The following is a 48,528-nucleotide window of genomic DNA, read 5'->3' on the forward strand; positions in this document are numbered from 1 at the left end:
TATAGCGAATTTTCCCGGCGCGCACCTGCTCGGCCAGCGCTTCCAGCGTCTCCAGCAGCGTGACGGGAATGGTGTTCTCGCTGTACTGATAGCCCAGTTTGCCGAAGAAGTTGGTTTGGCGCTGCGGCCAGTGCAGCTGGTAAAGGTCGAGATAATCGGTGTTCAGGCGCTTCAGGCTGGCGTCCAGCGCTTCGCGGATATTTTTACGATCCAGCGCCTGATGCGGACGAATCGAGGCGTCAGCGCCGCGCACTGGACCAGCCACTTTGCTGGCGAGGATAACTTTATCGCGGCTGCCGCGCTTCTTCAGCCAGCTGCCGATGTACTGTTCGGTTAAACCCTGGGTTTCTGGGCGCGGCGGCACCGGATACATTTCAGCGGTATCAATAAAGTTAATGCCGCTGGCGATGGCGAAATCGAGCTGCTCGTGGGCGTCGGCTTCGCTGTTTTGTTCACCAAACGTCATGGTTCCCAACCCCAGCTGGCTTATCTCCAGCGTGCTATGGGGGATGCGGTGATAGTGCATAGCCGTCTTCCTTATTTTTATGGAATGTAATGATGTGTCCGTTGGGACTATAACGCGTGAATCAACAGGGAAGGAAGTGGGGAAAATCGGGGAAATCACCTGTCCGGGCAAATTGCGGGACAGGTGAGCTGAAATGGCACTTAACGCTCAATGATGGTCGACACTTCGTCGCCATTGATCTGCACTTCATGACCGGACTGATCGATATATTTCACCAGTCCCGTCTCTTTATCTATGGTCGGCTTGCCCTTCGTCATGATCATCTGTCCATTTTTTGTGGCCATCACATAATCTGAACTGCATCCGCTCAGTGTAACGGCGGCAAAAATCAATACTGCTACGCCTGCCAACTCTTTCATCACGCTTATTCCTCTCACTCCCGTCAGCCAGTGGGCTGCGTCGTCCCGGTGACAGGACCGCGCAGCATCAACAGCAAAAAGTGTAGTAATAAATCGTTTTGGCGCTTTGCGTTATCGCATGAGTCTGAAAATAACAGGGCGACCTGTGGCCGCCCTTGACTTTTTTTACCCCTTACGCCGCGTTTTTCTTGCTGCGCATCAGGTTCAGGCACTCGACCGCTATGGAGAAGAACATAGCGAAATAGATGTAACCTTTTGGTACATGCACTGCGAAACTCTCCAGGATCAGGGTAAAACCCACCAGAATCAAAAAGGAGAGGGCCAGCATTTTTATTGACGGATGACGGTCGACAAACTCGCCGATGGCGCGCGCGGCGAACATCATCAGCAGAACGGCGATCACGACGGCCGCCATCATAATGAAGAGATGGTCAGAGAGGCCGACGGCGGTGATCACCGAGTCCAGGCTGAAGATAATATCCAGCAGCATGATCTGCACTATGGCGCCAAGAAAAGAGTGAACGTTGGTTTTATGCTCCTCTTCGCCGCCCTCAATGGTTTCATGGATCTCCATACTCGATTTCCACAGCAGAAACAGACCGCCGCCGAGCAGGATCAGATCGCGCCAGGAGAAGGGGTGATCGAACAGGGTAAAGAGCGGATGGGTCAGACGCGCGACCCAGGCGATAGAGGCCAGGAGGGCGAGACGCATCAGCATCGCGCCCATCAGGCCGAGACGGCGAGCGCTGGCCTGCTGTTGTTTAGGAAGCTTTGCGACGACCAGCGACAGGAAAATAATATTATCAATACCCAGAACCACTTCGAGGATGGTCAGCGTGCCCAGCGCCAGCCAGGCGTTGGGATCGGTTATCCACTCAAACATGCGCACACTCAATCTTAAACGAAAAGTAAACGGCGATTATACGCATCCGTTTTCATGAACTCACAGTAAAAAATGACGCGCCAGCAGCGGCGCGGTGAAGCTCTTTTTCAGATAAAAACCACGCGGCAGGGTCATAATCGGCTCGCCGTGTTCACCAATGCCTTCAGTGAGCGCCCGGCTGTTGGCGGCTTTCGGACGGATTTGCAGCCAGGCGCCGTGGCGAGCGGTAATGCGCTCAACCTGACCCAGTACGATCATATCCATCAGCTCCTCCCAGTCCTGGCGCAGCATTCGATCTTCCTCCTCGCTCGGGCTCCACAGCAGCGGCGCGCCGACGCGGCGCTGAGCGAGCGGAATAGCGCGATCGCCCTCCACCGGGATCCAGAGCACGCGCGCCAGCTTGTGGCGCACATGGCTGGTCTCCCAGGTCACGCCGCTGTTGCCGGTCAGCGGCGCCACGCAGACAAAGGTGGTTTCCAGCGGCTTGCCCTGCGCGTCAATGGGGATGGTTTTAAGCTCAATACCGAGATGGGCGAAATCCTGCTCCGCCTTGCTGCCTGCGCTGGCGCCGAGATAGCGCTCCAGCAGCATGCCGACCCAGCCTTTATCCCGTTTCAGATCGGCCGGCATCGTCAGCCCAGCCTGCTGCGCGAGGGTTTCCAGCGTCTGTCCCGCCAGCGCATGCGCGCGCGTTAACAGAACGGCTTCATTTTCGGGCGGGGCTGGGAGCTGGAACATGGCGAAAACCTGTCTGGTTAAAAAATGAACGATTTTTTCTCTGGGCGCTTTTCCCACAGCGGCGACAGGAGAAAGGGCGTCGATAATAGCATGATTCGTCATGCTTTTTTAGCCGAACCTTCTTTTAACTCACTGCGGAAAGGCAAGGTTATCCCGGACTAACGGCAATAATGAACAGGATCTTAAGCTAAGTTATCCACAGATCGGTGGGATAACCCCGCCGCATCCTCATTACTGGTTCCATTTACAGCCTTGACTTCAGCGAAAAAGGCGCTTTTCTGTCCAGTGATGAGCAAGTTTACTCCATTGTCTGTGGATAAAAACGGCGTCGCTTGATCTTTGACCAGCTAAAAGCGATCTGGGCTATTCACTGGAAATCCAGGAAAATTAATTCTGAATAAGAGTTATTTAATTGACTGTTTTTAAGGGATAAATAAAGAATTATTGTGATTGTCTTCTTTACGTCATGCAAAAGTTTATCCAGCTAATTCCCGCGTTCTGCACAAAGCTATCCACAGAAAACGTGAATAAGATCGGCGCTTTAGCGCCTTAATTGTTTATAACTTTGGTCTGAGCTGTGAGTTATCCAGGCCTGATGCGGCGTTCTTCCCGTCAATCCAGTGGTTTACCGCCTGTAAGGAGTGTGAAACAATCAGGCTATTCAAATTTAGCTTTGAGGTAGTCCAGTGATCGATGATGATGGCTACCGCCCGAATGTTGGTATCGTAATCTGTAACAGGCAAGGACAAGTGTTGTGGGCCAGGCGCTTTGGACAGCACTCCTGGCAGTTTCCTCAGGGAGGCATCAATCCCGGTGAAACCGCCGAACAGGCGATGTATCGTGAACTGTTCGAAGAAGTGGGTTTACACCGTAAAGATGTTCGAATACTTGCATCTACCCGTAACTGGTTGCGCTACAAATTGCCAAAACGTTTGGTGCGTTGGGACACAAAGCCGGTGTGTATCGGCCAGAAACAAAAGTGGTTTCTTCTGCAGTTGATGAGCAGTGACGCGGATATCAATGTGCAACACAGCAGCACGCCGGAGTTCGACGGCTGGCGCTGGGTGAGCTTCTGGTATCCGGTGCGTCAGGTTGTCTCCTTTAAACGCGATGTTTATCGCCGCGTCATGAAGGAATTCGCTGGCGTGGTGATGTCGATGCAGGAGAGTGCGGGGCAGCAGCGCAGCGCGCCAGCCCATCGACGAAAAAGAGGATAGGCCACGCCCTTATGCTCACTCAGTTGCGCGAAATAGTAGAAAAGGTGGCGGGCGCGCCACGTCTTACCGACGCGCTCGACATTCTGGTCAATGAGATCTGCCTGGCGATGGACACGGAAGTGTGCTCCGTTTATCTCGCAGATCACGATCACCATTGCTACTACCTGATGGCCACGCGAGGCCTGAAAAAACCGCGCGGGCGCACCGTTACGCTGGCGTTCGACGAAGGTATCGTCGGCCTGGTGGGACGTCTCGCCGAACCCATCAACCTTGCGGATGCGCAAAGCCACCCCAGCTTCAAATATATTCCCGCGGTGAAAGAAGAGCGCTATCGCTCTTTCCTCGGCGTGCCGATTATCAGCCGCCGTCAGCTGCTGGGCGTGCTGGTGGTGCAGCAGCGCGAACACCGCCAGTTCGACGAAAGCGAAGAATCCTTCCTGGTTACCCTGGCGACGCAGATGGCGACCCTGCTGTCGCAGTCGCAGCTTAGCCAGCTGTTCGGCCAGTTCCGCCAGACGCGCGTACGCGCTATCGCTGCCGCGCCCGGCGTCGCCGTCGCGCCAGGCTGGGTCGATGAAACTCAGCCGCTGCTGGATCAGGTCTCCGCCGCCTCGACGCTCGATGTTCAGCGCGAACGCGAACGGCTGGTGGTGGCGATGAGCGAGGCCGCCAGCGAGTTTCGCCGCTTCAGCAAACGTTTCGCCGCTGGCGTGCAGAAAGAGAGCGCGGCGATCTTCGATCTCTACTCCCACCTGTTAACCGACGCCCGCCTGAAAAAAGATCTGTTTGACGAGATCGAACAGGGATCGGTTGCGGAATGGGCGGTAAAAAAGGTGATCGAAAAGTTCGCCGCCCAGTTCGCCAGCCTGAGCGATAGCTACCTGCGCGAGCGCGCAGGCGATCTGCGCGTGCTGGGGCAGCGCCTGCTGTTTCATCTCGATGATTCTCTGGTCGGCACCAACGCCTGGCCGGAGCGCTTTGTGCTGGTCGCCGACGAACTCACCGCTACCACCCTGGCGGAGCTGCCGCACGAGCGGCTGGCGGGCATCGTGGTGCGCGACGGTGCCTCCAACTCGCACGCCGCTATCCTGACGCGCGCCATGGGTATTCCCACGGTGATGGGTGCGGATATCCTGCCTGCGCAGCTGAATAAACGCCTGCTGATTGTCGATGGCTATCGCGGCGAGCTGCTGATCGATCCAGAGCCGGTGCTGGTGCAGGAGTATCAGCGCCTGATCAGCGAAGAGAATGCGCTGAGCAAAATGGCGGAAGGCGTGGTCGATCAGCCGGGCGAACTGAAAAGCGGCGAGCGCATCCAGGTGATGCTTAACGCCGGCCTCAGCCCGGAGCATGAGCAGACGCTCGACAGCTGGGTGGACGGCATCGGCCTCTACCGCACTGAAATTCCCTTTATGCTGCAAAACGGCTTTCCCTCCGAAGAGGAGCAGGTGGCACAGTATCAGGGCATGCTGCAGCTGTTTCACAACAAGCCGGTCACGCTGCGCACGCTGGACGTCGGCGCTGACAAGCAGCTGCCCTATATGCCGATCAGCGAAGAGAATCCCTGTCTTGGCTGGCGCGGCATCCGTCTGACGCTGGACCAGCCGGAAATCTTTCTGGTGCAGGTGCGCGCCATGCTGCGCGCCAACGCCGCCTCCGGCAACCTCAGCATTTTGCTGCCAATGATCAGCCATATCGACGAGATTGATGATGCGGTGCGGCTGATCCAGCGCGCCGGACGCGAAGTGGAAGAGATGCTGGGCTATGTGATTCCGAAGCCGCGCGTCGGGGTGATGATTGAAGTGCCGTCGATGTTGTTTATGATCCCGCAGCTGCAGACGCGCGTCGATTTTGTCTCAGTCGGCACCAACGATCTGACGCAGTACCTGATGGCGGTCGATCGCAATAACACGCGCGTCGCCAATCTTTACGATCCGCTGCATCCCGCCATGCTGCGCGCGCTGCGGTCGATCGCCACCGAAGCCCGTCTGGCGAATCTTGAACTCTGTCTTTGTGGTGAAATGGCGGGCGATCCGATGTGCGTCGCGCTGCTGGTGGGGCTTGGCTATCACCATCTCAGCATGAACGGCAAGAATGTGCCGCGCGTAAAATATCTGCTGCGCCATCTGGATAAAGAAGAGACGCAGAAGCTAAGCGAGCAGGGCCTTAGCGCACATACCGCCTCGGAGGTTCGCCACCTGGTCGCCGCCTTTATGGAGCGGCGCGGGCTGGGCGGTCTGATCCGCGGCGGGCGCTGAGCGTTATCCTCGTTTACATTTACGCTGCTCTGTAAAAAACCAGGCTGTGCTATGATGCGCAGCCTTTAACATATCCGCCTGGCGCCCCTTTTTCAGGGCTGAAAATTGAATGGTGAATGATGAATAACGGCTATATCGCATTTCCGCAGTTCGATCCGGTGATCTTCTCTATCGGACCGGTTTCGCTGCACTGGTACGGACTGATGTATCTCGTCGGCTTTATTTTTGCCATGTGGCTGGCGGTTCGCCGCGCTAATCAACCCGGCAGCGGCTGGAAAAAAGAGGAAGTTGAAAACCTGCTCTACGCGGGGTTCCTCGGCGTCTTCCTTGGCGGCCGCATCGGCTACGTGCTCTTCTATAACCTGCCGCTGTTTCTGGAAAATCCGCTCTATCTGTTCAAAGTATGGGATGGCGGCATGTCGTTCCACGGCGGCCTGATCGGCGTGATCGTGGTGATGATGATTTTCGCGCGCCGCACCAGACGCACCTTTTTCCAGGTCTCTGACTTTATCGCGCCGCTGATCCCGTTCGGCCTTGGTGCCGGTCGTCTCGGCAACTTTATTAACGGCGAGCTGTGGGGCCGCGTCGCGCCTGACTTCAAATTCGCCATGCTGTTCCCCGGCTCGCGCAGTGAGGATGTGGCGCTGGCGGCAAGCAATCCGCGCTACCAGGAACTGCTGAACACCTATGGCGTGCTGCCGCGTCATCCGTCACAGCTGTATGAGCTGATGCTGGAAGGCGTAGTGCTGTTTATTATTCTTAACCTGTTTATTCGCAAACCGCGTCCGATGGGCAGCGTCTCCGGCCTGTTCCTGATCGGCTACGGCGCGTTTCGCATTATCGTTGAATTCTTCCGCCAGCCGGATGCGCAGCTCGGCCTGTTTGAGGGCGGCGTCAGTATGGGGCAGATCCTCTCCATTCCGATGATCCTGGCAGGCGTTATTATGATGGTCTGGGCGTATCGTCGTCGCCCGCAGCAACAGACTCGAGAGGTAAAATGAAACAGTATCTGGACCTGATGCAACATGTGCTGAACCATGGCACGCCGAAATCTGACCGTACCGGCACCGGCACGCTGTCGATTTTCGGCCACCAGATGCGTTTCAACCTGCAGGATGGTTTTCCGCTGGTGACCACCAAAAAAGTGCATGTGCGCTCGATTATTCACGAGCTGCTGTGGTTCCTGAAGGGTGAGACCAATATCGGCTACCTGAAAGAGAATAACGTCACTATCTGGGACGAGTGGGCTGATGAAAAGGGCGACCTCGGCCCGGTCTACGGCAAGCAGTGGCGCAGCTGGGGCAGCGCGCGCGGTGAAGAGATCGACCAGATCGCGAAGGTTATCGAACAGCTGAAGCGCGATCCCGACTCGCGCCGCATTATCGTTTCGGCGTGGAACGTCGGCGAGCTGGACGAGATGGCGCTGGCGCCGTGTCACGCTTTTTTCCAGTTCTACGTGGCGGACGGCAAGCTCTCCTGTCAGCTCTATCAGCGCTCCTGCGATATTTTTCTCGGCCTGCCGTTTAATATCGCCAGCTACGCGCTGCTGGTTCATATGGTGGCGCAGCAGTGCGATCTGCAGGTGGGCGATTTCGTCTGGACCGGCGGCGACACGCACCTCTACAGCAACCATCTGGAGCAGGCGCGCCTGCAGCTAACGCGCGAGCCGCGCCCGCTGCCGAAGCTGGTGATTAAGCGCAAGCCCGATTCCATCTTCGATTATCGCTTCGAGGATTTTGAGATCGAAGGCTACGATCCTCACCCGGCCATCAAGGCGCCGGTAGCGGTGTAACGCTTCTGCCTGCTGTTATAAAGCCCCGGCGCCGCCTTGCTCGCCGGGGTTTTTTTTATGCTTTTTAGCGCGCCCTCTCACACGCTTTTGCTGCCTGATGCAACCCTGACATCTTTGCTGGAACGCGGCGCGCCATCCGGCACAACGCCGCTCGCGGCTATGCGGGCAAAGCGGCAAAGTTGCGCCATGAAAAAAGAATTCCACCATGGCTTTACGCTGCCGGAGCTGCTGTTCGTGCTGGTTATCGTCGGTATCCTCAGCTTCGGCGCGCTTCAGGGCTGGCAGCGCTGGCAGCAGCGACAGCAGCTACGCGAGACCGCGCAACAGCTGCAGGGCTTTTTACAGCGCCTGCGGGCGCAGGCCAACTGGCAGAATCAGGATCGCGCGCTCTGGCTGATGCCGGGCGAACGCTGGTGTCTGGGCAGCGGGCCGAAACCTGACGCTGGCTGTGAGCGCGGCAGGCGGCTGCAGTTTATCGCGCCTTATCCCGGTGTTAGCCTGACCGGCGTGCGCGGCGAGCCGGGCTTTTACGGCCGTCGCAATATGGCGAAGGCGGGCAGCCTGGAGTTTGGCAACGCGAGCGGCAGGCTGCGGCTGATTATCTCCGCCCGCGCCCGCATTCGGCTCTGCCAGCCGGAGGAGCAGGGATGCGACTGAAGATGGCCGGTTTCAGTTTGCTGGAGATGCTGGTGGCGATGGCCATCAGCGGGGTGCTGATGCTGAGCGCAGGTCGGTTTTTACCGCTGCTGATGGGGGAAAGCCTGCGCCTGCAACAGCGCGTTCAGCTGCGTGAAGATCTGCAGCAGCTGATGCAGACGCTGGAAAAAGCGGTGCGCCGCGCAGGCTACTGTAACGGCGACTGCGGCGCGGCGGGATTCAGCGCCTCCGGCGACTGCCTGCTGCTGCGCTGGGACGACAACAGCAATGGAAAATGGGAAGGCGTGGCACACGGCGAAAGCGATTATTACGGCTTTCGGCTGCGGCAAAAGCAGCTGGAAACCCGACGCGGCGCGGACGGATGCGGCGGAACAAGCTGGGAACGCCTCACCGATCCCGCTTTTCTCGCGGTTGAGCAGTTCAGCGTAGAGCAAGCGGGCGCGCTGATTAAGCTGCGTCTGGCTGGGCGCGCCGGCAGCGAACGGGAAACGCTGGAGAGCTGGGTCGAGGGAGAAAACCTGTGAATCAAAAAGGCAACAGCGCGCTGGGCATGGTGCTGATGATTTTGCTGATGGGTAGCCTGACGCTGCACGCCAGCCGGGAACGGCTGGAGCAGGGCATGTCGCTGGTCGCCGACGAGCGACAGCACTATCAAGATTTCTGGGCGGCGCAGTCGGCGCTGCAGTGGGGGCTGACGCTGAGCTGGCCGCAGGCGCAGGGCTGCCAGCAGGAGCGGCGGCATGGCTGGGAAAGTTGTTTACAGAAGGTAAGCGATGAACGGGCGTTGCTTAAAGGCCGCGCGGCGGCAGGCGAACTGGCGCTATGGCGCTGGGTGGCAAAGGAGGGCTACCGGCTCAGGCCGTTGCCACACGGCTGGATTGACTACTGTCCGCTGGCGACGGCGAAACTCTGTCTGTAAGCAGCGCGGCTTTAGCCTGCCGGAAGCGCTGTTCGCGCTCCTGCTGCTGGCGACGAGCGTGAGCGCGCTGCTGCACTATCACCTCGCCCTGGCGCAGGGCTTCAGCCAGCAGTGGCAGCAACGCGTCGCCGTACGCGTCGCCGCGCAACGTCTAATGGGGAATGAGATGCCGGGCTGGCGCACGTCGCTTGAGCGCAGCAGCGCTCTGAACTGTACGCTGGAACGCGCTGAGGTCAGCGGAGCGCATCAGGGGCACGCCATATTGACGCGTTTACGTTGCTGAGAGGCAAAAGAGCCCGCACGCTATGGGCAACCCCGGCGATCCGCGGTAGAGTGACCAGTCTGCCGCTTTGCCGCGCCAGACAGTGTCACCACAGGAGTTTTCATGTTTCACGTTTATCACTCAAACCAGCTCGATGTTCTGAAGATTCTCGCGGCAGCGGTGATAGAACATGACCCCCTCAGCGATCCTTTTTCCGCCGAAACTGTGCTGGTGCAGAGTCCCGGCATGGCGCAGTGGCTGCAGATGGAACTGGCGCAAACCTTCGGTATCGCCGCCAATATTGAATTTCCGCTGCCCGCCTCTTTTATCTGGGATATGTTCGTGCGCGTGCTGCCAGACATTCCTGCCGAGAGCGCTTTTACCAAAGCCAGCATGAGCTGGAAACTGATGCATCGCTTGCCTGAGCTGCTGACGCAGGAGGCATTTGTCTCGCTGCGCCACTATCTGCACGACGACAGCGATAAGCGCAAACTCTTCCAGCTCTGCTCTCGCGTCGCCGATCTCTTTGACCAGTATCTGGTCTATCGCGCCGACTGGCTGAACCGCTGGGAGCAGGGTGAGCTGGTCGAAGGGTTAGGCGACGCGCAGCTGTGGCAGTCGGCGCTCTGGCGCGACCTGGTGGCCTACACCGAAGCGCTGGGGCAGCCGAAATGGCATCGCGCCAACCTCTACGCGCGCTTTATCCAGACGCTGGAGCGGGCGGAGCGGCCCCCCTCTGGCCTGCCGAAGCGCGTGTTTATCTGCGGCATCTCCGCCTTGCCGCCGGTCTATTTACAGGCGCTGCAGGCGCTGGGCCGCCATATTGATATTCATCTGCTGTTCACCAATCCCTGCCGTGACTACTGGGGTGATATTCAGGATTACGCCTTCCTCGCGAAGCTGCAGAGCCGCCAGCGCCGTCGCCTCGACAGCGATGAGTCGCGCGATCTCTTCAGCGATCCGCTTGAGGCGCCGGCGCGTTTCAACGCCGAAGGCGAACAGCAGCTCAGCAATCCGCTGCTCGCCTCCTGGGGCAAGCTGGGCCGCGACAACCTGTTTCTGCTCAGCCAGATGGACGAGGCGGATGACGTCGATGCCTTTGTCGAGGTGGAAGAGGACAATCTGCTGCACGCGATGCAGCACGATCTGCTGAATCTGCAGGACAACGCGGTGCTGGGGCTGAATGCGGAGGAGCTGGCCTGGAGCGGCAACAAGCGTCCGCTCGATCCCGACGATCGCTCGATTAGCGTGCAGATCTGCCACAGCGCGCAGCGCGAAGTGGAGGTGCTGCAGGATCACCTGCTGGCGATGATGGAAGCAGATCCCTCACTCAAGCCGCGCGATATCATTGTGATGGTGGCCGATATCGACAGCTACGCGCCCTTTATCCAGGCGGTCTTCGCCAATGCGCCCGCCGATCGCTATCTGCCGTTCTCTATCTCCGATCGTCGCGCCAGCCAGGCGCATCCGGCTATCTTCGCCTTTCTGAGCCTGCTGGCGCTGCCGGACAGCCGCTTTGCGGCGGAAGATGTGCTGGCGCTGCTGGAGGTTCCGGCGCTGGCGAACCGGTTCTCCGTGGATGAGAGCGGCCTGCGCCTGCTGCGCCGCTGGGTAGATGAATCCGGCGTACGCTGGGGGCTGGACGACGACAGCGCCGAAGCGCTGGCGCTGCCGGTCACCGGCCAGCATACCTGGCGCTTCGGCCTGGAGCGTATGCTGCTGGGCTATGCGATGGAGAGCCATCACGGCGACTGGCAGGGCATTTTGCCCTATGACGAATCGAGCGGATTAGTCGGCGAGCTGGCCGGTCATCTGGCGGAGCTGCTGATGCGTCTGAACCACTGGCGCGCGCGTCTCAGCGAATCCCGACCGCTGGAGGGGTGGCTGCCGCTCTGTCGGGAGATGATTAATGACTTCTTTCACGGCGACGCCGAAGCGGACGCGGCGCTGCTGCTGGTAGAGGAGCAGTGGAAGCAGCTGATCGAATATGGGCAGGCCGCGCGCTATCAGGCCGCTATCCCGGTGACGCTGCTGCGCGACGATCTGCGCGCGCGTCTCGATCAGCAGCGCATCAGCCAGCGCTTCCTCGCCGGACAGATTAACTTCTGCACGCTGATGCCGATGCGCTCGATCCCCTTCCGCGTGGTCTGTCTGCTTGGCATGAACGACGGCGTTTATCCCCGCACGCTGCCGGCGCCGGGCTTTGACCTGATGCAGCAACAGACGCGCAAAGGCGATCGCAGCCGACGCGACGACGATCGTTATCTGTTTCTTGAAGCGCTGCTTTCGGCACAGGATCGGCTCTATATCAGCTATATCGGTCGCGCAATTCAAGATAATACGGAACGCTATCCTTCTGTGCTGGTCACAGAGCTGCTGGATTACATTGGCCAGAGCTTCTGTCTGCCCGGCGATGAGGCAAAAGAGCTGGATGAGAGCGCGCAGCGCGTACAGCAGCATATTCAGCATCTGCACAGCCGTATGCCGTTCGCCGCGGAAAATTTTCAGCCGCAGTCACGATGCCACAGCTTTGCGCGCGAATGGCTGCCCGCCGCGCAGGGAAAAGGCGAGGCGCAGCCCGACTTTGTCCAGCCGTTGCCGCTGTCGGAGATGGAGTCCGTCTCCTGCGAACAGTTCCTGCGCTTCTGGCGTCATCCGGTGCGCGCCTGGTTTCATCAGCGGCTCGGCGTCACCTTCTGGCTGGAGGAGACGGAGCTGTCAGACAATGAGCCTTTCGCGCTCGACAGTCTGGAGCGGTACCAGATCAACGCCGAGCTGCTGAACGCGCTGGTGGAGGGCGAAGATACGCAGCGGCTGTACGCCCTGCATCGCGCGGCGGGCAATCTGCCTTACGGCGCGTTCGGCGAACTTTTCTGGCAGGCGCAGCAGGAGGAGATGCAGGAGGTGGCGGCGGCGGTCATTGAGCAGCGCAGCGAGGGCGAGAGCTGGGAGGTGAATCTGCCGCTTGACGGCGTTACGCTGACCGGCTGGCTGACGCAGGTACAGCACGACGGTCTGCTGCGCTGGCGTCCCGGCGTGCTTAATATGAACGACGGCCTGCTGCTCTGGCTGGAGCACCTGATTTATTGCGCGCTGGGCGGCAGCGGCGAAAGCCGCATGATGGGCAGAGAGAACAGCCGCTGGCGCTTTGCGGCGGTGCCGCAGCCAGAGGCCGAGGCGATGCTGACGCGCTATATGCAGGGCTATAAGCAAGGCATGTCGCAACCGCTGCTGCTGCTGAACAAGAGCGGTGGTGCCTGGCTGACGGCAAGCTACGACAAAAAAACGCAGCAGCTGCTGCTGGATGAAGCCACTCAGGTCAAGGCGCGCAATCGGCTGCTGCAAGCCTGGACAGGCGGTTATCAGCAGGAAGGTGAGGGCGGCGATCCCTACCTGCAACGGCTGTGCCGCGTCCTGAACGAGGCGCAGATAGCGCAGATCACCGAGGCCGCGCAACGCTGGTATCTGCCGGTATTGCAGGCTCACCTGGATGATGAATAGCAAGCGGCGAGACGAGCTCTGACGCGTCGACGCCCGATAAAAAGGTCACGTCAGTTTGAACCATTTTCGGCTGCGCCTGCCCGGCAGCGCAGTTTCAAGGGTAACAGAAGGGGTTTACATGCGTAGATACGCTCGCTGGATAGCGGCGCTAATGTTGAGCCTGGCGACCTGCGCCTCGCTGGCACAGGCCGCGACGGGCTGGACGCCGGTTAATGAAGCCATTCGCAAAAGCGAAAAAGATCCGCGCCAGTATCAGGCTATCAGGCTCGACAACGGCCTGACCGTACTGCTGGTCTCCGACGCGCAGGCGCCAAAATCGCTGGCGGCGCTGACGCTGCCGATCGGCTCGCTGGATGATCCGGATCAACAGCTCGGACTGGCGCACTTTCTGGAGCATATGGTGCTGATGGGTTCGCAGCGCTATCCGCAGCCGGATAACCTGGCGGAGTTCCTGAAAAAGCATGGCGGCAGCCACAACGCCAGCACCGCTTCTTACCGCACCGCGTTCTACCTGGAGGTGGAAAACGATGCGCTGGAACCGGCGGTGGACCGCATGGCGGACGCGCTGGCTGCGCCGTTGCTCGATCCGGTTAACGCCGATCGCGAACGTAACGCCGTCAACGCCGAGCTGACGATGGCGCGCTCGCGCGACGGCTTGCGTATGGCGCAGGTCGGCGCGGAGACGCTGAATCCGGCGCATCCCGGCTCGCGCTTTTCTGGCGGCAATCTCGATACGCTGAAAGATAAGCCGGACAGCAAGCTGCTGGATGCGCTGTCGGCGTTCTACCATACCCATTACTCCGCCAACCTGATGAAAACGGTGCTCTACAGCAACAAACCCTTGCCGGAGATGGCGCAGATCGCCGCCAACACCTTTGGCCGCATCGCGAATCACGATGCGGCGGTTCCGGCTATCGAGGCGCCTGTGGTTACCGAGGCGCAGCAGGGCATCGTGATCCACTATGTCCCGGCACAGCCGCGCAAGCAGCTCAAGATTGAGTTCCGCATTGCGAATAACAGCGATCGTTTCCGCAGCAAAACCGATACGCTGATCGGCTATCTCATCGGCAACCGCAGCAAAAATACCCTGGTCGACTGGCTGCAAAAGCAGGGGCTGGCCGACGGCGTCAATGCCGGCGCCGACCCGATGAGCGAACGCAGCAGCGGCGTCTTCGCCATTACCGCCTCGCTCACCGATAAAGGCCTGGCGCAGCGCGATGAAGTGGTGGCGGCGATCTTCAGCTATATCGCCATGCTGCGCGAGCAGGGCATCGACAAGCGCTACTTTGACGAAGTCTCCCACGTGCTGGCGCTCGATTTTCGCTATCCCTCGCTGACGCGCGATATGGATTACATTGAATGGCTGGCGGACACCATGCTGCGCGTGCCGGTTGAGCATACGCTGGATGCGCCTTATCTGGCCGATGACTACGACGCCGCCGCCATTAAAGCGCGCCTTGATGAGATGACGCCGCAGCATGCGCGCATCTGGTATATCAGCCCGCAGGAGCCGCACAACAAAGTGGCCTACTTTGTTAATGCGCCCTATCAGGTCGATCGTATCAGCGAGCAGACCTTCGCCGACTGGCGACAGCGCGCCAGCCATATCCAGCTCTCAATGCCGACGCTGAACCCCTATATTCCTGACGATTTCACCCTGATCACGCAGGACGGCAAAAGCTATACCCATCCGGTTTCGCTGGCCAATGACTTCGGCATGCCTATCTACTGGATGCCCAGCCAGTTTTACGCCAGCGAGCCGAAAGCCTCTGTGATGCTGGCGCTGCGCAATCAGCACGCCATCAGCGACGCGCGCCAGCAGGTGCTGTTCGGCCTGAACGATTATCTCTCCAGCCTGGCGCTGGATGAGCTTAACTCACAGGCCTCGGTCGGCGGCATCAGCTTCTCTACCAGTGAAAATGACGGGCTGGTGTTCACCGCCAGCGGCTTTACCCAACGGTTGCCGACGCTGCTGAAAAAACTGGTCGAAGGCTATGCCACGTTCCAGCCGACGGCGCAGCAGCTGGAGCAGGCGAAATCCTGGTATCTGGATCAGCTGGACGCGGCGGACAAAGGCAAAGCGTTTGAGATGGCTATCCAGCCGATGCAGATGCTGTCGCAGCTGCCCTATACGCAGCGCGAAACGCGCCGCGCGCTGGTCAAAGCGATCGGGATCGACGAGGTAGTGGCGTATCGCGACAATCTGATCCATCATGCGACGCCTGAACTGCTGGCGGTTGGCAATCTCAGCGCCGACAGCGTGACGCAGCTTGGCCGTGAGCTGAAACAGCAGATGCAGACTCAGGGTACGCAGCTCTGGCGTAACAACTATGTTTCCTTCGCTAAGCCCGTGAAAGCCAACCTGCAAAAAACCGGCAGCAGCACCGATTCGGCGCTGGCGGCGCTCTATGTGCCGCTCGGCTACGGCGAATATCAGAGCATGGCGAACAGCTCTATGCTGAGTCAGATCGTGCAGCCCTGGTTCTACAATCAGCTGCGCACCGAGGAGCAGTTGGGCTATGCGGTATTCGCTTTCCAGATGCCGGTCGGCCGCCAGTGGGGCATCGGCTTCCTGCTGCAAAGCAACAGCAAGCAGCCCGCTTACCTGCTGCAGCGCTATCAGGCTTTTTATCCGCAGGCGGAAAAACGGCTGCGCGCCATGCCGCAGAGCGACTTCGCCCAGTATCAGCAGGCAATGATTAATCAGCTGAAGCAGCGGCCGCAAACCCTGGATGAAGAGGCGTCGCGCTACAGCCGGGATTTCGATCGCCAGAATTACGCCTTCGATACCCGACAGAAAGTTATAGAAGCGATCCAGCAGCTGACGCCGGGCGAACTGGCGGACTTCTTCCACCGTGCCGTGATGAAAAAAGAGGGCATGGCGATGACGTCGCAGATTGCGGGCAACAGCGCGGAAAAAGTCGCCTTTGCGCGGCTGCCCGGATGGAAAACCTGGAATGAGGTGGCGAAACTGCAGCAGTCGCTACCGGTTAAGAGTGAGACGCAATGAGTTACCCTGAGTCGCTGAATCCTCTGACGCTGCCGCTGCGCGGCGAGCGTCTGATCGAGGCTTCGGCGGGAACCGGCAAAACCTTTACTATCGGCGTGCTCTATTTGCGCCTGCTGTTGGGGTTGGGCGGCGAAAACAGTTACAGCCGCCCGCTGTCGGTCGAAGAAATTCTGGTGGTGACCTTTACCGAGGCCGCCACCGCTGAACTGCGCGGACGCATCCGCGAAAATATTCATGAGCTGCGGCTGGCCTGCGTGCGCGGCGCCAGCAGTAATCCGATGCTGGCGCAGCTGCTGGGCCAGATTGACGATCTCTCGCAGGCCGCTTCGCTGCTGCTGGCGGCGGAGCGTCAGATGGACGAGGCGGCGATATTCACTATTCACGGCTTCTGCCAGCGCATGCTTAACCTGAACGCCTTTGAGTCCGGCATGCTGTTCGAGCAGGAGCTGATAGAGGATGAGGCGGCGCTGTTTAAACAGGCGACGGCGGACTTCTGGCGACGCCACTGCTATCCGCTGACGCTGGAGGTGGCGCGCGCCATTATCGCTGAGTGGAACGGACCCGAAAGCCTGCTGACGACGCTGCGGCCCTGGCTGCAGGGCGAGTCGCCGCGCCTGAAGCGTCCACCTGCCGACGATGAAACCCTTGCGACGCGCCACGCCGCCAACCTGGCGCGCATCAGCGCCATGAAGCAGCAGTGGCAGGCGGTAAGCGACGAAGTTGAAGGCATCGTCAGCCAGTCCGGCGTTGATAAGCGCAGCTACAGCAGCAAATATCTGCCGCTCTGGGTGGCGAAGATCACCCAGTGGGCCAACAGCGAAACGGTGGACTATCTCTTTCCTAAAGAGCTGGAGCGTTTCGCCCAGCGCGTGCTGCTGGAAAAAACCAAAAAAGGCGAGCCGCCGCAGCATCCGCTGTTTCAGGCGGTAGAGGCCTTTCTCGCTGAGCCGCTGTCGCTGCGTGACCTGGTTATCGCCCGCGCGCTGGTGGAAGTGCGCGACGCGGTGCGCAAAGAGAAGCGCCTGCGCGCGCTGCTCGGCTTCGACGATCTGCTGAGCCGGCTTGACGAGGCGCTGCAGCAGCCGGGCGGCATGCTGCTGGCCGACACTATCCGCACCCGTTTTCCGGTGGCGCTGATCGATGAATTTCAGGATACCGATCCGCAACAGTACCGTATTTTTCGCACGCTCTATCTTAATCAGCCTGAGCTGGCGCTGCTGCTGATCGGCGATCCCAAACAGGCTATTTACGCCTTCCGCGGCGCCGATATTTTTACCTATCTGCGCGCGCGCAGCGAGGTCAGCGCCCACTACACGCTTGATACCAACTGGCGATCGTCGCCGGGAATGGTGCAGAGCGTAAACCGCCTCTTTGCCCGCATGGATTCGCCGTTTCTCTTTTCAGCTATTCCGTTTCTGCCGGTTAATCCTGCCGAGCCGAATCAGCATCTGACGCTGTTGAAAGATGCGCAGCCGCAGGCGGCGCTGCGTTTCTGGCTACAACCCGGCGACGGCGTGGGCGTAAGCGACTATCAGCAATTTATGGCGCAGCAGTGCGCCGCCGATATCAGCCGCTGGCTGGTGGCCGGACAGCAGGGGCGCGCGTTGCTGGGCAAGGGCGATAACCTGCGGCCGGTTCAGGCGTCCGATATTACCGTACTGGTACGCAGCCGCAACGAAGCAGGCCTGGTTCGTGACGCGCTGAACGGCCTGTCGATTCCATCGGTTTACCTCTCCAACCGCGACAGCGTCTATACCACTCCCGAGGCGCGTGAGCTGCTGTGGCTGTTGCAGGCGATACAGGCGCCGGAGCAGGAGCGTCTGCTGCGCAGCGCGCTCGCCACCTCGATTTTCGCTATCGACGCCGCCTCGCTGGATACGCTGAGCCAGAACGAGCGCGAATGGGATGCGCTGGTAGAGCAGTTCGCCGGCTGGCAGCAGCTATGGCACCAGCGCGGCGTGCTGCCAATGCTGCGCGACGTGATGACTCAGCGGCAGCTGGCGGAAAATATGCTGGCCTCGGAGAACGGCGAGCGCAGGCTCACCGATCTGATGCACCTTGGCGAGCTGTTGCAAGAGGCCTCAACGCAGCTCGACAGTCCCCATGCGCTGGTGCGCTTTCTCGCCCAGCAGATCGCCCGACCTAATAGCCAGTCGGCGGATCAGCAGCTGCGCCTGGAGAGCGATCGCCATCTGGTACAGATCGTTACCATCCATAAATCCAAAGGATTACAGTACCCGCTGGTGTGGCTGCCTTTCGCCGCTGGCTTTCGCGAGGCAGCCAGTGCGCTCTATCACGACCGGGAGAGCTTCGCGACGCTGCTCGACGTGCAGGGCGACGAGCAGAGCATGGAGCTGGCCGAGCAGGAGCGACTGGCGGAAGATTTGCGTCTGCTCTACGTCGCCCTGACGCGCTCGGTGTACCACTGCAGCGTCGGCATTGCGCCGTTGTTTAAAGGCGCGCGCAAAAAAGAGGGCGACAGCGATCTGCACAAAAGCGCGCTGGGCTATCTGGTGCAGCAGGGAGAGAGCGGCGACGCCGACCGTCTGCGCACCTGCCTGGCGACGCTGGCGGATGGTGATACCGAGGTAGTGAGCGACGATCTGATCCCCGGCGAAAACTGGCGCGAGCAGGCACAGCCCGACGATGCGCTCAGCAGCCGTCAGGTCACGCGCGACCTACGTGACGCCTGGCGCGTCACCAGCTACTCAGGTTTACAGCAGCACAACAGCTCGCCGCTGCTGGAAGCGATGCCCACTTTCGATATCGACGCGGCTGGCGAAGAGGGCGGCGAAGCGGAGAACGTGCTGACGCCGCATCACTTTCCACGCGGCGCGGCGGCGGGCACCTTTTTGCACGGCCTGTTTGAATCGCTCGATTTTACCCGGCCGCCGGATCGGACGCTGCTGGAGACGCAGCTGGAACAGAACGGCTACCCCCCGCACTGGCTGCCGGTGCTGGAGGCGTGGATTGCACGCGTGCTGCACACGCCGCTTAATCACGACGGGCTGACGCTGGGCGCGCTGCAAAACCATGACCGGCTGGTGGAGATGGCTTTTTATCTGCCGCTGGAGCGCATGCTTAACGCAGCGGAGCTGGATGCGCTGATGCGCCAGCACGATGCGCTGTCGGCGCGCGCGCCGCGTCTGGAGTTTCATCAGGTGCAGGGGATGCTGAAAGGCTTTATCGATCTGGTATTTCGCTGGAACGGTCAATATTATCTGCTGGATTATAAATCCAACTGGCTAGGCGACAGCGAAGCGGCCTATACCCCAGAGGCGATGGCGCAGGCGATGGTGGATCACCGCTACGACTTGCAATACCAGCTCTATACGCTGGCGCTGCATCGCTATCTGCAGCATCGTCTGCCCGGTTATGATTATCAGCGCCACTTTGGCGGCGTGTTTTATCTGTTTTTGCGCGGCGTCGATGGCAGTTCGCCAGAAAACGGCATCTTTACCGCGCGGCCGTCGGCGGCATTCGTCGACGGGCTGGACGCGCTGTTTCGTCGCCCGAAAGAGGAGGAAGTATGACGGAGATAGTGTCATTGCTCGATCAGGCGGTAGAGAAACGTCTGCTGCGGTCGCTCGATCTCCAGTTTGCGCGGCTGCTGGCCGACGCCTCACAGCCTGCATGGCTGTTGGCGGCCGCCTGCGTCAGCGCCGAAGCGGGCGACGGTCATGTCTGCTTGCCGCTGGCGCATCTGACCCCAGAGACGCTGTTTGCCGGACGTCACCCCGAACTGGCGCAGGCTTTATGGCGCGCAGCGGGCGCGCCGCCATGCTGGAAAACGGCGCTATCGGGCTGGCCGGCGCTGAGCGATGGCGGCATCGCCACGCCGCTGGTGCTCAATCATGAGCGGCTCTATCTGCATCGCCTGTGGCAAAGCGAAGGCCAGGTGGCGCGCTTTTTCACCCGACAGGCGGAGATGGCGGAGATGGATATCGCCGCGGCGCAGAACGTGCTGAGCACGCTGTTCGGCGATCGTCCCGATGACTGGCAAAAAATTGCCGCCGCCGTGGCGCTGACGCGCAAAACGGCGGTGATATCGGGCGGCCCCGGGACGGGCAAAACCACCACCGTGGCGAAGCTGCTGGCGGCGATGATCCGCCTGAGCCGCAGCAGCCTGCGTATTCAGCTGGCGGCGCCGACCGGTAAAGCGGCGGCGCGCCTTACCGAATCGCTCGGTCAGGCGCTGCAGGCGCTGTCGGTAAGCGACGAGGAACGGGCGCGTTTCCCCAGCGAAGCCACGACGCTGCATCGCCTGCTGGGCGCGCAGCCCGATACGCAGCGGCTGCGCTATCACGCCTCGAACCGGCTTCATCTCGATGTGCTGGTGGTGGACGAAGCCTCTATGGTCGATCTCTCGATGATGGCGAAGCTGATCGTGGCGCTGCCCGACCATGCGCGCGTGATTTTCCTTGGCGATCGCGATCAGCTGGCGTCGGTGGAAGCGGGCGCGGTACTGGGCGATATCTGTCGCTGCGCTGAAACGGGCTACAGCCTGTCGCGCGCGCAGCAGCTGGTGGCGCTGACGCAGTGTGCACTTGACGGTGCGGATGATGCGCGCGCGCCCGACGTGCGTGACAGCATCTGTTTGCTGCGCAAAAGTTACCGTTTCGACGCGAAATCGGGCATTGGTCAGCTGGCGCGCGCGGTCAATCTCGGCGATGCGCGCGAGGTCGAGGCGGTGATTAACGCCGCCTTTGAGGATATCGATTTTCAGGCGCTGCAGAGTGGCGAAGCCTATCAGGCCATGCTTGATGCCGTAGCGGAGGGCTACCGTCCTTACCTGAAATTAGTGCAGGCGCGCGCGCCGGTTGAGGAGATCCTGCAGGCGTTCAGCCGCTATCAGCTGCTTTGCGCCTTGCGCGACGGGCCCTTTGGCGTTCAGGGATTGAATCAGCGCATCGAGCAGCGTCTGGTTCAGCTGCAGCGTATCCGCCGTCCGGCAGTTGGCAGCCGCTGGTATGCGGGACGGCCGGTGATGGTGACGCGGAACGACAGCGCGCTGGGGCTTTTCAACGGCGATATCGGCATTACGCTGCGCGATGCAGAGAATCAGCTGAAGGTCTTTTTCCCGTTGCCGGATGGTTCGGTGAAGGCGGTACAGCCGAGCCGCCTGCCGCCGCACGATACCGCCTGGGCGATGACGGTGCATAAGTCGCAGGGATCGGAATTCGAACATACCGCGCTGGTGATGCCCGCTCAGTTTTCGCCAGTCTTGACGCGCGAGCTGGTTTATACCGCGATTACCCGCGCGCGCAAGCGGCTGACGCTCTACAGCGAGCCTGCGGTGTTTCAGCGCGCGGTGCAGCTGCAAACTCAGCGCCGCAGCGGGCTGGTGGAAAGGCTTAGTCTGGTTTAAAAGGACGCATCAGGCGCTGGCGCGAGCGACATGGGCCGTTACGCAAAGTCGCTTTCGCATCCTTGCCCGCTCGGCCCGCGCCTTCCCTGGCGCGGGACGCTTTGCTCCACGGCCCATGCCGCCCACGCTTCAGGATTTGGCGCCGTCTGAAAAGGCGAGAGTACAGTGGCTGGCCTGAATCAGGTCAGATCCGCCATTAGCACCTTAGAGCGCCGCTGGTAGTTATACATCTGCTTTTTACTCTCCGGCAGCGACTCAATATCCACCGGCGTAAAGCCGCGCTCCTGAAACCAGTGAATGCTGCGCGTCGTCAGAACAAACAGCTTCTCCAGCCCCATTTGTCGCGCCTGAAGCGCAACGCGCTGCAGCAGCATCTCGCCGCGTGAGGAGCTGCGATAGTCTGGATGCACCGCCACGCAGGCCATTTCGCCAATTTTCTCATCCATAAAGGGGTAGAGCGCTGCACAGGCGATAGTCAGGTTGTCGCGGATGATAATGGTGAACTTGTCGATCTCCATCTCCAGCTGCTCGCGCGAGCGACGCACCAGAATACCCTGCTGCTCCAGCGGGCGGATCAGCTCCAGAATGCCGCCGATATCGTTAATAGTGGCGCGGCGGATCTGCTCGCTCGACTCCATAACGATCTGCGTGCCAATACCGTCGCGTGAAAAGAGTTCCTGCAACAGCGCGCCATCTTCCTGATAGCTGATGAGATGGCTGCGGCGCACGCCGCTCCGGCAGGCTTTTACCGCGCCGCGCAGGAAACGCACAGTGCCGGACAGATAGTCGCCGTCGCTCTCCATCTCCTCGATGCGCGCCTGCGCGTCATTCGGGAAGAGTTCAGAGATAATCGCGCCGTCGCGGCTGGTCACCCCCTGCTCGGAGCAGAAACCAATCATTTTTTCCGCCTTCAGCTTGATCGCCAGCTGGGTGGCGACCTCTTCCGACGTCAGGTTAAAGCTCTCGCCAGTAACGGAAACCGCCACCGGGCCGAGCAGCACGATTGCATTGTTATCCAGCTGCCGATGGATCGCCTCTTCGTCGATGCGGCGAATACGCCCGCTGTGGCAGTAATCCACGCCGTCATCCACGCCCAGCGGCTGCGCAATAATAAAGTTGCCGCTGACGACATTGATATGCGCACCCTGCAGCGGCGTGTTGTTAAGGCTCATTGAAAGCCGCGCCGTAATATCGAGTTGTAACCGTCCCGCCGCCTGCTTCACCAGCTCCAGCGATTGCGCATCGGTGACGCGGGTGTGCTTGTGGTAAACCGGCTCCAGCTGATGCTCCGCCAGGCTGGCGTCAATCTGCGGACGCGCGCCATACACCACCACCAGACGTATCCCGAGGCTGTGCAGTAAACCAATATCGTTGACGATACTGGAGAAATTTTCGTGCTCGATCGCTTCGCCGCCCAGCATGATGACAAAGGTCTTGTCCCGATGGGCATTGATATAGGGAACGGTGTGGCGAAAACCCTGAACCAGCTCAGTACTACGTTCCTTCACGGCAAACCTCAATGAATGATTATTCGTAATTTCTGTATTTTTATTCTTTCGGTGCCACTTTTGCAAGGATTAAACCTGACGTAAATTTACGTTTTTTCGGGTGCGTCAGACGCTAAGAGACTGCATTATTTAGCTTTTCCAGGATGACTTAGCCAAAGGTATGGGCTAAAGTTTTTACCGCCGTTTATTGAAGTGGCGCTTTTTTAGACAGAACAGAGCAGCTGGGGCGGCATGTCAGAATCAAATCCTCTTATTTCCCGCAGAAGGCTCTTGCAGGGTACAGGCGCATTATTGCTGCTGAGTGTCAGCCGCGCAGGCCTGGCAGCGAAAAATCATATTGTCGCGGTACGTATCTGGCCCTCCTCGACCTATTCGCGCATGACGCTGGAATCCAGCGTGCCGCTTCACTATAAGCAGTTTGCGCTTACGCATCCGGATCGGCTGGTAATCGATATTAAAGATATGCACCTCAACCCGGTGCTGAAAGGCGTCGATAAGCTGGTACGCGTTAACGATCCCTTTATCAAAAATGCGCGGGTAGGGCAGTTCGACGCCAGTACTGTGCGTATCGTGCTGGAGCTAAAGCGCAACGTCGCGCCAAAAACCTTCACTCTGGCGCCGGTGGCCGGGATCAAACACCGGCTGGTGGTGGATCTCTATCCCAGCCAGGACACCTCGGTCGACGATCCGCTGCTGGCGCTGCTTAAGGATTACAACCAGGGCGATCTGGAACGCAATGAACCGGCGACCGCGCCGCTGCCTGGCAAGGCGGGGCGCGACAGGCCGATGATCATCATGATCGATCCCGGCCACGGCGGCGAAGATCCCGGCGCGCATGGCAAATACAAGACGCGCGAAAAAGATATCGTGCTGAAGATTGGCCGACGGCTAAAAGCGCTGATCGACAAAGAGCCGAATATGAAGGCCTATATGACGCGCAACGAGGATGTGTTTATTCCGTTGCGGGTTCGGGTGGCGAAAGCGCGCAAGCAGCGCGCCGATCTCTTTGTCTCTATCCACGCCGACGCCTTTACCAGCCGCAGCGCGCGTGGCTCTTCGGTGTTCGCGCTCTCGACCAAAGGGGCGACCTCAGCGGCAGCGCGTTTCCTGGCGCAGACGCAAAACGAATCGGATCTCATTGGCGGCGTCAGCAAAAGCGGCGATCGCTACCTCGACCACACCATGTTCGATATGGTGCAGCGGCAGACCATTCACGACAGCCTGAAGTTTGGTAAAGAGGTGTTGCATCGTATGGGACGCATCAACCATCTGCATAAGCGTACCGTCGATCAGGCTGGCTTCGCAGTGCTCAAGGCGCCGGATATCCCGTCGATTCTGGTGGAGACCGCCTTTATCAGCAATGTGGAAGAGGAGCGAAAGCTACGCACCAGCCGTTATCAGCAGCAGGTTGCCGAGGCGATTTTTCACGGGATAAAAGCCTATTTTGATAATGGCGGGGCGCTGGCGCGTCGTTAAAGAAGAGGGGGATAGCGCAGGCTGTCCCGTTTTCATAAAGCACAAAAACAAAAAAGCACCCTTTCAGGTGCTTAAATGATTGGTTGCGGGGGCCGGATTTGAACCGACGACCTTCGGGTTATGAGCCCGACGAGCTACCAGGCTGCTCCACCCCGCGTCCGTCTTGCGCTTTGCTTCTTGCTACTTTGGCTCTTCGTTAAAAGAGTTGGTTGCGGGAGCCGGATTTGAACCGACGACCTTCGGGTTATGAGCCCGACGAGCTACCAGGCTGCTCCATCCCGCGTCCGTAGTGCGCATTGCGACTTTTCACATTGTCTCTTCATCAGAAGAGTTGGTTGCGGGAGCCGGATTTGAACCGACGACCTTCGGGTTATGAGCCCGACGAGCTACCAGGCTGCTCCATCCCGCGTCCGTGGATGCGCACTATACCTCGCGGAGCTGATGATGCAACCCCTTTTTGCCGCGAAGCGCCAAATTGACTGCTGTTTGCTGAATATTTTCTCCATCTGGCTAATTATCGCACAGCTGCGCGCGTGGAAAGAGCTAGCGGATTTCAATCTGTCAGGCGCTTTGCTATCGTCGCGTGGCGACGAACACTAATGAATAAGAGACGGCGATGAATAAAGGACACTGGGCGAAGTATGTACTTACTGGTGCAATGTTTGCGCTGCTGGCGGGTTGTAGCTCAAAACCAACCGATCGCGGGCAGCAATATAAAGATGGCAAGCTGGAACAGCCGCTGGCGCTGGTTAATCAGCCCAACGCCAAAGGCCGACCGGTAAACGGCAGAGACTTCGGCGAGCAGGTACGACAGATACAGTACGCCTCCTCGGCTCTCTATGGACGCCACACCGGCACCTACAGCGCGATTGAGAACTGGCTGATGGCCGGCGCCGATACGCGCCAGCTGCGTCAGTTCGGTCTGAACGCCTTCCAGATGGAGGGGACCGATAACTATGGCAACGTGCAGTTTACCGGCTACTACACGCCGGTTGTGCAGGCGCGCTACACGCGTCAGGGCGAATTCCAGTATCCCATCTACCGTATGCCGCCGCGCAAGCGCGGAGCGAAGCTGCCGAGCCGCGCCTCTATCTATAGCGGCGCGCTGGACGACCGCTATGTTATCGGCTGGAGCAACTCGCTAATCGATAACTTTATTATGGACGTGCAGGGCAGCGGCTATGTGGATTACGGCGACGGCCGCCCGATGACCTTTTTCGGCTACGGCGGCAAAAACGGCTGGGCCTATCACAGCATTGGCAAAGAGCTGATCGATCGCGGCGAAGTTAAGCGCGAAGATATGTCGATGCAGGCTATCCGCGACTGGGCGGCAGCGCACTCCCCGCAAGAGGTGCGCGCGCTGCTGGAGACGAACCCGTCTTTCGTCTTCTTTAAGCCGGAACCCTATACACCGGTGCGTGGCGCCAGCGCGGTGCCGCTGGTGGCGAAAGCCTCGGTAGCGTCGGACCGCTCGCTGATCCCGGCGGGAACCGCGCTGCTGGCGGAAGTGCCGCAGCTAAATGAAAAGGGCAAGTTCAACGGTAAATATGAGATGCGCCTGATGGTGGCGCTGGACGTTGGCGGCGCGATTAAGGGCCAGCATTTTGATATCTATCAGGGCATCGGGCCTGATGCGGCGCACCTGGCGGGCTTTTACAACCACTACGGCCGCGTCTGGGTGCTGAAAGCCGCGCCGGGCGCCGGACAGCCGCTGTTCAGCAACCCGCAAAACGGCGATAATGGCTCTCTGTTACTGGGTTCAAACTGATTTCTCTGCGGGCCGTGTGGCCCGCATGACGTGACAAGGTTGATTATGAGTGTGGTTAACGAGGCCTGGCGTCAGCGTTTTGGCGGCACGGCACGTCTCTATGGGCAGGAAGCGCTGACGCGTTTCGCCGCGGCGCACTTCTGCGTTATTGGTATCGGCGGCGTCGGTTCCTGGGCGGCGGAAGCGCTGGTGCGCACCGGCATCGGCAAAATTACCCTGATCGATATGGATGATGTCTGCATCACCAACACCAATCGTCAGATCCATGCGCTGAACGGCAACGTCGGCAAGGCGAAAACCGAAGTGATGGCTGAGCGCCTGCGCGCTATCAATCCCGACTGCGAAGTGATCTGCATCGACGATTTTATTACGCCGGATAACACGGCGGAACTGATGGCGGCGGGCTATGACTATGTGATCGACGCGATCGACAGCGTGCGTCCGAAAGCGGCGCTGATCGCCTGGTGCCGCCGCAATAAGATCCCACTGATCACCACCGGCGGCGCGGGCGGCCAGATCGATCCGACGCAGATTCAGGTCGCCGATCTGGCGAAGACGATTCAGGATCCGCTGGCGGCCAAACTGCGCGAGCGGCTGAAGGCGCTCGGCGTGGTGAAAAACAGCAAAGGCAAGCTGGGTATCGACTGCGTTTTCTCTACCGAAGCGCTGATGTATCCGCAGCCGGACGGCAGCGTCTGCGCCGCGCGCAGCACCGCCGAAGGGCCGAAAAGAATGGATTGCGGATCGGGATTCGGCGCCGCCACTATGGTGACCGCCACCTTCGGCTTTGTCGCCGTTTCCCATGCGCTGAAGAAATATCTGGCGCGGGCGGCGCGTCAGGCAGCGTAGGAACTCAGGGCTGCGCCGCGTGCGCGGCCTGATGTACCGCCTCTGCCAGCGCCTTCAGACCGCTGCTGCGCGAGGCGCTGAGCTGGGCGCGCAGGCCCAGTTCATCAAATAGCTGCAACGGATCTTCTGCCAGCAGCGCCTGCGGCGTTTTCCCTTCCACGGCGGTAAGCAGCACCGCAAGCAGACCACGTACAATGCGGCCTTCGCTGTCGCCGTAAAAATGCAGCGTGCCGTCGTGGCGCAGCTGGCTGCCGAGCCAGACGCGGTTTTCACAGCCGGTCAGCTCAATGTCAGCGGTTTTCAGCGCGTCCGGCAAGGCAGGCAGCTGGCGGCTGAGCTGAATAAGCTGACGATAGCGATCTTCCCACTGTTGAAAATGGGCGAACTTCTCTTTCAGGCCGTCAAGGGTGATCAGATCGCCAAACGGGTGCGGGCCAGCCAGGGTCTGACTCATACTTCCTCCTCCGACAACAGGTCGAGTGCGGTGTAGATGGCGCGAGTCAGCGCATCTACATCCTGCAAATTATTATAGGGCGCGAAAGAGACGCGCAGCGTGCCGCTCACGCCAAGCGCCGCCATCAGCGGCTGTGCGCAGTGCTGGCCGGCGCGCAGCGCAATGCCCTGTTCCGCCAGCAGCGTCACGATATCGCTGTGGTGTACGCCCTCGAAATCAAACGCCAGCACGCTTGAGCGCCCGACGCGGTAGCTGCGGAAACCGGGAAACTCGCTGAGCTGCTCTTCAGCCAGGCTGGCAAGCTGCTGGCTCCACATCTCCGCTTTCAGCCGGTCATGCTGCTCAAGCCAGCTGAGCGCGGCGCTCAGGCCCACCACGCCCGCGACGTTCGGCGTCCCCGCTTCGAAACGCCAGGGAACGGGCTGCGGCGTAAAGCCGCTGAAATCCACCTGAGTGAGCATCTTGCCGCCGCCTTGCCAGGGCGTCATCTCCTCCAGCAGTTCGGCTTTGCCATACAGCACGCCGATGCCGGTTGGGCCGTAGAGCTTATGGGCAGAAAAGGCGTAGAAATCGATCCCCAGCGCCTGTACGTCAGGCGGGCAGTGCGCCACGCCCTGCGCGCCGTCGACCATCACTTTCGCACCCACGCTGTGCGCCAGCGCGATAGCCTGCGCCAGATCCGGGCAGCCGCCCGTTACGTTGGACATCTGACCTATGGCCAGCAGCCGGGTACGCGCGTTGAGCAGCGACGGCAGCAGCGTCATATCTGGCAGGCGATCCGCGCCGATGGGCCATTTCACCACCTTCGCGCCGCGCGCCTGGGCCGCCATCAGCCAGGGCACCAGATTGGCGTGATGCTCCGCCTCGCTCACCAGGATCTCATCGCCCGCCTTCAGGCGCGGCAGCAGCCAGCTGTTGGCGACCAGGTTAATCGCTTCCGTGGTGCCGCGCGTCCAGACAATCTGATGGCTGTGCGCCGCATTCAGCAGGCGTGCCACCTGATGCCGCGCCTGCTCATAACGCTCGGTCAGCTGTTGCGCCGCGCCGTACTGGCTGCGATGCACTGTGCCGGCGCTCAGGCTGTAAAACTGTTGCGTGGTATCGATCACCACCTGAGGCTTGAGCGTAGTCGCGGCGCTGTCGAGATAAACACCTGCATCGTTCAGCGCCGGAAACTGCTGGCGGAATGCGGTGGGATTGAATGCGGTCATGCTTTGTCTCGTCTTATAAATAAACAGGACCAGAGCAAAAGCCTGGCTCTCTCCTGGCAAAGCTGTAAAAGCGCGTTATGCTGATTAATGCAAGGTTTAAACCAAAACCCGTACAATGAGCAACCTTCTTTAGTCGATTTGACTAGGGTCAGCTGACGCGGGTGGTTTGATGCAATCAATCTACAAGGAGATGGAAAATGAAAAAACTTTCAGCAGTGCTGGCTGTCTGTGCTATGGCTTTTACTCTGGCCGCGTGTTCAAGCAATTATGTCATGCATACCAATGATGGTCGCACCATTGTCTCCGCAGGTAAGCCTTCAGTAGACAACGATACCGGTATGATCAGCTATAAAGACGCTAACGGCAACAAGCAGCAGATTAACCGTTCAGATGTCAAAGAGATGGTTGAAGTGAAGTAAGCGCCCGGCGTCTGCTTCAGGCAAAAAAAAGCACCGCAATTTGCGGTGCTATTCAAAATCACTATGGACAGACAGGGTAAATCTACAGGAATTAAAAGTTTGATCTGCAATCGTCAGATCAAAATGCAAACACAACATCACGACCACAAGCCAAAAGTTTTCCGGAAGTCTGCGAACTCACTCACAAATCCTGAAATCTTTTCGTTCCGGCTCAGGAAGTGCGGCAACTATAGGTATTTGCTGGAGCTTCCTCAACGGACAATTTATAATGCCTCGGATTACTAAAACTAATATGTGAATGCTTGTTATAAGCGCACGTGTTTTGCCCCTGATCCGAGCACGGAAAACCATGTCGAAACGCCTTCCTCCTCTTAATGCACTCCGCGTGTTTGACGCCGCGGCGCGCCATCTCAGCTTTACCAAAGCCGCCGAAGAGTTGTTCGTTACCCAGGCCGCAGTAAGCCATCAGATAAAATCGCTGGAAGATTTTCTCGGGCTTAAGCTGTTTCGCCGCAGGAATCGTTCGCTGTTACTGACGGAGGAGGGCCAGAGCTACTATCTCGATATCAAAGAAATTTTCACTGCCCTTAATGATGCGACGCGCAAGTTACAGGCGCGCAGCGCGAAGGGCGCCCTGACCGTCAGCCTGCTGCCCAGCTTCGCCATTCAGTGGCTGGTGCCGCGCCTCTCCAGCTTTAATATGGCTTATCCGGGCATTGACGTGCGTATCCAGGCGGTAGACCGTGATGAAGAGAAGCTGGCCGACGATGTTGACGTAGCGATCTTCTACGGTCGCGGTAACTGGCCAGGACTGCGCGTGGAAAAACTTTATGCCGAATATTTGCTGCCGGTCTGTTCGCCCGCGTTGATGACCGGCGATAATCCGTTGAAAACGCCGATGGATCTGTCGCGTTTTACCCTGTTGCACGACGCCTCGCGGCGCGACTGGCAATCCTATATCCGCCAGTTAGGCTTGCAGCATATTAATGTCCAGCAGGGGCCGATTTTCAGCCACAGCGCCATGGTGTTGCAGGCCGCGATTCACGGCCAGGGCGTAGCGCTGGCGAATAATGTGATGGCGCAGAGCGAGATCGAAGCTGGCCGGCTGATCTGTCCGTTCAACGACGTACTGGTCAGTAAAAATGCTTTTTATCTGGTTTGTCATGACAGCCAGGCAGAACTGGGTAAAATAGCCGCCTTTCGGCAGTGGATCATCGCGAAAGCCGCCAGCGAACAAGAAAAATTCCGCTTTCGCTACGATCATTAACTTATTGATTTCTGTACAGTGAGGTACAGATGCACCTTGAGGATAGTCAGATGTCCAGTCGTGCCATGTTTATTTTTGCCGCCATCAGCGGGTTTTTGCTGGTGGCCTTTGGCGCTTTTGGTGCCCACGTATTAAGTCGTTCGCTCGGGCCAGCCGAAATGGCCTGGATCCATACTGGGCTGGAGTATCAGGCGTATCACACGCTGGCAGTAATCGGCCTGGGAGCAGCGATGCTGCGCCGCGCCAATCTCTGGTTTTACTGGAGCAGCGCCTTTCTTGCCCTTGGCATCGTGCTGTTTAGCGGCAGCCTTTACTCTCTGGCGCTGTCGCATCTCAAGTTTTGGGTTTTTGTTACGCCGGTCGGCGGGTTTTGTTTCCTGATCGGCTGGTTTCTGATGTTGATTGGCGCGCTGCGTCTTAAACGAAAGGCAGATCGCCATGAATAAAGTTTTACTCTATTGCCGTCCCGGTTTTGAAAAAGAGTGTGCGGCGGAAATCGCCGCCAGAGCCGCCGAGCGTGAAATCTATGGTTTCCCGCGGGTTAAAGAGAACAGCGGCTACGTACTGTTCGAATGTTATCAGCACGAAGAGGCCGATCGCCTGGTGCGCGATCTCCCTTTCGATACGCTGATTTTTGCCCGTCAGATGCTGGTGGTCGGCGAGCTGCTGAAAGATCTGCCGCCGGACGATCGCATTGCGCCGATTGTCGGCATGTTGACCGGCGTGGTCGAGAAGGGCGGCGAGCTGCGCGTTGAGGTGCCGGACACCAACGAAGCGAAAGAACTGACGAAGTTTTGCCGCAAGTTTACCGTGCCGCTGCGTGCCAGCCTGCGCGAAGCGGGTATCCTGCTCAACTACGAAAGCCCGAAGCGCCCGGTGGTGCATGTCTTCTTTATTGCACCCGGCGCCTGCTACGTTGGCTACTCGTTTGTCGGCAACAACTCGCCGTTCTATATGGGCATTCCACGCCTGAAGTTCCCGGCCGATGCGCCGAGTCGCTCAACGCTGAAGCTGGAAGAGGCGTTCCACGTTTTTATCCCTGCCGACGAGTGGGATGAACGCCTGGCGGGCGGTATGCACGCGGTCGATCTCGGCGCCTGCCCCGGCGGCTGGACCTATCAGCTGGTGAAGCGCAGCATGTGGGTTTACGCAGTCGATAACGGCCCGATGGCGCCGAGCCTGATGGATACCGGACAGGTGACGCACTGCCGCGAAGACGGCTTTAAGTTTCGCCCGACGCGTAATAACAACGACTGGCTGGTGTGCGACATGGTAGAGAAGCCGGTGCGCGTCGCCAACCTGATGACCGAATGGCTGGTCAACGGCTGGTGCCGCGAGGCGATCTTCAACCTCAAGCTGCCGATGAAAAAGCGCTACGAAGAGGTGACGCAGAACCTGGCGATGATCGACGAGGCGCTGAAGGCGCAGGGCATTAACGCCCAGATCCGCGCCCGCCAGCTTTATCACGACCGCGAAGAGGTCACGGTGCATATTCGCCGCATCTGGGGCGCGATCCCTGGCCGCCGCGACGAGCGTTAAGCGTCAGGCCGGGCGCTGCGCCGCCTGGCCTTCATAACGCAGCGTTTTCAGATTGCCCTGCAACACCAGATCCTGCTTCAGCACCGCAACCTGTCGGCTGATTAAGGCCGACTCGCGGCCAGCCGCCAGCTTCGCGCGCCATTTCTCCGGTACGTTATCAAGCTGCGCATAGATATCATCCAGCGACCCAAACGTCTGCAACAGCGTTTTTGCGCTTTTCGGGCCGATACCCGCTACGCCGGGAATTTTGCTGCTGCTGATGCCGCATAGCCCCCAGTAATCGGGCAGACGCTGCGGCGCAACGCCGAACTCGTTTTCAATAAAGGGCAGATCCAGCCAGCGCTTCTGAAAGTAGTCGCGGATGCGAATCTGCGGCGCGAGCAGCTGGCAATAGCCTTTATCGGTGGAGACGATGGTGGCCTGATGGCCCGCCTGCGCCATTTTTACCGCCAGCGTGGCCGCCAGATCGTCCGCTTCGTCTTCCTCGGCGATCCAGCAGCTGACGCCCGCGCGGCGAAACGCCTCCTGCAGCGCGGGCAGTTCAGCCTGCAGATCTTCCGGCATCGGTGGTCTACCGCTTTTATAATCCGGCAACAGCTGATGACGCCAGCCCTGATGGCGCTGTTCGCTGTCGAATACCGCTACGACGTGAGTCGGCTGCGTATGCCCCAGAAGCTGGCGCAGCGCCGCGAGGCAACCCTCGACGCAGGGCGATCCCTGTACTGCGTGCAGACGACGTATCAGGTTGAGCGCGTCTACGATAAGAAGGTGAAATGACATAAGCTAAACGGCAGCCCGTATGAGCTGCCTTCCTTGCGTTTTATTTAATGATCTCATAGCAGGGGATATAGGCGGTGCCCGGCAGCTTCATGCGGTGCTGGGCGACAAAGCCCTGCAGCAGCTCATCCATGCGGCGCATAATGTCCGGCTCGCCATGCAGCTTATACGGCCCTTTTTCCCGGATTTCGCGTATGCCGATCTCTTTCACGTTCCCGGCGACGATGCCGGAGAAGGCGCGTCGCAGGTCAGCCGCCAGCTGCTCCGCCGGCTGGTTGGTATAGAGATTGAGATTGGCCATATTTTCATGCGTCGGCAGAAACGGCTTTTGCAGATCGGGCGAGATGCGGATCGACCAGTTGAAGCTGTAGGCGTCGCCGGTTTCCCGACGATACTCTTTCACCTGCGGCATCGCTTTTTTCATCAGGCGCGCCACTTCGGCGGCATCATCGATGACGATCTTGTAGTGTTTGCGCGCCTCTTCGCCCAGGGTATTGACGATAAAGTCGTCGAGCACGTGGAAGTAGTCAGCGCTCTCCTGCGGCCCGGTGAGGATAAGCGGCAGCACCTGCTCATGGTTCTGCGGATTCATCATAATGCCCAGCAGATAGAGCAGCTCCTCCGCTGTGCCCACGCCGCCCGGGAAGATAATGATACCGTGTGCAATGCGCACAAAGGCTTCCAGGCGTTTTTCGATATCCGGCATGATGATGAGTTCATTCACCAGCGGGTTAGGCGGCTCGGCGGCGATAATTGACGGCTCGGTCAGCCCGATAAAACGGCTGTCGCGGTAGCGCTGCTGCGCATGGCCTACCGCTGCGCCTTTCATCGGCGCTTCCATTACGCCTGGCCCGCAGCCGGTGCAGATATTCAGCTCGCGCAGACCCAGCTGGGTGCCGACGTTGCGGCAGTATTGATACTCCACCGCGTTGATCGAGTGACCGCCCCAGCAGACAACGGTATTGGGATACTCGCCGACGTGCAGCGCGCGCGCGTTGCGCAGTATAGAGAAAACCTGGTTAGTGATATGCGCCGAATCTTCCGGTGCCGCCTCCTGCATCCCGGCAATCGACAGCTGGCCGTTAACGAAAAGGATATCGCGCAGTACGGCAAACAGGTTGGCCTGCAGCGAGCGGATAATGCGTCCGTCAACAAACGCCTCTTCCGGCGGATTGATCAGTTCCAGCTTTACGCCGCGCTCGCGGCGCAGCACGTTAATATCGAAGTTTTCAAAGCGGGAAAGCAGTTCGTGGCTGCTGTCGGTCTGGCTGCCAGAATTCAGCACGGCGAGCGAGCAGTTACGAAACAGCTGGTAAAGATCGCTGCTCGCTGTGCGCTTGAGCATGTCCACTTCCAGCTGAGACAGCAGATCCATCGAGCCAAGAGGGCTGATATGCGTAATCAAATGAACTCCGTTACACCCGCCTGGGTGACTAATGACACCGCTGTTGCGGTGGCGAAAATTCCTGGCCGGCGATCCTCCGATCGCCGCCTTCACCAGAGTGCCTTGTCGACCGTGAATGCTCAAGGGGAACGCAACGCCTGACGCGCAGGCTGCGAGAGGACTCGCAAAGCTACTGCCGCACCAGACGAGAATATCCCGGCGTGAAGAGCACGTTGCTGCGCCAGGGGTTAATATCCAGACCGCCGCGGCGCGTGTAGCGCGCATAGACCGTAAGCTGCTGCGGCTGACAAAAACGCAGCACGTCGTTGAAAATGCGCTCCACGCACTGCTCGTGAAACTCATTGTGCTGGCGGAAAGAGATAAGGTAGCGCAGCAGCGCTTCGCGGTCGATGCGCGGGCCTTTGTAGCGGATCATCACCGAACCCCAGTCGGGCTGGTTGGTGATCAGACAGTTGGATTTCAGCAGATGGCTGACCAGCGTCTCTTCCACCACTTCGCTGCCTGCCGCATCGGCGAGGTAGTCAGCGTTGAAGCTGTAGTCCGCGATCTCAATATCCTGCTCGTCAATGCAGTAACCGCTAAACTGACCGATGGGCTGGCCCTCTACTTCGCTCAGGCGAAACAGCGCGACGCTGACGTCGCCCTGCGCGCAGGCGCTGAGATCGCGCTCCAGCGTCTGGCGTACTTCGCCCCAGTCGGCGAAGCGCGTCTGGTTAAAGCTGTTAAGGTAGAGCTTAAAGCTCTTCGACTCGATAAGATGTTCGCTGGTGGCGTTCAGCACCACTTCGCCCAGCGCGACCTGCGGCACCCCCTTGCTGTTGAGCCAGGAGAGTTCGTAAAGCGTCCAGATATCCGCGCCCGTAAAGGGCAGCGAATCGGGCATCAGCCCCAGCGGCGTGCGGTTCAGGCTGCGCGGCACCGCCTGCAGCAGGCTGGGATCGTATTGATCGTGATAGGCTGTGGGTTTGCCCAGGGTCAGGTTGCTCAGCGCCTGATCCTTTTCATATAAAGACATAGCGGTTACCCGTCATTCCAAACAAAGTGGATAAGTGTAACCCATCAGACGTGAGAAAAAGAGTCATGCAACAGACTGTGGATGCCCTGCGCGAATTTACCGCCCGCTATTGCGATGCCTGGCAGCAGCGCACCGGCCACGCGCCCGCCAGCCAGGCGCTTTATGGCGTGCCGTCCCCCTGTATTATCGCGACCCAGGCTGACGAAGTATGGTGGCAGCCGCAGCCCTTTACCTTGCCCGCCACGCTGGAAGCGGTAGAACGCGCGCTGGATATCACCCTTCAGCAGGATATTGCCGCCTTTTATACCGCGCAGTTTGCTGGCGATATGGCGGCGCGTTTCGGACAGCGGGAGCTTTCGCTGTTACAGGTCTGGAGCGAAGAGGATTTTTTGCGCCTGCAGGAGAACCTGATAGGACATCTGGTCATGAAGCGTCGCCTGAAACAGGCACCGACGCTGTTTATCGCCGCGACCGAATCGGAGCAGGAGATCATTTCGCTTTGCAATCTGTCCGGCGAAGTCATCCTCGAACAGCCTGGTACGAAAAAGCGAGAGGTTTTATCGGAAAATATCCAGAATTTTCTTAAATCTTTACAGGTGGTTATCCCCTGATTTGCAGACAATCGCTAGCAGGTTTGTGAGATATCTCTTACATGACTTGTGAGAGATTGGCATTTCTCATGAAAGACATCCAGAAGTCTGCAATGTAAAGATATTGTGAATCATTAACTTAATGGCGTTACTCCTAAAACTGGTCTATAAACATATAAAGTAACGCTGTTTAGTACCTTGTTTATTCAGCGGCCTCTGCCAGAATAGTCAGCAGTTGGCAGGAAGCCAGAGGATTGAAGATAGCGTCAGGATACGTCATGCCAGGAGGCGGGACCGTAACGGAGCTTACGTCACATGGAAGGCTTCAGGATGAAGCAGGAAACTCAGGAGAGAGTCAGGGACACCTCCAGGAAGGAGAATGTGAGCCGCATATGATGCGCGGCGGGCCTGGAAGCCAAAGGAATTATCAGGACGATAAGCGCAGGATGGCGCACAGGAAAAGTTGTCAAGGAAGAGCAGGGAGCATCAGCGTGGCGGGAAAGCTGCAAACGAACCGGGAGCACTGTTTTAACAGTGCTCCCTTTTTTTGCGCGCGCGTCTGGCGGTGGTATGCTTGCCGCCCCATTTATCGCTCGCTGGAGGTGGCGCATGACCCCTTTACTGTTACAACGGCTGGAGCAGCTCGAAACGCTGATGCGCGATCATCATCACTGGCAGGAGACGCCCCCGTCCGCCAGTGCGCTCGCCAGCAACCAGCCTTTCTGTCTTGATACGCTGGAGCCGCTCGAGTGGCTCCAGTGGGTATTGATCCCGCGTATGCGGGCGCTTATCGCCGCGCAGCAGCCGCTGCCGCAAAACTTTGCTATCGCGCCCTATTTTGAAATCGCGCTGACCTCCGCTACGCCAGGCCACGCGCCAATCCTGCACAGCCTGACGCAGCTCGACGCGCTGTTTATGGACGATCCCGCCTGATGCTGGAAATTATCTATCAGGATCAATGGCTGGTGGCGGTTAACAAGCCTGCCGGCTGGCTGGTGCATCGCAGCTGGCTGGATCGCAAAGAAAAAGTCGTGGTGATGCAGACCGTACGCGATCAGATTGGTCAGCACGTCTTTACCGCGCATCGCCTTGACCGCCCAACCTCTGGCGTGCTGCTGATGGGCCTCTCCAGCGAGGTGGGACGTTTGCTGGCGCAGCAGTTCGAGCAGCATCAGATGAAGAAAACCTATCACGCGGTCACGCGCGGCTGGCTGCAGGAGAGCGGCACGCTCGACTATCCGCTGGTGGAAGAGCTAGACAAAATCGCCGATAAGTTCGCGACGGAAGCGCGTACGGCGCAGCCGGCGGTGACCGATTATCAGGCGCTGGCCTGGGCAGAGATGCCGGTGCCGATTGGCCGCTATACCAGCGCGCGCTACAGCCTGATGCAGCTCTCTCCGCGCACTGGCCGCAAGCATCAGCTGCGTCGTCATATGGCGCATCTGCGCCATCCGATCATCGGCGACACCACCCACGGCGATCTGCGGCAAAACCGCGGCGCGGCACAGCATTTCGGCGCCAGTCGCCTGATGCTGCACGCCAGCAGCCTGGCGCTGACGCACCCGATAACCGGCGAGCCGCTGGTGATCCGCGCCGGGCTGGATGCGGTATGGCGGCAGATGGCGTTGCAATTCGGCTGGCAGGAGGCGCTCACCGCCGCAGGGCTTGAGTTTGCCGACGCGACAGGCGAGGATAGCACCTCAGTTTAAGGAGCAGGCACATGGCGAAGATTGGCATTTTTGTAGGCACAGTATATGGCAACGCGCTGCTGGTAGCGGAAGAGGCGCAGCCGATTTTACAGGCCCAGGGGCACGACGTTGCGGTGTATGACGATCCGACGTTAGCGCAGTGGCAAAATTACAGCAGCGAAGTGGCGCTGGTGATCACCTCGACCACCGGGCAGGGCAATTTTCCAGATAATATCGCCGCTCTTTATCAGGATGTGAAAGATAAGCTGGGCTATCAGCCTGAGCTGCGTTACGGCGTTATCGCGCTGGGCGACAGCAGCTACGATCACTTCTGCAACGCGGGCAAAACCTTCGACGCGCTCCTGCAGGAGCAGAGCGCGAAGCGCATCGGCGAGGTACTGCTGGTGGATGCGACCGAAGACCCCGAGCCAGAGTCAGTCACCTCTCCCTGGGTTGAAGCCTGGGGAAAACAGCTCTGAGTTAACGGCGTCCTGTGCCGGAACCGGTACAGGACGCGCGCTTATCAGGTTACCGGTGCCGGATTGAACACCGCCAGCTGGTTGCGAATGCCCCAGCGATCCGACCAGGTTTGCTGGCGACCGCTGGCGATCTCCAGAATCAGCCGGAAGAGCCGCCAGCCGACCTGCTCAATCGTCTCTTCGCCCGTGGCGATAGTGCCCGCGTTAATATCCATCAGATCGTGCCAGCGATCGGCCAGCGCGTTGCGCGTCGCCATCTTGATAACCGGAATCGCCGCCAGTCCGTAAGGCGTGCCGCGTCCGGTGGTAAACACCTGCAGCGTAATGCCCGACGCCATCTGCTGCGTGCCGCAGACGAAATCGCTGGCGGGCGTGGCGGCGTAGATCAGCCCGCGCCGCGTCGGGCGCTGCCCCGGCGACAGCACTTCGACAATCGCGCTGCGGCCCGATTTGGCGATAGAGCCGAGCGCTTTTTCCACCACGTTAGCCAGTCCGCCTTTTTTATTGCCGGGCGAGGGATTGGCGCTACGGTCGGTTTTGCCCTGATCGAGATAGTCGTCATACCATGCCATCTCCTCCAGCAGCCGCCTGCCTACCTCTTCATTGATTACGCGCGGCGTCAGCAGGTGAATCGCATCGCGCACTTCGGTCACTTCAGAGAACATCACCGTCGCGCCGCAGCGCACCAGCAGATCGGAGGCGAAGCCCACGGCGGGGTTGGCGGTCACGCCGGAAAAGGCGTCGCTGCCGCCGCACTGCATGCCGACGATCAGCTCTGAAGCGGGGCAGGTTTCGCGCTGGCGCTGGTTAAGGCGTTCAAGATGCCTTTTCGCCACGCTGAGGATCTCTTCCACCATCGCGCCGAAGCCGATATGACGTTCATCCTGTAAGCGCACAATATCGTTCTCATCCAGCGAGATCGCCTGCACGTCGTCGGTGCCGGTCAGCAGCCGCTCTGGCTGTAATTTTTCGCAGCCGAGGCTGACCACCATGATTTCGCCGCCGAAGTTAGCGTTCAGCGCCAGGTTATGAATGGTGCGAATCGGCACCACCGCCGCCGGCGCGTTAATCGCCACGCCGCAGCCGTAAAGATGGTTCAGCGCCACTACGCCATCGACGTTAGGGTAGTTCGGTAACAGTTCGCGCTCGATAATCTGCACCACATAGTCCACTACGCCCGCCACGCAGTGCACGCTGGTGGTAATGCCGAGCAGGTTGCGCGTGCCGACGCTGCCGTCCGCGTTGCGATAGCCTTCGAAGGTGTAGCCTTCCAGCGGCGGCAGGTCGGGAGGAACGTTAGTCGCGAGCGGCAGGCTGGCGAGCGGTGGCGCTTCGGGCAGCGCCACCAGCGACTCGTCAATCCAGCTGCCCGGCGCAATATCGCGCAGCGCATAGCCGATCACTTCGCCATAGCGACGGATAGGCGCGCCCCGCGGAATCGACGCGAGCGCGACTTTATGCCCTTGCGGGACATGTTCCGTCAGCGTCAGCCCGTCGGGAAAGGTCGTGCCAGCCGGCAGCCCCTGGTTATTGACCACGATCGCAACATTGTCATCCTCATGGACTTTGATATGGAGCGGCGGCTCATTCAGCATTCGGTTCATCACTCACCTTCCAGTCATGCGCGAGTTAATTAATAGCCTGTTGACGCGAACAACACAGCCCGCGTTCAGGCTTTATCACTGGCGTGGCGCGCCGTACATGGCGGCGCGTTATCGTTCATCATTACGCACATCAAATTTGCCAGCTTTAGTATATGAAGCAGCTTTCTCTGCCGCATTGTGCAACTGACCGGCATTTCATTGCGTTTCCGTCTCTTTTTGGTTCGCTTTCCCAAACGCAAGTGAAGAGTCTCACAAAGGTGCCTGCCTTCGCTTAAAAAATAGCCATTTTCAGGCGCAAAAAACGCTTTCCGTGAAGCGCGCCGCAGTTGATTGGGCAACTGCCAGACAATGCGTGCTAAACAGCCTTAATTGTCAGGCGTTCTTCCAGTGTCACCGCCTTTCGCCATTCCTATACTGGCTTTCGTTAGACAACGTTAGGTTATTCGTCACGACGCACTATCGGTTTGCCCCTATAAAAAAATCGCCGTGTTTAACCCGACTTCTCTCTGATACCCAACGCGATGTGTATGCAGTCAGAGCGAATGTAGCGAACGCTATATTTCAGGAGTGCATCATGAATAGTTACAGCCAGACGGCGGAAGCAGTGCAGAAGCGCACTAATGCCCGCTACTGGATCGTGGTGATGTTATTTATCGTCACTTCGTTCAACTACGGCGACCGCGCCACCATTTCGATCGCCGGTTCCGCCATGTCAAAAGATATCGGTCTGGACTCTGTCGGACTGGGCTACATCTTCTCGGCGTTTTCATGGGCCTATGTGATCGGCCAGATCCCTGGTGGCTGGCTGCTGGACCGCTTCGGCTCAAAACGCGTCTATTTCTGGAGCATCTTTACCTGGTCGCTCTTTACCCTGCTGCAAGGCTTCGTCGGTATTTTCAGCGGCTTCGGCATTATTGTTTCGCTGTTCCTGCTGCGCTTTATGGTCGGCCTGGCCGAAGCCCCTTCTTTCCCTGGCAACAGCCGTATCGTCGCGGCCTGGTTCCCGGCGCAGGAGCGCGGCACCGCGGTAGCAATTTTCAACTCCGCGCAGTATTTCGCCACGGTCATCTTTGCGCCGATCATGGGCTGGCTGGTCGCTCAGGTGGGCTGGGCGCATGTGTTCTGGTTTATGGGCGGCCTCGGCATCATTCTCAGCTTTATCTGGCTGAAAGTGATCCACGATCCCAATGACCATCCCGGCGTGAATAAAGCCGAGCTGGAGTATATGGAGCAGGGCGGCGCGCTGATCAATATGGATGCAAAAAAGAGCGAGCATAAGGTCAGCTGGTCTGAGAAGTGGTACCAGATCAAGCAGCTGCTCAGCTCGCGCATGATGGTAGGCATCTACCTCGGACAGTACTGCATCAATGCGCTGACCTACTTTTTTATTACCTGGTTCCCGGTCTATCTGGTGCAGGCGCGCGGCATGTCGATTCTGAAAGCCGGGATGATCGCCTCGATTCCAGCGGTGTGCGGCTTCCTCGGCGGCGTGCTCGGCGGCGTTATCTCCGATTACCTGATGCGTAAAACCGGCTCGCTCAACATTGCGCGCAAAACCCCTATCGTGCTCGGCATGCTGCTCTCTATCAGCATGGTGATGTGTAACTACAGTGATACGGAGTGGGTGGTGGTGTTCTTTATGGCGCTCGCCTTCTTCGGCAAAGGCATCGGCGCGCTGGGCTGGGCGGTTATGGCGGATACTGCGCCGAAAGAGATCAGCGGCCTGAGCGGCGGCCTGTTCAATATGTTTGGCAACTTATCCGGCATCGTGACGCCTATCGCTATCGGCTACATCATCGCCACCAGCGGCTCGTTTGAAGGCGCGCTGGTTTATGTGGGTATCCATGCGTTTATCGCCGCGTTCAGCTTCCTGGTGATTGCGGGCGATATCAAACGTATCGAACTGAAACACCGGACATAAGGAGGGAGTATGTCTACGCAAAGCTCGCCGGTTATCACCAGAATGCAGGTGATCCCGGTCGCCGGATACGACAGCATGTTGCTGAATATCGGCGGCGCGCATAACGCCTGCTTTACCCGCAATATTGTGGTGCTGACCGACAGCGCAGGCCACACCGGCGTCGGCGAAGCACCGGGCGGCGACACCATTTATCAGACGCTGGCGGAGGCGATACCGCAGGTAGAGGGCCAGCAGGTGGCGCGTATGAACCGGCTGGTGCAGCAGGTGCACAAAGGCAACCAGTCAGCCGACTTCGATACCTTCGGCAAGGGTGCCTGGACCTTTGAGCTGCGCGTCAACGCCGTCGCGGCGCTGGAGGCGGCGCTGCTCGATCTGCTCGGCCAGTGCCTCGGCGTGCCGGTGGCGGAACTGCTCGGCCCCGGCCAGCAGCGAGATGAGGTTACGGTACTGGGCTATCTCTTCTATATCGGCGACCGGCGCAAAACCGATCTGCCATATCAGAGCGGCGAAAACGGCGACTGCGACTGGTATCGCCTGCGCCATCAGGAGGCGCTGACGCCCGAAGCGGTGGTGCGTCTGGCCGAGGCGGCGCAGGAGAAATATGGCTTTAAGGATTTCAAACTCAAAGGCGGCGTGCTGCCGGGCGAACAGGAAATCGAGTCCGCCGCGGCGCTGAAGCGGCGCTTTCCAGACGCGCGCATTACGGTCGATCCCAACGGCGCATGGGGGCTGGACGAGGCGATTCGCCTCTGCAAAGGCATGGGCGACGTGCTGACCTATGCGGAAGATCCGTGCGGCGCGGAGCAGGGCTATTCGGGTCGCGAAGTGATGGCGGAGTTCCGCCGCGCCACCGGGCTGCCGGTCGCCACCAATATGATCGCCACCAACTGGCGCGAGATGAACCATGCGGTAATGCTGAACGCGGTCGATATTCCGCTGGCCGATCCACACTTCTGGACGCTGAGCGGCGCGGTGCGTGTAGCGCAGCTCTGCGACGAGTGGGGACTTACCTGGGGCTGCCACTCTAATAACCACTTCGATATCTCGCTGGCGATGTTTACCCACGTTGGCGCGGCCGCGCCGGGTAACCCGACCGCTCTCGATACGCACTGGATCTGGCAGGAGGGCGACCAGCGCCTGACAAAGCAGCCGTTGCAGATCCGCAACGGCAAAATCGCTGTGCCCGATGCGCCTGGTCTCGGTATTGAGCTGGACTGGGAGCGGCTGCGTCAGGCCAATGAACTGTATAAGTCACTGCCAGCGGGCGCGCGTAACGACGCCACCGCCATGCAGTATCTGATTCCCGGTTGGACGTTCGACCGCAAGCGCCCGGCATTCGGCCGCGCCACAGTGTAAGGAGCAGGAGATGAGTTCGACACCGAAAGTCACAGCGATGCAGGTTATTCCGGTAGCCGGATATGACAGCATGTTGCTCAATCTGAGCGGCGCGCACGCGCCTTTTTTCACCCGTAATATCGTGATTATCAAGGATAACGCGGGCCACACCGGCGTAGGCGAAATTCCCGGCGGCGAGAAAATCCGCCAGACGCTGGAAGATGCGGCGTCGCTGGTGATCGGCAAAACGGTCGGCGAGTACAAGAACGTACTCAGCCTGGTGCGCAGCACCTTCGCCGACCGCGATTCAGCGGGACGCGGCAGCCAGACCTTTGACCTGCGCACCACTATCCATGTGGTCACCGGCATCGAGGCGGCACTGCTTGACCTGCTGGGGCAGCACCTGCAGGTCAACGTCGCGACGCTGCTGGGCGACGGCCAGCAGCGCGACCGCGTTGAGATGCTCGGCTATCTGTTCTACGTCGGCGATCGTAAAAAGACGGCGCTGCCCTATCAGAGCCAGGAAGATGAAGCCTGCGACTGGTACCGCCTGCGCCATGAAGAGGCGCTGACGCCGGAAGCGATCGTGCGTCTGGCCGAAGCGGCCTATGACAAATATGGCTTTAACGACTTTAAACTTAAGGGCGGCGTGCTGCGCGGCGGCGAAGAGGCAGAGGCGGTCACGGCGCTGGCGAAGCGCTTCCCGGAGGCGCGCATTACGCTCGATCCCAACGGCGCCTGGTCGCTCAACGAGGCGATCCTGCTCGGCAAACAGCTGAAAGGCGTGCTGGCCTATGCGGAAGATCCGTGTGGCGCAGAGCAGGGTTATTCCGGCCGCGAAGTGATGGCGGAATTCCGCCGCGCCACCGGCCTGCCGACCGCCACCAATATGATCGCCACCGACTGGCGCCAGATGGGCCACACGCTGTCGCTGCAGTCGGTCGATATTCCGCTGGCCGATCCGCACTTCTGGACCATGCAGGGCTCAGTGCGCGTGGCGCAGATGTGTCACGACTTTGGCCTGACCTGGGGCTCGCACTCCAATAACCATTTCGACGTCTCGCTGGCGATGTTCACGCACGTCGCCGCCGCCGCGCCAGGCGCTATTACCGCCATCGATACCCACTGGATCTGGCAGGAGGGCAACCAGCGCCTGACCAAAGAGCCGCTGCAGATCAAAGGCGGCATGGTGCAGGTGCCGCAGAAACCGGGGCTGGGGGTCGAGCTGGATATGGATCAGGTGATGCAGGCCAATGCGCTCTATCAAAAACACGGGCTTGGCGCGCGCGACGATGCGCAGGCGATGCAGTTCCTCGTGCCGAACTGGACCTTCGACAATAAACGTCCATGTCTGGTGCGCTAACTTTTCTGCTCCCTGCGGGGAGCAGTTGTCACGGGAGAAAAGATGATGAGTAACAGAGCCTGGCCGAACACCTTTCGCCGCCGCCTGCAGGCAGGAGAGACCCTGATCGGCAGCTGGTGCGCGCTGGCGAACCCTATTACCACCGAAGTGCTTGGCCTGGCCGGTTTCGACTGGCTGGTGCTGGACGGCGAACATGCGCCCAACGACATTACCACCTTTGTGCCGCAGCTGATGGCGCTTAAGGGCAGCGTCAGCGCGCCGGTGGTGCGCCCGCCCTGCAACGAGCCGGTGATCATCAAGCGCCTGCTGGATATCGGCTTCTATAACTTTCTGATCCCCTTTGTGGAAACCGAGGAAGAGGCGCTGCGCGCCGTGGCATCGACCCGCTATCCGCCCGCCGGCATTCGCGGCGTATCGGTATCGCACCGCAGCAACATGTACGGCACGCTGCCGGACTACAACGCCACGGTGAACGAGAACATCACGCTGCTGGTGCAGATTGAAACCCAGCAGGCGGTCGACAATATCGACGCCATCGCGGCGGTAGAAGGCGTCGACGGCATCTTTGTCGGACCAGGCGATCTCTCTGCCGCGCTCGGCTATCTCGGCCAGCCTGCCCATCCCGAAGTGCTGAAGGTCATCAGGCATGTGTTTGAACGCGCCAAAGCGGCGGGCAAGCCGAGCGGTATCCTGGCGCCGGTGGAAGCGGACGCGCGCCGCTATCTGGAGTGGGGCGCCAGCTTTGTTGCCGTAGGCAGTGATTTAGGAGTCTTCCGCAACGCCACTCAGGCGCTGTGCAACAAATTTAAGCAGTAACTGACGAAGAGGAAAGGCAATGAAAATTGGATTTATCGGCCTCGGCATCATGGGCAAACCGATGAGTAAAAACTTGGTGAAAGCGGGTTATTCCCTGGTGGTGCGCGATCACAACGCCAGCAACGAAGCGGAATTAACCGAACTGGGTGCCACCGTGGCGAAATCGCCGAAAGAGGTGGCCGAGCAGGTTGACGTGGTGATCACCATGGTGCCGAACTCGCCGCAGGTGAAAGAGGTGTGCCTGGGTGAAAACGGCATTATCGACGGCGCTAAGCCGGGCCTGATCGTCATTGATATGAGTTCTATCGCGCCGCTCGCCAGCCGCGAAGTGCATGACGCGCTGGCGAAGAAGGGCATCAAAATGCTCGACGCGCCGGTCAGCGGCGGCGAGCCGAAAGCGATCGAAGGCACGCTTTCCGTGATGGTGGGCGGCGATAAAGCGGTCTTCGACAGCTGCTACGACATCATGAAGGCGATGGCGGGCTCAGTGGTTCACACCGGCGATATCGGCGCAGGCAACGTCACTAAACTGGCGAATCAGGTTATCGTGGCGCTCAATATCGCGGCGATGTCAGAAGCGCTCTCGCTGGCGACCAAAGCGGGCGTGAATCCTGAGCTGGTCTATCAGGCGATCCGCGGCGGTCTGGCGGGCAGTACCGTACTCGACGCCAAGGCGCCGATGGTGCTGGATCGCAACTTCAAGCCGGGTTTTCGTATTGACCTGCATATCAAGGATCTGGCGAACGCGCTGGATACCTCACACGGCATCGGCGCACATCTTCCGCTCACCGCCGCAGTAATGGAAATGATGCAGGCGCTGCGCAATGACGGGCAGGGCAACGCCGACCACAGCGCGCTTGCCTGCTATTATGAAAAATTAGCGAAAGTTGAGATTACCCGTTAACGCGTTGCGGCGGCCCGGCGCGGCCGCCGCAACGCGCCATCACGGATGATGAATCGTCTATCAACAGCGCCTGGATTGCCTATGAAAATCGTAATCGCACCGGATTCATACAAAGAGAGTTTATCCGCCTCAGGCGTGGCAGCCGCGATTGAAGCGGGCTTCCGCGACATCTTTCCTGACGCCACCTACGTAAAAATACCGGTTGCCGACGGCGGTGAGGGCACGGTTGAGGCGATGGTAGCGGCGACAGCGGGGAGTATCGTTAACCTGCGCGTAACCGGGCCGCTTGGCGCGCCGGTCGACGCTTTCTACGGCCTTTCCGGCGACGCGCGCACCGCCTTTATCGAAATGGCGGCCGCCAGCGGGCTGGAACTGGTGCCTGCCGCGCAGCGCGATCCCTTAACCACCACCTCGTTCGGGACGGGAGAGCTTATCCGGAGCGCGCTGGACAAGGGCGTCGGGCATATCATTATCGGCATCGGCGGCAGCGCCACTAACGACGGCGGCGCAGGCATGATGCAGGCGCTGGGCGCGAAGCTGCTGGATGCGCAGGGAGAAGAGATCGGCTTCGGCGGCGGCGCGCTGCCGGCGCTGGCCAAGATTGATATCGACGGGCTGGACGCGCGCGTGCGGCAGTGCCGTTTCGAAGTGGCGTGCGACGTCACCAACCCCTTGACCGGCCGCGACGGCGCCTCGGCCATATTCGGCCCGCAAAAAGGCGCGACGCCGGAGCTGGTCGAGCAGCTGGATCGCGCGCTGGCGCACTATGCTGCGATTATTCAGCGCGATCTCGATATCGACGTGCTGCATATTCCCGGCGGCGGCGCAGCGGGCGGCATGGGCGCGGCGCTGCACGCTTTCTGCCAGGCGGATTTGCGGCGCGGCATCGAGATCGTCACCGAGGCGCTGGGGCTGGCGGAACAGGTGAAAGACGCATCGCTGGTGATTACCGGCGAAGGACGCATCGACAGCCAGAGCATCAACGGCAAGGTGCCGATTGGCGTGGCACAGGTGGCGAAAGAGTTTAATAAGCCGGTTATTGGCATTGCCGGCAGCCTGACGGCGGATGTCGGCGTCGTGCACCAGCATGGCCTGGATGCGGTATTCAGCGTGCTTTACAGCATCTGTACGCTGGAGGAGGCGCTGGCGAACGCAGAAACTAACCTGCGGCTGGCGGCCCGCAATATTGCGGCGACGCTGAAGATGGGCGGCGAGCTGAAATAAAACAGGCGGGTGTTTAAATGCGTGCGGACGCGGATAAAACGGCCCGCTCGCAAACAGGCAAAACAGAATTTCCCGGCGGCACCTCATCCCTGAGGCGCCGCCGTCACCGGGCCTGGCTGCGCGTGGTACCAAAACGCTCCCGCCGTTTTTTCGCTGTCGCTTTGCTTCCCGACTCTCTTATCCGCTTCTCTGTTCCGGCGCGGTCTGTAAGGCGCGGCTTACTTCTTATACTTCGCTTCCAGCGTCGCGAACCAGGGCGCGATAAAGTCGGTATTGCCGCCCCAGCCGGGGACGATGTTGTTCAAGGCCGCCACGTTAATCGCGCCTGGCTGGCTGTTCAGCTGCTGCTGAGAGATGGAAGCTCCCTTGAAATCGTAAGTGGCGGGCGTGGTTTCACCGGCGATCTTATTCGCCACCAGACGCATATTCACCGCGCCGATGATTTTCGGATCGACCGCCACGGTCTGCACCCAGGGGCTGTTTTTCTCACGCATCAGCTGCAAATCCTGGTTGGAGACGTCAATGCTGTAGAGCTTGATCTCAGTGCGGCCATTCTCCTGCAGGGCTTTATAAGCGCCCTGGCTGAAGGCGTCCCACGCGCCCCAGATCGCATCAATCTTGCCTTTCGGATATTTCGCCAGAATCGCGCCGATCTTGTTGGCGGTATCGCCCTGCACATCAGAGGAGACGGCGCCAATCGACTCCAGCTGATGAATGCCCGGATTCTCTTTCAGCAGCTTCTCATACACCACCTGACGGCGCTCCATCGGCGGAAAGCCCGCGACCCACAGCTTGAGAATATTGGCTTTGCCGTGAAAATCCTGGATCAGCTGGCCGAGAGAGGCCTGCGCCAGCGAGGCGTCATCCTGCGCGGTCACGGTAACGCCCGGTACAGGCGTATCGACCGGGGTATCGAATACCGAGACTTTAATGCCTGCGTCGGCAATGCGCTTCACCAGTCCGCTGGCATAGGGCGCTTTGCCATGGGAGAGAATAATGCCGTCATACTTCTGACTGATCGCCTGGTTGACGAAATCCTGAAAGCGCGCGTCGTCGCCGTTGCTGAGAAAGGTGCTGACCTTAAAGCCCAGCTTGCGGCCTTCCTGAATAGCGCCTGCGACAAACTGCGTGGTGTTGTCGTCGGAGCCCAGATTGCGGATCACCGCGATGCGTACCGGCCCGTTATGGCTGGCAATGGGCGCGGGCACCGGCGCGACGGTATCGGCGAAGGCGCTGGCGGAGAGCAGGCTGAGGGTCAGCAGAGAAATCGAGATTTTTTTCATTGTTTTTTCCAGGTTAATCAGCGTTAGCGGCGCTGAACGTAGGTCATCGCCAGTGCCAGAGCCAGCACCAGTCCTTTAATAATGTCCATGGCGTAATAGGGAACGGAGAGCATCACCAGCCCGTTTTGCAGCACGACGAGCAG

General features: G+C 59.5%; 41 protein-coding genes, 3 tRNA genes and 1 pseudogene. 29 read left to right on the forward strand and 16 right to left on the reverse strand.

The window, feature by feature from the left end; translation table 11 throughout:
- The 4 genes from B3797_RS18650 to mutH all read right to left on the reverse strand — a co-directional run.
- Positions 1–526 (reverse strand): aldo/keto reductase (locus tag B3797_RS18650; protein ID WP_311791864.1); only part of this gene is annotated, 526 nt, incomplete at its 3' end.
- 140 nt (positions 527–666) lie between these two features.
- Positions 667–885, reverse strand: coding sequence for a YgdI/YgdR family lipoprotein (locus tag B3797_RS18655; protein ID WP_311782199.1), 219 nt, complete (start codon positions 883–885; stop codon positions 667–669).
- Between the two features lie 172 nt (positions 886–1,057).
- Entirely contained in the window at positions 1,058–1,768 is a 711-nt protein-coding gene (locus B3797_RS18660) for a TerC family protein (protein WP_311782198.1), read from the reverse strand.
- Between the two features lie 60 nt (positions 1,769–1,828).
- Positions 1,829–2,506 carry a DNA mismatch repair endonuclease MutH gene (gene mutH / locus B3797_RS18665; protein ID WP_311782197.1) on the reverse strand — a complete coding sequence of 226 codons (678 nt, stop codon included), beginning with the start codon at positions 2,504–2,506 and terminating at the stop codon, positions 1,829–1,831.
- A 686-nt stretch (positions 2,507–3,192) separates the two neighbouring features.
- On the opposite strand from mutH, the gene rppH reads away from it, so the two are divergent.
- The 12 genes from rppH (at position 3,193) to recD (ending at position 21,490) form a co-directional block, all read left to right on the forward strand.
- Positions 3,193–3,723, forward strand: a complete 531-nt coding sequence (gene rppH, locus B3797_RS18670; RefSeq protein ID WP_033752842.1) for an RNA pyrophosphohydrolase — start codon at positions 3,193–3,195, stop codon at positions 3,721–3,723.
- A gap of 11 nt (positions 3,724–3,734) precedes the next feature.
- Positions 3,735–5,981 carry a phosphoenolpyruvate--protein phosphotransferase gene (gene ptsP / locus B3797_RS18675; RefSeq protein WP_311782196.1) on the forward strand — a complete coding sequence of 749 codons (2,247 nt, stop codon included), beginning with the start codon at positions 3,735–3,737 and terminating at the stop codon, positions 5,979–5,981.
- A 119-nt stretch (positions 5,982–6,100) separates the two neighbouring features.
- The gene (gene lgt, locus B3797_RS18680) at positions 6,101–6,982 is read left to right on the forward strand and encodes a prolipoprotein diacylglyceryl transferase (RefSeq protein WP_311782266.1); all 882 of its coding nucleotides are present in this window, start codon (positions 6,101–6,103) and stop codon (positions 6,980–6,982) included.
- Complete coding sequence (gene thyA / locus B3797_RS18685; RefSeq protein WP_311791865.1) at positions 6,979–7,773, forward strand: thymidylate synthase; 795 nt, start codon at positions 6,979–6,981, stop codon at positions 7,771–7,773. The genes lgt and thyA overlap by 4 nt, the downstream gene beginning before the upstream one ends.
- 186 nt (positions 7,774–7,959) lie before the next feature.
- On the forward strand, positions 7,960–8,430 hold the full coding sequence (locus tag B3797_RS18690; protein ID WP_311791866.1) for a prepilin peptidase-dependent protein: 471 nt from the start codon (positions 7,960–7,962) through the stop codon (positions 8,428–8,430).
- Positions 8,421–8,954, forward strand: a complete 534-nt coding sequence (locus B3797_RS18695) for a prepilin peptidase-dependent protein (protein WP_311791867.1) — start codon at positions 8,421–8,423, stop codon at positions 8,952–8,954. The genes B3797_RS18690 and B3797_RS18695 overlap by 10 nt, the downstream gene beginning before the upstream one ends.
- Positions 8,951–9,349 (forward strand): DUF2509 family protein, encoded by a 399-nt coding sequence (locus B3797_RS18700; RefSeq protein WP_311791868.1) that lies wholly within the window; start codon positions 8,951–8,953, stop codon positions 9,347–9,349. Before B3797_RS18695 ends, B3797_RS18700 begins: the two co-directional genes overlap by 4 nt.
- 58 nt (positions 9,350–9,407) lie before the next feature.
- The gene (locus tag B3797_RS18705; protein ID WP_414693115.1) at positions 9,408–9,632 is read left to right on the forward strand and encodes a prepilin-type cleavage/methylation domain-containing protein; all 225 of its coding nucleotides are present in this window, start codon (positions 9,408–9,410) and stop codon (positions 9,630–9,632) included.
- 102 nt (positions 9,633–9,734) lie between these two features.
- A complete protein-coding gene (recC, locus tag B3797_RS18710; protein WP_311782190.1) occupies positions 9,735–13,112 on the forward strand; it encodes an exodeoxyribonuclease V subunit gamma in 3,378 nt (1,125 codons plus the stop codon).
- Between the two features lie 118 nt (positions 13,113–13,230).
- Positions 13,231–16,122 carry a pitrilysin gene (gene ptrA, locus B3797_RS18715; RefSeq protein ID WP_311791870.1) on the forward strand — a complete coding sequence of 964 codons (2,892 nt, stop codon included), beginning with the start codon at positions 13,231–13,233 and terminating at the stop codon, positions 16,120–16,122.
- Positions 16,119–19,655, forward strand: coding sequence for an exodeoxyribonuclease V subunit beta (recB, locus tag B3797_RS18720; RefSeq protein ID WP_311791871.1), 3,537 nt, complete (start codon positions 16,119–16,121; stop codon positions 19,653–19,655). Before ptrA ends, recB begins: the two co-directional genes overlap by 4 nt.
- Entirely contained in the window at positions 19,652–21,490 is a 1,839-nt protein-coding gene (gene recD / locus B3797_RS18725) for an exodeoxyribonuclease V subunit alpha (protein ID WP_311791872.1), read from the forward strand. Before recB ends, recD begins: the two co-directional genes overlap by 4 nt.
- 179 nt (positions 21,491–21,669) lie before the next feature.
- Here recD and argA read toward each other — a convergent pair whose 3' ends face one another.
- The gene (argA, locus tag B3797_RS18730) at positions 21,670–22,998 is read right to left on the reverse strand and encodes an amino-acid N-acetyltransferase (RefSeq protein WP_311782186.1); all 1,329 of its coding nucleotides are present in this window, start codon (positions 22,996–22,998) and stop codon (positions 21,670–21,672) included.
- 231 nt (positions 22,999–23,229) lie between these two features.
- On the opposite strand from argA, the gene amiC reads away from it, so the two are divergent.
- Positions 23,230–24,474, forward strand: coding sequence for an N-acetylmuramoyl-L-alanine amidase AmiC (amiC, locus tag B3797_RS18735; protein WP_311782185.1), 1,245 nt, complete (start codon positions 23,230–23,232; stop codon positions 24,472–24,474).
- 80 nt (positions 24,475–24,554) lie between these two features.
- Here the strand turns inward: amiC and B3797_RS18740 are convergent.
- From B3797_RS18740 to B3797_RS18750, 3 genes are all read right to left on the reverse strand, one after another.
- Positions 24,555–24,631: transfer RNA gene (locus B3797_RS18740), tRNA-Met, on the reverse strand.
- Positions 24,632–24,680: 49 nt separating this feature from the next.
- Positions 24,681–24,757, reverse strand: a tRNA-Met gene (locus B3797_RS18745).
- A gap of 49 nt (positions 24,758–24,806) precedes the next feature.
- Positions 24,807–24,883: transfer RNA gene (locus B3797_RS18750), tRNA-Met, on the reverse strand.
- Between the two features lie 207 nt (positions 24,884–25,090).
- On the opposite strand from B3797_RS18750, the gene mltA reads away from it, so the two are divergent.
- Positions 25,091–26,242, forward strand: a complete 1,152-nt coding sequence (gene mltA, locus B3797_RS18755) for a murein transglycosylase A (protein WP_120451169.1) — start codon at positions 25,091–25,093, stop codon at positions 26,240–26,242.
- A gap of 45 nt (positions 26,243–26,287) precedes the next feature.
- Positions 26,288–27,091 carry a tRNA cyclic N6-threonylcarbamoyladenosine(37) synthase TcdA gene (gene tcdA / locus B3797_RS18760; RefSeq protein WP_311791873.1) on the forward strand — a complete coding sequence of 268 codons (804 nt, stop codon included), beginning with the start codon at positions 26,288–26,290 and terminating at the stop codon, positions 27,089–27,091.
- Between the two features lie 4 nt (positions 27,092–27,095).
- Here tcdA and csdE read toward each other — a convergent pair whose 3' ends face one another.
- Together csdE and csdA are read right to left on the reverse strand one after the other, a co-directional pair.
- Complete coding sequence (gene csdE / locus B3797_RS18765; protein ID WP_120451171.1) at positions 27,096–27,545, reverse strand: cysteine desulfurase sulfur acceptor subunit CsdE; 450 nt, start codon at positions 27,543–27,545, stop codon at positions 27,096–27,098.
- The gene (gene csdA / locus B3797_RS18770; RefSeq protein ID WP_311782182.1) at positions 27,542–28,756 is read right to left on the reverse strand and encodes a cysteine desulfurase CsdA; all 1,215 of its coding nucleotides are present in this window, start codon (positions 28,754–28,756) and stop codon (positions 27,542–27,544) included. The genes csdE and csdA overlap by 4 nt, the downstream gene beginning before the upstream one ends.
- A 197-nt stretch (positions 28,757–28,953) precedes the next feature.
- On the opposite strand from csdA, the gene B3797_RS18775 reads away from it, so the two are divergent.
- The 4 genes from B3797_RS18775 (at position 28,954) to rlmM (ending at position 31,981) form a co-directional block, all read left to right on the forward strand.
- Positions 28,954–29,175 (forward strand): YgdI/YgdR family lipoprotein, encoded by a 222-nt coding sequence (locus B3797_RS18775; RefSeq protein ID WP_311782181.1) that lies wholly within the window; start codon positions 28,954–28,956, stop codon positions 29,173–29,175.
- A gap of 349 nt (positions 29,176–29,524) precedes the next feature.
- Positions 29,525–30,442, forward strand: a complete 918-nt coding sequence (locus B3797_RS18780) for a transcriptional regulator GcvA (RefSeq protein ID WP_033752825.1) — start codon at positions 29,525–29,527, stop codon at positions 30,440–30,442.
- A 50-nt stretch (positions 30,443–30,492) separates the two neighbouring features.
- Positions 30,493–30,888 (forward strand): DUF423 domain-containing protein, encoded by a 396-nt coding sequence (locus B3797_RS18785; RefSeq protein ID WP_120451175.1) that lies wholly within the window; start codon positions 30,493–30,495, stop codon positions 30,886–30,888.
- Positions 30,881–31,981: a 23S rRNA (cytidine(2498)-2'-O)-methyltransferase RlmM gene (gene rlmM / locus B3797_RS18790; protein WP_120451176.1), complete on the forward strand. Its 1,101-nt coding sequence runs from the start codon at positions 30,881–30,883 to the stop codon at positions 31,979–31,981. Before B3797_RS18785 ends, rlmM begins: the two co-directional genes overlap by 8 nt.
- A gap of 3 nt (positions 31,982–31,984) precedes the next feature.
- Here the strand turns inward: rlmM and xni are convergent, their stop codons facing one another.
- From xni to queF, 3 genes are all read right to left on the reverse strand, one after another.
- Positions 31,985–32,761: a flap endonuclease Xni gene (xni, locus tag B3797_RS18795; protein ID WP_311782180.1), complete on the reverse strand. Its 777-nt coding sequence runs from the start codon at positions 32,759–32,761 to the stop codon at positions 31,985–31,987.
- 40 nt (positions 32,762–32,801) lie between these two features.
- Positions 32,802–34,163, reverse strand: a complete 1,362-nt coding sequence (ppnN, locus tag B3797_RS18800; protein WP_311782179.1) for a nucleotide 5'-monophosphate nucleosidase PpnN — start codon at positions 34,161–34,163, stop codon at positions 32,802–32,804.
- A gap of 169 nt (positions 34,164–34,332) precedes the next feature.
- Positions 34,333–35,178: an NADPH-dependent 7-cyano-7-deazaguanine reductase QueF gene (gene queF, locus B3797_RS18805; RefSeq protein ID WP_311791874.1), complete on the reverse strand. Its 846-nt coding sequence runs from the start codon at positions 35,176–35,178 to the stop codon at positions 34,333–34,335.
- A gap of 65 nt (positions 35,179–35,243) precedes the next feature.
- Between queF and syd the strand changes: the two genes are divergently transcribed.
- The 4 genes from syd to B3797_RS18825 all read left to right on the forward strand — a co-directional run bounded on the left by syd (position 35,244) and on the right by B3797_RS18825 (position 37,935).
- Positions 35,244–35,789 (forward strand): SecY-interacting protein, encoded by a 546-nt coding sequence (gene syd / locus B3797_RS18810; protein ID WP_311791875.1) that lies wholly within the window; start codon positions 35,244–35,246, stop codon positions 35,787–35,789.
- Between the two features lie 588 nt (positions 35,790–36,377).
- Positions 36,378–36,701 (forward strand): YqcC family protein, encoded by a 324-nt coding sequence (locus B3797_RS18815; RefSeq protein ID WP_311782176.1) that lies wholly within the window; start codon positions 36,378–36,380, stop codon positions 36,699–36,701.
- Entirely contained in the window at positions 36,701–37,477 is a 777-nt protein-coding gene (truC, locus tag B3797_RS18820; protein ID WP_311791876.1) for a tRNA pseudouridine(65) synthase TruC, read from the forward strand. Before B3797_RS18815 ends, truC begins: the two co-directional genes overlap by 1 nt.
- A gap of 11 nt (positions 37,478–37,488) precedes the next feature.
- Positions 37,489–37,935, forward strand: coding sequence for a flavodoxin (locus B3797_RS18825; RefSeq protein WP_311791877.1), 447 nt, complete (start codon positions 37,489–37,491; stop codon positions 37,933–37,935).
- Positions 37,936–37,979: 44 nt separating this feature from the next.
- On the opposite strand, the gene garD is transcribed toward B3797_RS18825, so the two are convergent.
- Positions 37,980–39,539: a galactarate dehydratase gene (garD, locus tag B3797_RS18830; RefSeq protein WP_311782265.1), complete on the reverse strand. Its 1,560-nt coding sequence runs from the start codon at positions 39,537–39,539 to the stop codon at positions 37,980–37,982.
- A gap of 574 nt (positions 39,540–40,113) precedes the next feature.
- On the opposite strand from garD, the gene B3797_RS18835 reads away from it, so the two are divergent.
- From B3797_RS18835 to B3797_RS18860, 6 genes are all read left to right on the forward strand, one after another.
- Positions 40,114–41,460: an MFS transporter gene (locus tag B3797_RS18835; RefSeq protein ID WP_311782173.1), complete on the forward strand. Its 1,347-nt coding sequence runs from the start codon at positions 40,114–40,116 to the stop codon at positions 41,458–41,460.
- Positions 41,461–41,469: 9 nt separating this feature from the next.
- Positions 41,470–42,816 (forward strand): enolase C-terminal domain-like protein, encoded by a 1,347-nt coding sequence (locus B3797_RS18840; RefSeq protein ID WP_311791878.1) that lies wholly within the window; start codon positions 41,470–41,472, stop codon positions 42,814–42,816.
- 10 nt (positions 42,817–42,826) lie between these two features.
- Positions 42,827–44,158 carry a glucarate dehydratase gene (gene gudD / locus B3797_RS18845; protein ID WP_311782171.1) on the forward strand — a complete coding sequence of 444 codons (1,332 nt, stop codon included), beginning with the start codon at positions 42,827–42,829 and terminating at the stop codon, positions 44,156–44,158.
- Between the two features lie 45 nt (positions 44,159–44,203).
- Positions 44,204–44,974 (forward strand): 2-dehydro-3-deoxyglucarate aldolase, encoded by a 771-nt coding sequence (gene garL, locus B3797_RS18850; protein ID WP_311791880.1) that lies wholly within the window; start codon positions 44,204–44,206, stop codon positions 44,972–44,974.
- A gap of 19 nt (positions 44,975–44,993) precedes the next feature.
- Positions 44,994–45,878, forward strand: coding sequence for a 2-hydroxy-3-oxopropionate reductase (gene garR, locus B3797_RS18855; protein ID WP_120451188.1), 885 nt, complete (start codon positions 44,994–44,996; stop codon positions 45,876–45,878).
- An 81-nt stretch (positions 45,879–45,959) separates the two neighbouring features.
- On the forward strand, positions 45,960–47,102 hold the full coding sequence (locus B3797_RS18860) for a glycerate kinase (protein WP_311782170.1): 1,143 nt from the start codon (positions 45,960–45,962) through the stop codon (positions 47,100–47,102).
- Positions 47,103–47,320: 218 nt separating this feature from the next.
- Here the strand turns inward: B3797_RS18860 and B3797_RS18865 are convergent, their stop codons facing one another.
- Together B3797_RS18865 and B3797_RS18870 are read right to left on the reverse strand one after the other, a co-directional pair.
- A complete protein-coding gene (locus B3797_RS18865; protein WP_311791879.1) occupies positions 47,321–48,385 on the reverse strand; it encodes a sugar ABC transporter substrate-binding protein in 1,065 nt (354 codons plus the stop codon).
- 23 nt (positions 48,386–48,408) lie between these two features.
- Positions 48,409–48,528 (reverse strand): annotated as a pseudogene (locus B3797_RS18870) (ABC transporter permease); the annotation flags it as partial.

Source organism: Pantoea sp. UBA5923 (genome assembly GCF_002431095.1).
Lineage (GTDB): Bacteria > Pseudomonadota > Gammaproteobacteria > Enterobacterales > Enterobacteriaceae > Pantoea > Pantoea piersonii.

Coding starts and splice junctions, on each gene's coding strand:
- B3797_RS18840 (WP_311791878.1), top strand. CDS start 41,470: ATGTCTACGCAAAGCTCGCCGGTTATCACCAGAATGCAGGTGATCCCG.
- B3797_RS18775 (WP_311782181.1), top strand. CDS start 28,954: ATGAAAAAACTTTCAGCAGTGCTGGCTGTCTGTGCTATGGCTTTTACT.
- recD (WP_311791872.1), top strand. CDS start 19,652: ATGACGGAGATAGTGTCATTGCTCGATCAGGCGGTAGAGAAACGTCTG.
- syd (WP_311791875.1), top strand. CDS start 35,244: ATGCAACAGACTGTGGATGCCCTGCGCGAATTTACCGCCCGCTATTGC.
- csdA (WP_311782182.1), bottom strand. CDS start 28,756: ATGACCGCATTCAATCCCACCGCATTCCGCCAGCAGTTTCCGGCGCTG.
- xni (WP_311782180.1), bottom strand. CDS start 32,761: ATGTCATTTCACCTTCTTATCGTAGACGCGCTCAACCTGATACGTCGT.
- csdE (WP_120451171.1), bottom strand. CDS start 27,545: ATGAGTCAGACCCTGGCTGGCCCGCACCCGTTTGGCGATCTGATCACC.
- recB (WP_311791871.1), top strand. CDS start 16,119: ATGAGTTACCCTGAGTCGCTGAATCCTCTGACGCTGCCGCTGCGCGGC.
- tcdA (WP_311791873.1), top strand. CDS start 26,288: ATGAGTGTGGTTAACGAGGCCTGGCGTCAGCGTTTTGGCGGCACGGCA.
- B3797_RS18865 (WP_311791879.1), bottom strand. CDS start 48,385: ATGAAAAAAATCTCGATTTCTCTGCTGACCCTCAGCCTGCTCTCCGCC.
- lgt (WP_311782266.1), top strand. CDS start 6,101: ATGAATAACGGCTATATCGCATTTCCGCAGTTCGATCCGGTGATCTTC.
- B3797_RS18660 (WP_311782198.1), bottom strand. CDS start 1,768: ATGTTTGAGTGGATAACCGATCCCAACGCCTGGCTGGCGCTGGGCACG.
- ptsP (WP_311782196.1), top strand. CDS start 3,735: ATGCTCACTCAGTTGCGCGAAATAGTAGAAAAGGTGGCGGGCGCGCCA.
- thyA (WP_311791865.1), top strand. CDS start 6,979: ATGAAACAGTATCTGGACCTGATGCAACATGTGCTGAACCATGGCACG.
- B3797_RS18785 (WP_120451175.1), top strand. CDS start 30,493: ATGTCCAGTCGTGCCATGTTTATTTTTGCCGCCATCAGCGGGTTTTTG.
- garD (WP_311782265.1), bottom strand. CDS start 39,539: ATGAACCGAATGCTGAATGAGCCGCCGCTCCATATCAAAGTCCATGAG.
- gudD (WP_311782171.1), top strand. CDS start 42,827: ATGAGTTCGACACCGAAAGTCACAGCGATGCAGGTTATTCCGGTAGCC.
- truC (WP_311791876.1), top strand. CDS start 36,701: ATGCTGGAAATTATCTATCAGGATCAATGGCTGGTGGCGGTTAACAAG.
- B3797_RS18835 (WP_311782173.1), top strand. CDS start 40,114: ATGAATAGTTACAGCCAGACGGCGGAAGCAGTGCAGAAGCGCACTAAT.
- B3797_RS18690 (WP_311791866.1), top strand. CDS start 7,960: ATGAAAAAAGAATTCCACCATGGCTTTACGCTGCCGGAGCTGCTGTTC.
- B3797_RS18815 (WP_311782176.1), top strand. CDS start 36,378: ATGACCCCTTTACTGTTACAACGGCTGGAGCAGCTCGAAACGCTGATG.
- rlmM (WP_120451176.1), top strand. CDS start 30,881: ATGAATAAAGTTTTACTCTATTGCCGTCCCGGTTTTGAAAAAGAGTGT.
- garL (WP_311791880.1), top strand. CDS start 44,204: ATGAGTAACAGAGCCTGGCCGAACACCTTTCGCCGCCGCCTGCAGGCA.
- recC (WP_311782190.1), top strand. CDS start 9,735: ATGTTTCACGTTTATCACTCAAACCAGCTCGATGTTCTGAAGATTCTC.
- mutH (WP_311782197.1), bottom strand. CDS start 2,506: ATGTTCCAGCTCCCAGCCCCGCCCGAAAATGAAGCCGTTCTGTTAACG.
- B3797_RS18825 (WP_311791877.1), top strand. CDS start 37,489: ATGGCGAAGATTGGCATTTTTGTAGGCACAGTATATGGCAACGCGCTG.
- garR (WP_120451188.1), top strand. CDS start 44,994: ATGAAAATTGGATTTATCGGCCTCGGCATCATGGGCAAACCGATGAGT.
- queF (WP_311791874.1), bottom strand. CDS start 35,178: ATGTCTTTATATGAAAAGGATCAGGCGCTGAGCAACCTGACCCTGGGC.
- B3797_RS18780 (WP_033752825.1), top strand. CDS start 29,525: ATGTCGAAACGCCTTCCTCCTCTTAATGCACTCCGCGTGTTTGACGCC.
- mltA (WP_120451169.1), top strand. CDS start 25,091: ATGAATAAAGGACACTGGGCGAAGTATGTACTTACTGGTGCAATGTTT.
- B3797_RS18695 (WP_311791867.1), top strand. CDS start 8,421: ATGCGACTGAAGATGGCCGGTTTCAGTTTGCTGGAGATGCTGGTGGCG.
- amiC (WP_311782185.1), top strand. CDS start 23,230: ATGTCAGAATCAAATCCTCTTATTTCCCGCAGAAGGCTCTTGCAGGGT.
- ptrA (WP_311791870.1), top strand. CDS start 13,231: ATGCGTAGATACGCTCGCTGGATAGCGGCGCTAATGTTGAGCCTGGCG.
- B3797_RS18655 (WP_311782199.1), bottom strand. CDS start 885: ATGAAAGAGTTGGCAGGCGTAGCAGTATTGATTTTTGCCGCCGTTACA.
- B3797_RS18860 (WP_311782170.1), top strand. CDS start 45,960: ATGAAAATCGTAATCGCACCGGATTCATACAAAGAGAGTTTATCCGCC.